General features: G+C 69.4%; 49 protein-coding genes and 2 pseudogenes (1 of these 51 only partly in view). 28 read left to right on the top strand and 23 right to left on the bottom strand.

Annotation, left to right across the window (positions count from 1 at the left end; genetic code table 11):
- The 7 genes in view from ACIHFD_RS17015 to ACIHFD_RS16985 are tightly spaced (at most 11 nt apart) and all read left to right on the top strand, a layout consistent with a single transcriptional unit that may run on beyond the window.
- On the top strand, positions 1–286 hold the end of the coding sequence (locus ACIHFD_RS17015) for an ABC transporter substrate-binding protein (protein WP_397367661.1). The gene continues 1,331 nt to the left of window position 1, outside the view; the window shows 286 of its 1,617 coding nt (coding positions 1,332–1,617); its start codon lies off the left edge, out of view; it ends in the stop codon at positions 284–286.
- Entirely contained in the window at positions 286–1,245 is a 960-nt protein-coding gene (locus tag ACIHFD_RS17010; RefSeq protein WP_364240163.1) for an ABC transporter permease, read from the top strand. The genes ACIHFD_RS17015 and ACIHFD_RS17010 overlap by 1 nt, the downstream gene beginning before the upstream one ends.
- Complete coding sequence (locus ACIHFD_RS17005; protein WP_350724781.1) at positions 1,238–2,065, top strand: ABC transporter permease; 828 nt, start codon at positions 1,238–1,240, stop codon at positions 2,063–2,065. The genes ACIHFD_RS17010 and ACIHFD_RS17005 overlap by 8 nt, the downstream gene beginning before the upstream one ends.
- Positions 2,062–3,027, top strand: a complete 966-nt coding sequence (locus ACIHFD_RS17000; RefSeq protein WP_397367660.1) for an ABC transporter ATP-binding protein — start codon at positions 2,062–2,064, stop codon at positions 3,025–3,027. The genes ACIHFD_RS17005 and ACIHFD_RS17000 overlap by 4 nt, the downstream gene beginning before the upstream one ends.
- Positions 3,024–3,992, top strand: coding sequence for an oligopeptide/dipeptide ABC transporter ATP-binding protein (locus ACIHFD_RS16995; RefSeq protein ID WP_350724777.1), 969 nt, complete (start codon positions 3,024–3,026; stop codon positions 3,990–3,992). The genes ACIHFD_RS17000 and ACIHFD_RS16995 overlap by 4 nt, the downstream gene beginning before the upstream one ends.
- Positions 3,993–4,003: 11 nt before the next feature.
- Positions 4,004–5,797, top strand: coding sequence for a gamma-glutamyltransferase family protein (locus ACIHFD_RS16990; protein WP_397367659.1), 1,794 nt, complete (start codon positions 4,004–4,006; stop codon positions 5,795–5,797).
- A complete protein-coding gene (locus tag ACIHFD_RS16985; RefSeq protein ID WP_397367658.1) occupies positions 5,794–6,534 on the top strand; it encodes a sulfite exporter TauE/SafE family protein in 741 nt (246 codons plus the stop codon). Before ACIHFD_RS16990 ends, ACIHFD_RS16985 begins: the two co-directional genes overlap by 4 nt.
- 9 nt (positions 6,535–6,543) lie before the next feature.
- Here ACIHFD_RS16985 and ACIHFD_RS16980 read toward each other — a convergent pair whose 3' ends face one another.
- From ACIHFD_RS16980 to ACIHFD_RS16970, 3 genes are all read right to left on the bottom strand, one after another.
- Entirely contained in the window at positions 6,544–7,629 is a 1,086-nt protein-coding gene (locus ACIHFD_RS16980) for a glutamate--cysteine ligase (RefSeq protein ID WP_397367657.1), read from the bottom strand.
- A gap of 87 nt (positions 7,630–7,716) precedes the next feature.
- Positions 7,717–8,367: a M15 family metallopeptidase gene (locus ACIHFD_RS16975; RefSeq protein WP_397367656.1), complete on the bottom strand. Its 651-nt coding sequence runs from the start codon at positions 8,365–8,367 to the stop codon at positions 7,717–7,719.
- 12 nt (positions 8,368–8,379) lie between these two features.
- Positions 8,380–9,528, bottom strand: coding sequence for an ROK family protein (locus tag ACIHFD_RS16970; RefSeq protein WP_397367655.1), 1,149 nt, complete (start codon positions 9,526–9,528; stop codon positions 8,380–8,382).
- A 137-nt stretch (positions 9,529–9,665) separates the two neighbouring features.
- Here ACIHFD_RS16970 and ACIHFD_RS16965 point away from each other — a divergent pair, with 137 nt between their 5' ends.
- From ACIHFD_RS16965 to ACIHFD_RS16950, 4 genes are all read left to right on the top strand, one after another.
- Positions 9,666–10,991 carry an extracellular solute-binding protein gene (locus ACIHFD_RS16965; RefSeq protein ID WP_397367654.1) on the top strand — a complete coding sequence of 442 codons (1,326 nt, stop codon included), beginning with the start codon at positions 9,666–9,668 and terminating at the stop codon, positions 10,989–10,991.
- A 5-nt stretch (positions 10,992–10,996) separates the two neighbouring features.
- Positions 10,997–12,004, top strand: coding sequence for a carbohydrate ABC transporter permease (locus ACIHFD_RS16960; protein ID WP_397367652.1), 1,008 nt, complete (start codon positions 10,997–10,999; stop codon positions 12,002–12,004).
- Positions 12,001–12,855 (top strand): carbohydrate ABC transporter permease, encoded by an 855-nt coding sequence (locus ACIHFD_RS16955; RefSeq protein WP_363967612.1) that lies wholly within the window; start codon positions 12,001–12,003, stop codon positions 12,853–12,855. The genes ACIHFD_RS16960 and ACIHFD_RS16955 overlap by 4 nt, the downstream gene beginning before the upstream one ends.
- A 65-nt stretch (positions 12,856–12,920) precedes the next feature.
- Positions 12,921–14,360: a glycoside hydrolase family 3 protein gene (locus ACIHFD_RS16950; protein ID WP_397367651.1), complete on the top strand. Its 1,440-nt coding sequence runs from the start codon at positions 12,921–12,923 to the stop codon at positions 14,358–14,360.
- A gap of 32 nt (positions 14,361–14,392) precedes the next feature.
- On the opposite strand, the gene ACIHFD_RS16945 is transcribed toward ACIHFD_RS16950, so the two are convergent.
- The gene (locus tag ACIHFD_RS16945; RefSeq protein WP_397367650.1) at positions 14,393–15,574 is read right to left on the bottom strand and encodes an ROK family protein; all 1,182 of its coding nucleotides are present in this window, start codon (positions 15,572–15,574) and stop codon (positions 14,393–14,395) included.
- Positions 15,575–15,721: 147 nt separating this feature from the next.
- Between ACIHFD_RS16945 and ACIHFD_RS16940 the strand changes: the two genes are divergently transcribed.
- Positions 15,722–16,171, top strand: a complete 450-nt coding sequence (locus ACIHFD_RS16940) for an Rrf2 family transcriptional regulator (RefSeq protein WP_355372624.1) — start codon at positions 15,722–15,724, stop codon at positions 16,169–16,171.
- On the opposite strand, the gene ACIHFD_RS16935 is transcribed toward ACIHFD_RS16940, so the two are convergent.
- From ACIHFD_RS16935 to ACIHFD_RS16925, 3 genes are all read right to left on the bottom strand, one after another.
- Positions 16,172–18,073 (bottom strand): serine/threonine protein kinase, encoded by a 1,902-nt coding sequence (locus tag ACIHFD_RS16935; protein ID WP_397367649.1) that lies wholly within the window; start codon positions 18,071–18,073, stop codon positions 16,172–16,174. It lies immediately after the preceding gene.
- The gene (locus ACIHFD_RS16930; RefSeq protein ID WP_397367648.1) at positions 18,070–19,980 is read right to left on the bottom strand and encodes a protein kinase; all 1,911 of its coding nucleotides are present in this window, start codon (positions 19,978–19,980) and stop codon (positions 18,070–18,072) included. The genes ACIHFD_RS16935 and ACIHFD_RS16930 overlap by 4 nt, the downstream gene beginning before the upstream one ends.
- Before the next feature lie 81 nt (positions 19,981–20,061).
- Positions 20,062–21,261, bottom strand: a complete 1,200-nt coding sequence (locus tag ACIHFD_RS16925; protein WP_397367647.1) for an MFS transporter — start codon at positions 21,259–21,261, stop codon at positions 20,062–20,064.
- An 83-nt stretch (positions 21,262–21,344) separates the two neighbouring features.
- Here ACIHFD_RS16925 and ACIHFD_RS16920 point away from each other — a divergent pair, with 83 nt between their 5' ends.
- Complete coding sequence (locus tag ACIHFD_RS16920) at positions 21,345–21,941, top strand: TetR/AcrR family transcriptional regulator (protein WP_397367646.1); 597 nt, start codon at positions 21,345–21,347, stop codon at positions 21,939–21,941.
- 9 nt (positions 21,942–21,950) lie between these two features.
- Positions 21,951–22,730 carry a DNA-formamidopyrimidine glycosylase family protein gene (locus ACIHFD_RS16915; protein ID WP_350724744.1) on the top strand — a complete coding sequence of 260 codons (780 nt, stop codon included), beginning with the start codon at positions 21,951–21,953 and terminating at the stop codon, positions 22,728–22,730.
- On the opposite strand, the gene ACIHFD_RS16910 is transcribed toward ACIHFD_RS16915, so the two are convergent.
- The 6 genes from ACIHFD_RS16910 to ACIHFD_RS16885 all read right to left on the bottom strand — a co-directional run bounded on the left by ACIHFD_RS16910 (position 22,727) and on the right by ACIHFD_RS16885 (position 29,239).
- A complete protein-coding gene (locus tag ACIHFD_RS16910) occupies positions 22,727–23,083 on the bottom strand; it encodes a helix-turn-helix domain-containing protein (protein WP_185071833.1) in 357 nt (118 codons plus the stop codon). The two genes, ACIHFD_RS16915 and ACIHFD_RS16910, sit on opposite strands and share 4 nt — an antisense overlap.
- A 274-nt stretch (positions 23,084–23,357) precedes the next feature.
- Positions 23,358–23,849 carry a CinA family protein gene (locus ACIHFD_RS16905; protein WP_397367645.1) on the bottom strand — a complete coding sequence of 164 codons (492 nt, stop codon included), beginning with the start codon at positions 23,847–23,849 and terminating at the stop codon, positions 23,358–23,360.
- Between the two features lie 3 nt (positions 23,850–23,852).
- Entirely contained in the window at positions 23,853–24,425 is a 573-nt protein-coding gene (pgsA, locus tag ACIHFD_RS16900; RefSeq protein WP_397367644.1) for a CDP-diacylglycerol--glycerol-3-phosphate 3-phosphatidyltransferase, read from the bottom strand.
- Positions 24,422–25,831 (bottom strand): 30S ribosomal protein S12 methylthiotransferase RimO, encoded by a 1,410-nt coding sequence (gene rimO, locus ACIHFD_RS16895; RefSeq protein WP_350724739.1) that lies wholly within the window; start codon positions 25,829–25,831, stop codon positions 24,422–24,424. Before rimO ends, pgsA begins: the two co-directional genes overlap by 4 nt.
- Positions 25,832–25,891: 60 nt before the next feature.
- The gene (locus ACIHFD_RS16890) at positions 25,892–26,662 is read right to left on the bottom strand and encodes a helix-turn-helix domain-containing protein (RefSeq protein WP_397367643.1); all 771 of its coding nucleotides are present in this window, start codon (positions 26,660–26,662) and stop codon (positions 25,892–25,894) included.
- 75 nt (positions 26,663–26,737) lie between these two features.
- Positions 26,738–29,239: a DNA translocase FtsK gene (locus tag ACIHFD_RS16885; RefSeq protein WP_397367642.1), complete on the bottom strand. Its 2,502-nt coding sequence runs from the start codon at positions 29,237–29,239 to the stop codon at positions 26,738–26,740.
- A 146-nt stretch (positions 29,240–29,385) separates the two neighbouring features.
- Between ACIHFD_RS16885 and ACIHFD_RS16880 the strand changes: the two genes are divergently transcribed.
- Entirely contained in the window at positions 29,386–30,054 is a 669-nt protein-coding gene (locus ACIHFD_RS16880; protein WP_397367641.1) for a tyrosine-protein phosphatase, read from the top strand.
- Positions 30,055–30,162: 108 nt separating this feature from the next.
- Positions 30,163–32,694: a SpoIIE family protein phosphatase gene (locus ACIHFD_RS16875; protein WP_397367640.1), complete on the top strand. Its 2,532-nt coding sequence runs from the start codon at positions 30,163–30,165 to the stop codon at positions 32,692–32,694.
- A 6-nt stretch (positions 32,695–32,700) separates the two neighbouring features.
- Here ACIHFD_RS16875 and ACIHFD_RS16870 read toward each other — a convergent pair whose 3' ends face one another.
- From ACIHFD_RS16870 to ACIHFD_RS16860, 3 genes are all read right to left on the bottom strand, one after another.
- The gene (locus ACIHFD_RS16870) at positions 32,701–33,639 is read right to left on the bottom strand and encodes an aldose epimerase family protein (protein WP_397367639.1); all 939 of its coding nucleotides are present in this window, start codon (positions 33,637–33,639) and stop codon (positions 32,701–32,703) included.
- Complete coding sequence (locus ACIHFD_RS16865; protein WP_357734318.1) at positions 33,636–34,598, bottom strand: LacI family DNA-binding transcriptional regulator; 963 nt, start codon at positions 34,596–34,598, stop codon at positions 33,636–33,638. The genes ACIHFD_RS16870 and ACIHFD_RS16865 overlap by 4 nt, the downstream gene beginning before the upstream one ends.
- A 152-nt stretch (positions 34,599–34,750) precedes the next feature.
- Complete coding sequence (locus tag ACIHFD_RS16860) at positions 34,751–35,545, bottom strand: NAD(P)-dependent oxidoreductase (RefSeq protein ID WP_350724725.1); 795 nt, start codon at positions 35,543–35,545, stop codon at positions 34,751–34,753.
- A 135-nt stretch (positions 35,546–35,680) separates the two neighbouring features.
- Between ACIHFD_RS16860 and ACIHFD_RS16855 the strand changes: the two genes are divergently transcribed.
- From ACIHFD_RS16855 to ACIHFD_RS16835, 5 genes are all read left to right on the top strand, one after another.
- Complete coding sequence (locus ACIHFD_RS16855; protein WP_350724723.1) at positions 35,681–36,988, top strand: sugar ABC transporter substrate-binding protein; 1,308 nt, start codon at positions 35,681–35,683, stop codon at positions 36,986–36,988.
- A complete protein-coding gene (locus ACIHFD_RS16850) occupies positions 36,985–37,914 on the top strand; it encodes a carbohydrate ABC transporter permease (protein WP_397367638.1) in 930 nt (309 codons plus the stop codon). Before ACIHFD_RS16855 ends, ACIHFD_RS16850 begins: the two co-directional genes overlap by 4 nt.
- Positions 37,911–38,771, top strand: a complete 861-nt coding sequence (locus ACIHFD_RS16845) for a carbohydrate ABC transporter permease (RefSeq protein ID WP_363967646.1) — start codon at positions 37,911–37,913, stop codon at positions 38,769–38,771. The genes ACIHFD_RS16850 and ACIHFD_RS16845 overlap by 4 nt, the downstream gene beginning before the upstream one ends.
- Positions 38,772–38,838: 67 nt before the next feature.
- The gene (locus ACIHFD_RS16840; protein WP_350724718.1) at positions 38,839–39,600 is read left to right on the top strand and encodes an IclR family transcriptional regulator; all 762 of its coding nucleotides are present in this window, start codon (positions 38,839–38,841) and stop codon (positions 39,598–39,600) included.
- Positions 39,601–39,612: 12 nt separating this feature from the next.
- Positions 39,613–40,518 (top strand): 5-dehydro-4-deoxyglucarate dehydratase, encoded by a 906-nt coding sequence (locus ACIHFD_RS16835; RefSeq protein ID WP_397367637.1) that lies wholly within the window; start codon positions 39,613–39,615, stop codon positions 40,516–40,518.
- A gap of 22 nt (positions 40,519–40,540) precedes the next feature.
- Here the strand turns inward: ACIHFD_RS16835 and ACIHFD_RS16830 are convergent, their stop codons facing one another.
- Positions 40,541–41,059 (bottom strand): DUF402 domain-containing protein, encoded by a 519-nt coding sequence (locus tag ACIHFD_RS16830; RefSeq protein WP_397367636.1) that lies wholly within the window; start codon positions 41,057–41,059, stop codon positions 40,541–40,543.
- 332 nt (positions 41,060–41,391) lie between these two features.
- Positions 41,392–42,861 (bottom strand): aldehyde dehydrogenase (NADP(+)), encoded by a 1,470-nt coding sequence (locus tag ACIHFD_RS16825; RefSeq protein ID WP_397367635.1) that lies wholly within the window; start codon positions 42,859–42,861, stop codon positions 41,392–41,394.
- Between the two features lie 104 nt (positions 42,862–42,965).
- Between ACIHFD_RS16825 and ACIHFD_RS16820 the strand changes: the two genes are divergently transcribed.
- The 3 genes from ACIHFD_RS16820 (at position 42,966) to ACIHFD_RS16810 (ending at position 46,225) form a co-directional block, all read left to right on the top strand.
- A complete protein-coding gene (locus tag ACIHFD_RS16820) occupies positions 42,966–44,222 on the top strand; it encodes a glucarate dehydratase family protein (RefSeq protein WP_397367634.1) in 1,257 nt (418 codons plus the stop codon).
- Complete coding sequence (locus tag ACIHFD_RS16815) at positions 44,219–45,616, top strand: hypothetical protein (protein WP_397367633.1); 1,398 nt, start codon at positions 44,219–44,221, stop codon at positions 45,614–45,616. Before ACIHFD_RS16820 ends, ACIHFD_RS16815 begins: the two co-directional genes overlap by 4 nt.
- A 129-nt stretch (positions 45,617–45,745) precedes the next feature.
- Positions 45,746–46,225 (top strand): DUF402 domain-containing protein, encoded by a 480-nt coding sequence (locus tag ACIHFD_RS16810; protein WP_350724708.1) that lies wholly within the window; start codon positions 45,746–45,748, stop codon positions 46,223–46,225.
- A gap of 243 nt (positions 46,226–46,468) precedes the next feature.
- Here ACIHFD_RS16810 and ACIHFD_RS16805 read toward each other — a convergent pair.
- Positions 46,469–46,641 (bottom strand): annotated as a pseudogene (locus tag ACIHFD_RS16805) (IS5/IS1182 family transposase); the annotation flags it as partial.
- 266 nt (positions 46,642–46,907) lie between these two features.
- On the opposite strand from ACIHFD_RS16805, the gene ACIHFD_RS16800 reads away from it, so the two are divergent.
- Entirely contained in the window at positions 46,908–47,645 is a 738-nt protein-coding gene (locus ACIHFD_RS16800; protein WP_397367632.1) for a phosphotransferase, read from the top strand.
- Positions 47,646–48,254: 609 nt separating this feature from the next.
- Here the strand turns inward: ACIHFD_RS16800 and ACIHFD_RS16795 are convergent.
- Complete coding sequence (locus tag ACIHFD_RS16795; protein WP_397367631.1) at positions 48,255–48,896, bottom strand: response regulator; 642 nt, start codon at positions 48,894–48,896, stop codon at positions 48,255–48,257.
- A complete protein-coding gene (locus ACIHFD_RS16790; RefSeq protein ID WP_397367630.1) occupies positions 48,893–50,089 on the bottom strand; it encodes a sensor histidine kinase in 1,197 nt (398 codons plus the stop codon). Before ACIHFD_RS16790 ends, ACIHFD_RS16795 begins: the two co-directional genes overlap by 4 nt.
- A 113-nt stretch (positions 50,090–50,202) precedes the next feature.
- On the opposite strand from ACIHFD_RS16790, the pseudogene ACIHFD_RS16785 reads away from it, so the two are divergent.
- The 3 genes and pseudogenes from ACIHFD_RS16785 to ACIHFD_RS16775 all read left to right on the top strand — a co-directional run.
- Positions 50,203–50,856 (top strand): annotated as a pseudogene (locus tag ACIHFD_RS16785) (ABC transporter ATP-binding protein); the annotation flags it as partial.
- A 62-nt stretch (positions 50,857–50,918) separates the two neighbouring features.
- Positions 50,919–51,683 carry an ABC transporter permease subunit gene (locus tag ACIHFD_RS16780; RefSeq protein WP_397367629.1) on the top strand — a complete coding sequence of 255 codons (765 nt, stop codon included), beginning with the start codon at positions 50,919–50,921 and terminating at the stop codon, positions 51,681–51,683.
- A 758-nt stretch (positions 51,684–52,441) separates the two neighbouring features.
- The gene (locus ACIHFD_RS16775) at positions 52,442–53,218 is read left to right on the top strand and encodes an ABC transporter permease subunit (RefSeq protein WP_397367628.1); all 777 of its coding nucleotides are present in this window, start codon (positions 52,442–52,444) and stop codon (positions 53,216–53,218) included.
- 1,117 nt (positions 53,219–54,335) lie between these two features.
- Here ACIHFD_RS16775 and ACIHFD_RS16770 read toward each other — a convergent pair.
- Positions 54,336–56,021 carry a ribonuclease J gene (locus ACIHFD_RS16770; RefSeq protein ID WP_397367627.1) on the bottom strand — a complete coding sequence of 562 codons (1,686 nt, stop codon included), beginning with the start codon at positions 56,019–56,021 and terminating at the stop codon, positions 54,336–54,338.
- A gap of 54 nt (positions 56,022–56,075) precedes the next feature.
- Positions 56,076–56,993, bottom strand: a complete 918-nt coding sequence (dapA, locus tag ACIHFD_RS16765; protein ID WP_397367626.1) for a 4-hydroxy-tetrahydrodipicolinate synthase — start codon at positions 56,991–56,993, stop codon at positions 56,076–56,078.
- Between the last annotated feature and the right edge of the window lie 197 nt (positions 56,994–57,190).

Here is a 57,190-nt window from a genome sequence, read left to right as displayed (position 1 = left end):
CCCGGACGGCAACCTCACGAACCTCATCACCAGCCGCGGCAGCAACAACTACAGCGGCATGTCCGACCCGGGCATCGACGACCCGATCAAGCAGGCCGCCGCCGAGTCGGACCCGGTCAAGCGGGCCGAGCTCTACGCGGGCGCCCTGAAGAAGGCCGCCGAGGTGAGAGGCGTCCTGTACCTGTACCACAACAAGTACTACCTGGGCATGAGCAAGAACGTGGCCGGCGTCCAGTACTTCAAGGACGGCCTGCCGCGCTTCGTCACCGCCGGGTTCACCGCGTAATGCTCTGGTTCATCCTCCGGCGCTGCGGATCGGCCGTGATCGTGCTGTTCCTGGCCAGCGTCCTGATCTTCCTCGGGATCAGGGCGCTGCCCGGGGACCCGGCCACGGTCATGGCGGGCGAGGAGGCCTCGCCCGCCGTGATCGAGGCCATCCGGCACGAGTTCGGCCTGGACAAGCCGCTGCCCGCCCAGTACCTCGACTACGTCGGCCAGACCCTGACCGGCAACCTCGGCCGCTCCACGCAGGACCAGCTCCCGGTGATCGACATCATCGCCGAGCGGCTGCCGGTGACGCTGGAGCTGTCGGCCCTGGCCATGCTGGTCGCGATCGTCGTCGGGGTGGGCGCGGGCATCGTCGCGGCCGTCCGGCGCGGCCGGCTCGCCGACTACCTGGCCACCGGGTTCGGCCTGGCCGGACTGTCGGTGCCGCACTTCTGGCTCGGTCTGCTCGGCATCCTGCTGTTCGCGGTCACCTGGCGGGTCCTGCCCGCCTCCGGGTACGTCCCCTTCACCCAGGACCCCGGCCAGAACCTCCAGCGCATGATCCTGCCCGCCCTCGTGCTCGGCACCGGCTTCGCCGCCATCCTCATGCGGCAGACCCGCTCGGCCATGCTCGGCGCGCTCTCGGCCGACTACGTCCGGACCGCCAGGTCGAAGGGCCTGTCCGAGGTCAAGGTCGTGGGCGCGCACGCGCTGCGCAACAGCCTGACGACGGTGGTCACGGTGCTCGGCCTCCAACTCGGCGCGCTGATCAGCGGCGCGGTGGTGACCGAGCAGATCTTCGTGATCCCCGGGTTCGGCAAGCTGACCGTGGACGCGGTGCTGACCAGGAACTACCCCGTCATCCAGGCCGTCGTGCTGATCACGGTCATCGGGTACGTGCTGGTCAACCTGCTGGTCGACATCGTGTACGCGTTCCTCAACCCCCGGATCAGGCTGTCGGGGGGCGCGAATGACTAGGCTGTGGCGGCGTTTCAAGAGGCGCCCGATGCCGATGGCCGGGCTGGTGCTGGTGGTCGCGTTCGTGCTGCTGGCGCTGATCGGACCGCTGGTGACCGGCGACCCCACCGCGCAGGACTACCTGGCCACGCTCGCGCCCCCGTCGGGCGCGCACCCGATGGGCACCGACGACCTGGGCCGCGACGCGTTCGCCAGGATCGCGCACGGCGCGCAGGTGTCGTTGCAGGCCGGCGTGCTCTCCACGCTGCTGGCGATGGTCGTGGGCATCCCGATCGGCCTGGTCGCCGGGTTCTACCGGCGCTGGCTCGACCCGGTCGTGATGCGGCTGGTGGACGTGACGCTGGCGTTCCCGTTCCTGGTGTTCGCGGTGGGCCTGGCGGCGATCATCGGGCCCTCGCTGAAGGGCGTGGTGTTCGCGCTGGGCTTCTCGCAGCTGCCCGCCGTCATCAGGATCACCCGTGGCGAGGTGCTGGCGGTCAGGGAGATGGACTACGTGGCCGCGGCCGTCGCCGACGGCGCGGGCGACGGGCACCTCATCTTCCGTTACGTGCTCCCGAACTGCCTCAACCCGCTCATCGTGCAGGCCACCGTGGCGATCCCGGGGGCGATCATCGGCGAGGCCACGCTGTCGTTCCTGGGGCTTGGCGTGCAGCCGCCCACGCCCTCGTGGGGCGTGATGCTGACGACCGCGCAGCAGTATCTGAGCGACGCCCCCTGGCTGGCCGTCTGGCCCGGGATCATGATCGCGCTGGCCACGCTCGGCTTCAACCTGCTGGGCGACGGGCTGCGGGACGTTCTGGACCCGAGGAGCGGCCGATGAGCCTGCTGGAGATCACCGACCTGCGGGTCGGCTTCGACACCGAGGACGGCCTGGTGCAGGCGGTCAGGGACATCTCGCTCACGCTGGACGAAGGCGAGATCCTGGCACTGTGCGGCGAGTCCGGCTGCGGCAAGTCGGTCACCGCGATGTCGGTGCCCAGGCTGCTGCCGCCCGAGACGACCCGGCTGTCCGGCTCGGTCAAGCTGGACGGGCGCGAGCTCACCACGCTCCCCGAGGCGGACCTGCGGCACGTACGCGGCAAGGACGTCTCGGTCGTCTTCCAGGAGCCGATGACCTCGCTGAACCCGTCGTTCAGCGTCGGTTACCAGATCAGCGAGGTGCTGCGCAGGCACGAGCGCCTCTCGCGCCAGGCCGCCAGGAGCCGCGCCGTCGAGCTGCTGGAGCTAGTCGGCATCCCGGCGCCGCAGCGACGCATGAAGGAGTACCCGCACCAGCTCTCCGGCGGCATGCGCCAGCGCGTGATGATCGCGATCGCGGTGGCCTGCTCGCCCCGGGTGCTGATCGCCGACGAGCCCACCACGGCGCTCGACGTGACGATCCAGGCGGGCGTGCTGGACGTCTTCCGCGACCTGCGCGACCGGCTCGGCACGGCGATCATCCTCATCACGCACGACCTGGGCGTGGTGGCCGACATCGCCGACCGGGCCGTGGTCATGTACGCCGGGCGCGCCGTCGAGCAGGCCCCGGTGGCCGAGTTGTTCGCGAACCCGCGGCACCCGTACACGCTGGGCCTGATGAACGCGCTCCCGTCCGCGGCGGTCGACGGCCGCCTGGCCGAGATCCCCGGCATGGTGCCCTCGCCGCTGTCGGATCCCGACGAGTGCGCGTTCCAGGCCCGCTGCCCGCGTGCCCAGGACGACTGCCGCGCGGCCAGACCCCCGCTCGAACGGCACGCGGACGGCCATCTGGCGGCCTGTTTCCACCCGGGAGGCAAGCAGTGATCCTGCGGATCGACAACCTGGTCAAGCACTACGGCCAGGTACGCGCCGTGGACGGCCTGTCGCTGGAGCTCGCCCAGGGCGAGGTGCTCGGCCTGGTCGGCGAGTCGGGCAGCGGCAAGTCCACGGTCGGCAAGTGCGTGCTGCGCCTGACCGAGCCCACCTCGGGGGCCATCGAGCTGGACGGCCGCGACATCACCCACCTGTCGCGCCGGGCCATGCGCCCGCTGCGCAGGGACGTCCACATGGTCTTCCAGGACCCCTACTCCTCGCTCAACCCGCGTTTCACGATCGGGCAGATCGTCGCCGAGCCGCTGCTGCGGCACAAGGTGGCCGACCGGCGCGAGGTCTCCGGACGCGTGTCCGCCATGCTGGAGAAGGTGGGGCTGCGGCAGGAGATGCGTTCCCGGTTCCCGCACGAGCTGTCCGGCGGGCAGCGGCAGCGGGTCGGGCTGGCCAGGGCGCTGATCCTGGAGCCCAAGCTGGTCGTGGCGGACGAGCCGGTGTCGGCGCTGGACGTGTCGGTGCAGGCGTCGGTGCTCAACCTGATCACGGACCTGCAGCGGGACATGGGGTTCTCGTGCCTGTTCATCACGCATGACCTGTCGGTGGTGGAGTTTCTCGCCGACCGGATCGCCGTCATGTACCTGGGCAAGATCGTCGAGTCCGGCCCGACGGCCGAGATCTTCGCCGCGCCGCGGCACCCGTACACGCAGGCCCTGCTGTCGGCGGCGCCGGTGCCCGATCCGGTCCGGCAGCGGGAGCGGCGCAGGATCGTGCTCGGCGGGGACGTCCCCAGCCCGGTCGACCCGCCGTCCGGGTGCCGGTTCCACACGCGGTGCCCGCTGGCGTACGACGCCTGCCGTACCGAGGAGCCGCTGCTTCGGGATCCTCGCGGCAACGGCCATCCGGCCGCGTGTCATCTTGTCACGGTGGACCGCATTCCCGACGCGGCCGCCAATCTGTAGAAGGAGAGATCTTGTTCACCACCAGGCCCGAGCTGACGGGCGACTTCGGCATGGTCGCCAGCACGCACTGGCTGGCCTCGGCCACCGGCATGGGCGTGCTCGAACGCGGCGGCAACGCCTTCGACGCGGCGGTGGCCGCCGGGTTCGTGCTCCAGGTCGCCGAGCCGCACCTGAACGGCCCCGGCGGCGAGGTGCCGATCCTGCTGTGGAGCGAGGACGAGCAGAAGGTGTCCGTGGTGTGCGGGCAGGGCGTGGCGCCGGCCGCGGCCACCGTCGAGCGCTACACCGGGCTGGGCCTGGACATCGTGCCCGGCACGGGGCTGCTGGCGGCCACCGTGCCGGGCGCGTTCGGCGGCTGGATGCTCATGCTGGAGCGCTGGGGCACCTGGTCGCTGGCCGACGTGCTGGCCCCCGCGATCCACTACGCCGAGCACGGGGTGCCGGTGCTGGAGCGCATCGCGGCCACGATCGAGTCGGTCGAAGGGCTGTTCAACGACGACTGGCCGACGTCGGCGGCGACCTGGCTGCCCGGCGGCCGGGTCCCGGCGGCGGGGTCGAAGCTGGCCAACCCGGTGCTGGCGGCCACCTACCGGCGGGTGGTCGCCGAGGCCGAGGCCGCGTCGAGCACCCGCGAAGGACAGCTCGACGCCGCCCGCCGCGCCTGGTACGAGGGGTTCGTGGCCGAGGCGATCGCCGAGTTCTGCGCCAAGACGGCCTGGCGGGACAGCAGCGGCGAGGCGCACGGCGGGCTGCTCACCGGCGACGACCTGGCCCGGTGGTCGGCCTCGGTCGAGGAGCCGCTCGCCTTCGACTACCGCGGCCACACCGTCTACAAGACGCGGCCGTGGGGGCAGGGGCCGGTGTTCCTGCAGCAACTCGCGCTCCTTCAGGGCTTCGACCTGGACGGGATGGAGTTCCTCGGCGCCGACTACGTGCACACGGTGACGGAGGCCGCCAAGCTCGCCTTCGCCGACCGCGAGGCCTGGTACGGCGACACCGACGTGCCCGTGTCCGACCTGCTCAGCGAGGCCTACAACGCCGAGCGGCGCAAGCTCATAGGCGCGCAGGCCAGCTTCGAGCTGCGGCCCGGCTCCCCGGGCGGCCGCGCCCCCAGGCTGCCCGACTACCCCGCGCCCGGAACGGCGAGCGACGCCCCCGGCATCTCCGGCGCGCGCTCCCCGCAGGGCGTCGGCGAGCCGACCGTGGCCCGCGACGGCACGGTGAAGGGTGACACCTGCCACCTCGACGTCGTGGACCGGTACGGCAACATGGTCTCCGCCACCCCCAGCGGCGGCTGGCTGCAGAGCTCCCCCACCATCCCCGAGCTGGGCTTCTGCCTGGGCACCAGGGCTCAGATGTTCTGGCTGCAGGACGGGCTGCCCGCCTCGCTGCGCCCTGGCACGCGTCCGCGCACCACGCTGACGCCGTCGTTCGCGCTCAGGGACGGCAGGCCGTGGCTGGCGTTCGGCACTCCCGGCGGCGACCAGCAGGACCAGTGGAGCCTGAACTTCTTCCTCGCGGTCGTCCACGGCGGGCTGAACCTGCAGGAGGCCATCGACGCCCCCATGTTCCACTCCGAGCACTTCCCCAGCTCGTTCTTCCCGCGCGGCTCCCGTCCCGGCGTGCTGCACGTCGAGGACCGGGTGGACGCGGGCGTGCCGGCGGAGCTGCGGCGGCGCGGGCACGAGGTCGAGGTGCAGGGCTCGTGGACGCTCGGCAGGCTCAGCGCCGTCGCCCGTGACGGCGAGTTCCTCAAGGCCGCCGCCAACCCGCGCGGCGCCCAGGGCTACGCAGTCGGCCGATGACGGATCTCCTGTTCATGCTGGGCGCCGGTCTGCTGGCCGGTGTGGTGAACGCGCTGGCGGGCGGCGGGACGCTCATCTCGTTCCCCGCGCTGCTGGCGCTGGGTTATCCGAGTCTGACCGCGTCCGTGACCAACGCGGTGGCGCTGTGGCCCGGCTACCTGGGCGGCGTGCTCGGCTACCGGGCCGAGCTGCGCGGCCAGCGGCGCCGGGCGGCGGCGTTGTCGATCACGACCGTGCTGGGCGCGGGCGTGGGCAGCGCGTTGCTGCTGCTCACGCCCGGCCGGCTGTTCGAGTCGCTGGTGCCGTGGCTGGTGGCCTTCGCCAGCCTGGCGCTGCTGGCCCAGCCGTGGCTGCGCAGGCTCTTCGGCGGTGAGGCCGACGGGCCGCCCAGCAAGCTGGTGTACGCCGGGGTCTTCCTGGGCGGCTGTTACGGCGCCTACTTCAACGGCGGAATGGGTGTACTGCTCCTGACGGTGCTCGGCATGTTCCTGCACGACAACCTGCATCGGGTGAACGCCGTGCGGGCCACGCTCGCGCTGATGATCAGCACGGTGTCGGTCGTGGCGTTCTCCCTGTTCGGTCCCGTGCAGTGGCAGGCCGTGGCGGTGATCGCGCCGGCCAGCCTGGTCGGCGGGTTCCTGGGCACGCGTCTGGCCAAACTCATGTCGGCCAAGGTCCTGCGCGGCGTCGTTGTCGCGTTCGGCCTGGGTGTGGCCGTGGCGCTTGCCTTGCGTTAGGCGGTATCGCTACGCGACGGTGGCCTCGATGAGGTCGTCCACCACGTCGGCCAGGTCGTGGCCCCTGGCGTGCACCCGGCGCTGGCGCATGGCTCCCGAGCCCTTCCGCAGCAGCCGGTCCAGCCCCTCCTGGACGAACGTCAGGTCGCCGGCCTCCGCCAGCGCCGGGCGTACGTGCTCCAGGAGGCGGCCCGCCATCACCGGCGCGGGCACGAGGGCGCCGTGCCGCACGTCCATGCTGTCGCCCGTCAGCCCATAGCGGGCCGCGCGCCAGTAGGCGGCGCGCAGCACCTCCGCCGGGATCGGCAGCCCACGGTCACCCCGCTCCACCGCGGCCAGCGCGGTCACCACCAGCGCGCGGATGAGCCCGATCAGGGTGAGACTGTCGCTCACGTCGAGCGGCACGTCGGCCACCCTGATCTCGACCGTGGGCAGCCGGGACGACGGCCTGGCGTCCCAGTAGACCGTCTTGGCGTCGAGCAGCACGCCCGAGTCCGTGAGCGCCCGCACCGCCAGCTCGTAGTCGCCGAACGACGGGAAGTACGGCGGCGCGCCGGACACCGGCCAGCGACCCCAGCTGATCACCCGCCAGGACGCGTAGCCGGTGTCGCGGCCCACGAAGAACGGCGAGTTGGCGGCCAGCGCGATCAGCGTGGGCAGCCAGGGACGCAGGTGGTTGCCGACGTAGACGGCATGCTCCTCGTCGGGCACGTCCACGTGCACGTGCAGGGCGCAGATGCTGATCTCGTCATGAAGTGCGCGATAGAGCGTCCTCCCTTGGTGATAGCGATCGTCGTCGGCGAGCGGCGGCGGCATGACGTTCCCCAGCACGGGGATGCCGCTCGCGACGACGGCCAGTCCGCACGAACGGGCGGCGGAGGCCACCTCCTGCCGCGCGGAACGCAGTTGCGAGCCGAGCTCGCTGAGGTCGGCGGAGGGCGGCGTGCGAGCCTCCACCTGGAAACGCGTGATTTCTTGCACCACGTCGAGCACATCCGTCGCCGCGGCCAGGACATCGGCCGCTCGGGGAGCCACGTGGCGGGTGCGGGGATCGACTACGAGGTATTCCTCTTCGATCCCGATCAACGGAACCATACCCACACCTCGCTGGGAGTCCAAACCTCCGACTGAAGGTTGTGCCCGGCGCACGCCCAGGGGAAAACCCCTGGAGCAAACGATTGCTCAGATGGGCCCGTAGAGGGCGTGGGCAAATCCCGTGGACATGGCCCAATAACGGTCGCCGTACGACCAGTGCCACCACTCGGTGGGGTAGTTGACCAGGCCGGTGGGCTCCAGGGCGGCGGCGAGGAGCTTGCGGTGGGCGCGGGCGTCGGAGGAGATATTGGGGGCGGCCGTATAGCAGGCGCCGTCGCTCTGCTCCGGGTTGTCGTTGACCTGGGTGCCCATGTCGTACTCGACGCCGTCGGGGTCGCACAGGGTCAGGTCCACGGCGGCGCCGGCGGTGTGGGGGGCGACCTCGACCGGGGACACGTACCGACTCGCCGCGATATATGACTCGTCGGGGGAAATTTCGGGGAATGTGGTGTGGAGCTCCGCCCGGTACGTCTCGAAGATCCGCCGCTGGGTGGCGATGGGCCGGTAGCCCTCGACGATCAGCAGGTGGAACCCCTCGGGCAGCGAACGCTCGGCCCGCTCCAGCCGGTCGAGCAGGCCGGAGCGCAGGTGCGCGTACGCGCCCTCGTCGTCGGCCAGCCGCGTGTCGACCCGCAGCCGACCGCGCACGTCGGCCAGCGGCTCGCCGCACTCGCGCACGGGAAGCGCGGTCACCCTGGGGTCGGAGATGAGCACGACATCGTTGGGGGACAGCCACATGAGCAGAAATTCTCACACAGTATCGGAGAAGACCTGCTCCCGGGCCTGCTCCAGAGCGGCCACCAGCGCCCCGCGCAGCACGGGGTTGCCCGCGACCTGGGTCGTCACCACGGTCGGCCGGCTGGGGCAGACGCGGGCCACCGCCTCCTGCACCTTGGCGGCCAGCCGCGCGCCACCCGCCCGGCCGATGTCGCCGCTGAGCACGATCAGCCCGGGATCGAGCACGACGGTCACCGCCGCCGCGCCCACGGCCAGCCGTCCCGCCACCTCGTCCAGGTAGCCCTCGTCGCCGCCGCGCACCAGGTCGGGCACCGTCCTGCCGGTCACGCCGTGCCGGTCGGCCAGGCCGCGCAGCGCGTCGTGGCCCACCAGGCGCTGGAACGAGCCCGACTGCGGCTCCGAGACGTCGGTCGGCAGCGGCTCGCCGGGGACCGGCAGCCAGCCGATCTCGCCCGCTCCCCCGCTGATGCCCCGGTGCAGCCTGCCGCCCAGCATGACGCCGAGGCCCTGGCCGACGCCGGCCCAGATCACCACGAAGTCGTCGTGGCCGACGGCCGCGCCGTACTTGTGCTCGGCGAGGGCGACGAGGTTGACGTCGTTCTCGATGGTGACGGACGCGCCGAGCGTCTCGCGCAGGCTGGCCAGCACGCCGACGTGCCAGTCCGGCAGGTCGTACGACCAGCGCACGTCACCCGTGATCGGGTCGACCACGCCCCTGGTGCCGATGACGAACGCGCGCAGCCGCGACAGGCTGACGTTCGCCGTGTCGCAGGCGCGCTGCACCGCCTCGTGGACCGCCTTGACCGGGTCGCGGCCGTCGGACGGGTTGAGCGTGATCTCCACGACCACCCTGCCTGTGATGTCCGCCACAGCGACCTTGAGGCTGTCGGGCAGGACCTCGAGCCCGGCGACGTACGCGCTGGAGGGAACGACGGCGTACAGGGCGGCGTGCGGCCCCCTGCCCCCGGCGCGCTCCCCCGCGACCTCGACCAGCCCCCGCTCCTCCAGGCGAGCGAGCAGCTGACCTGCGGTTACCTTGGAGAGCCCGGTCCTTTCCCCCAGCTCGGCCCGGGTGAGCGGGCCGTCCATCAGGAGGAGTTCGAGTGCCGCGCGATCGTTCAACCTGCGCAGCAGCCGGGGGACTCCCGGGCTTCGACTCATTACCGCACCCCTCTCGTCACGAATGGCTAACGGGCGTTTCTTTTAAGAAAGTTTCTTGTTAGTTTAGCAGCGTTGTTCGACATTTGACGATCAGCCTGGTGCGGACCGTAGGCCGGCACCCGGGAAGGGAGAACCCTGTGAGGATCGCGAAGATCACAGCCGCTACGGTCAGCACGGCCGCGCTGGCCCTGGGTCTGGCCGCCTGTGGCTCGAGCGAGACCCCCTCGTCCTCACCAAGCGCCGCCGCACCCGCCAGCAGCGGCCCCAAGTACGCCGGCAAGACGCTGACGTTCTGGCGACTCGGGGACACCAACCCCGCCGCGCAGAAGTACACCGACGAGCTGGTCGCCGAGTTCGAGAAGGAGACCGGCGCCAAGGTGAACGTCGAGTGGATCCCTTGGCCGCAGGTCAACGACAAGTTCACGGCCGCGGCCGCCGGCGGCACCGGCCCTGACGTGACGGAGATCGGCAACGACCAGGTGCCGCTGTGGCAGAGCCAGGAGGCCCTGGAGCCGATCACCGACATCGTGGCGGGCGGCGACCAGGCCCAGATCCCCAAGAACCTCATGGGGCTGGAGACCATCGACGGCGAGACGTACGCCGTACCGTGGGGCGGCGGCAGCCGGGCGGTGCTCTACCGCGCCGACTGGTTCAAGGAGCTCAAGATCGAGATTCCCAAGACCTGGGACGAGCTCGTGGCGGCCGCCAAGAAGATCCAGGCCAAGAAGGGCAAGGACGTGGACGGCTTCGCCTTCAACGGCGGCTCCGACGCCAACCACCTGCTCGGCGCCCTCGCCTGGACCGCCGGCGGCGACTACGCCGCCAAGGAGGGCGAGAAGTGGGTCGGCAAGCTCACCGACCCCGGCTTCAAGGAGGGCTTCGCCCAGTACACCAGCCTGGTGACCGACGGCCTGTCCAGCAAGTCGCGACTCAACCAGAACACCACCGAGATCCGCACCCGCTTCGCCAACAACAAGGTCGGCATGTACCTGACCGCGTCGTGGGACCTGCCGGGGATCGCGGAGGACAGCAAGGGCAAGCTCAAGGGTGACAAGCTGGCCTTCTTCCCGCTCCCGTCCAAGGCGGGCGGCGAGGCGCAGTCCTTCCTCGGCGGCAACGACATCGCCGTCTGGGGCTCCGCGAAGGAGAAGGACGCGGCCAAGGAGTTCGTGAAGCTGGCCTCCAACAAGCAGTGGGGCGTCAAGTACGCCACCGACGGCGGCCTGCTCCCCGTCTACCCCGAGGCCCTCGCCGCGCTGTCCAGCGACCCCGCGCAGGCGCCGTTCGCCGCCGCCTTCGCCAAGGCCAAGGCCTTCCCCGCCGACCCGCAGTGGACGGAGGCCAACGAGACCAAGGCGGTGCTGCAGAACGCGGCCCGCAAGGTCATCGAGGGCAAGGCGAGCGCGGATGACGCGCTGGCCGCTGCCAACAAGGAACTCGAAGACATCCTCAACGCCTCCTGAGTCCTGTGACGAACACGTCAACGCTCGCCCCCCGGGGCGGAGGCCGCGCCTCCACCCCGGGGCGGCGCCGCTCACACCGGCCACCGCGGGCCAGCGGGCTGCCCGCCTGGTCGATCCCCTACGTCCTGCTGATCCCGGGACTGCTGGTCATCGGCGCGCTGCTGCTGTGGCCGCTGATCCAGATGGTGATCATCTCCTTCCAGAAGGTGGGACTCGTCCAGATCTCGGGCAAGAAGCCGGCCACCTGGGTCGGGCTCGAGAACTTCACCAAGGTCTTCGAGAACGACATCTTCTGGTCCTCGCTGCGCAACACGCTGGTGTTCGCGGTGATCGCGGTGCCGCTCACGCTGATCCTCGGCACCGCCGTCGGCGTCCTGCTGCACCGGCTCGGCAAGAAGATGTCGCTGTTCGTCATCATCGGCATCATGTTCGCCTGGGCGGTCCCGCCGGTGGCGCAGGGCATGATCTGGCGCTCGCTCTTCGACGCCGAGGCCGGCATCGTCAACTGGGCGCTCAACCTGCTGCCCGACGGGCTCTCCAACGCCCTGTTCGGACGGGCCGACTGGACCGGTCAGCCGTGGCTCAACGACGCCTGGTCCATCTACATGGCGCTGATCGTCTGCGTCGTCTGGGCGGGCTTCCCCTTCATCGCGGTCTCGGTGCTGGCCGGCCTCAAGGGCATCCCGGCCGAGCTGTACGAGGCGGCCAAGGTGGACGGCTCCGGCGCCTGGCGCACGTTCAGGAAGATCACCTTCCCGCTGCTCAAGCCGGTGTTCGCGGTGCTGACCGTGCTCTCGATCATCTGGGACTTCAAGGTCTTCTCCCAGCTGTACGTGCTGGCCGGCACCACCAACCGGGAGGCCTACAACCTGTCGATGTACGCGGTGACCGAGGCGTTCAAGGCCCCGCCGAAGATGGGATCGGGCGCGGCCATCGCGGTGGTCCTGACCGTGATCCTGCTCATCGTCACCGCGGCCTACATCCGCCAGATGTTCAAGCAGGAGGAGCTGTGAAGAGCCCGCAGGCCCGCAGGCGCCTGGGCAAGGCCACGCTCAACGCGGCAGGCGTGCTGGTCTTCCTGGTCGCCGTCTTCCCCGTCTACTGGATGGTCTCCACCGGCTTCAAGGCGAACGACCAGATCTTCACCACCGAATTCATCCCGTTCCCCACGCACTTCACCTTCGAGCACATCACGCGGGTGCTCACCGACGGCGTGGCCGGGCACTCGATCTGGCTCTACATGCGCAACAGCGCCATCGTCGCGCTCGGGACGGTCCTGATCGGCGCGGTCTTCGCGCTGCTGTCGGCCACCGCGGTGGCCCGGTTCCGGTTCAAGGGGCGCACGGCGTTCCTGAGCCTGCTGCTCGTCGCGCAGATGATCCCGGCCGAGGCGCTGCTCATCCCGCTGTTCCTCGGCGTCAAGCGGCTGGGCCTCTATGACCAGTTGCTCGGTCTGATCGTGACGCAGGTCGCGCTGACGCTGCCGTTCGGGATCTGGATGCTGCGCACGTTCGTGGCCGCCGTGCCCAAGTCGCTGGAGGAGGCGGCCTGGATCGACGGCGCGAGCCGGTTCACCACCTTCTGGAAGGTGCTCTTCCCGCTGGTGGCCCCGGGTCTGGTCGCGACCAGCATCTTCTCGTTCATCACCGCGTGGAACGAGCTGATCATGGCGCTGTACCTGATCAACGACCCGACCAAGTACACGATGCCAGTGGCCCTGCAGTACTTCTTCGGGCAGAAGGGCACCGACTGGGGCGCCATCATGGCCAGCTCCACGATGATGACCATCCCGGTCGTCATCTTCTTCCTTTTCGTACAACGCCGCATGGTCTCCGGCCTGGTCGCCGGGGCCGTGAAGGGCTGACATCCGCAGGGCGAATGCCGTATTCGACCCTGCCCATCTTTGGGCCTGAAATCCGATGAGGAGCTATGAGTCAGAGTGATCGGGGGCTGCGCCGTCTCGCGGCCGGCACGCTGCTCGTCGCCTTCCAGGGCACCATGGCGCCCGAATGGGTGCTGCGCGAGCTGGAGCAGGGCCTGGGCGGCGTGACGCTCTTCGGCTTCAACGTGGCCGATCCCGGCCAGGTGAGCGACCTGACGTCCGCGCTGCGGGGCGCCGGTGAGCCCGTCATCTCGCTGGACGAGGAGGGCGGCGACGTGACGCGGCTGGCGTACCACGTCGGCAGCCCGTACCCGGGGAACGCGGCGCTGGGCGCGGTGGACGACGTCGAGCTGACCCGCCGGGTCTACCGCGCGATCGGCTCGGAGCTGGCCGCCTGCGGCATCAACCTGGACATGGCGCCCAGCGCCGACGTCAACACCGAGGCCGACAACCCGGTGATCGGCACCAGGTCCTTCGGGCCCGGCCCGGAGCTGGTCGCCAGGCACACAGTGGCGGCCGTGGAGGGCCTGCAGTCGGTGAACGTGGCCGCCTGCGTCAAGCACTTCCCCGGCCACGGCGCCACCCGGGTGGACTCCCACCTGGCGATCCCCGTCGTGGACGTGGACCTGGACGTGCTGCGGGAGCGGGAGCTGGCCCCGTTCCGCGCGGCGGTCGGCGCGGGGGCCAGGTCGGTGATGACCGCGCACGTCGCGGTGCCGGCGGTGACGGGCGAGACGCCCGCCACGCTGTCCAGTGCCGCGCTCACCGGGCTCCTCAGGGGCGAGCTCGGCTACGACGGCGTGGTCATCACCGACGCGCTCGACATGCGGGCGATCACCAGGAGCGTGGGCCTGGCCGGCGGTGCGGTGCTGACGCTCGCCGCCGGGGCCGACCTGCTGTGCCTCGGGCCGCTGCCGACCTACGACGACGTCCAGGCCATCATCGCGGAGATCGTCTCCGCGGTGCGCGAGGGGCGGCTGCCGCTCTCCCGGCTGGAGGAGGCGGCGGCGCGGGTGGCGGCGCTGCGGGCCTGGTTCGGGGCGCCCGCGCCCGTCGCCGCCGAGCAGAACGTGGTCGGCCTGCACGCCGCGCGCCGCGCCGTGCGGCTGACCGGAGCGACGGAGCCCCTGGTCGAGCCCCTGGTGATCGAGGTGGACACCCCGCCGACGATCGCCGTGGGCGACGTGCCGTGGGGCGTGGGCCCGTGGCTGCCGGACGCGGAGATCGTCCGGGTCAAGCCCGCGGCCGCCGACATCCCTGACCTGCTGGCCAAGGCCGTGAACCGGTCCCTGGTCGTGGTGGTCAAGGACGCGCACCGCCACCAGGCGAGCCAGGAACTGGTCTCCGCGCTGGTGGCGGCCCGTCCGGACGCGACGGTGATCGAGATGGGGCTGCCCGTGTGGCGCCCCGACAGCGCCGCCTACATCGCCACGTACGGGGCCGCCCGGGCCAACGCCCAGGCCGCGATCGAACTGCTCACGGCCTAGCTCCTCGCGGGCCCGGTCGGGACGCTCACGGTCTAAGGCGCCAGCAGTTCCTCGCGGGCCTGGTCGAGGGCGGCCAGCACGGCGCCGCGCAGCACCGGGTTGGCGTCGGTGATCTTCGTGGTGACGACCTGGGGGCGCACCGGGCAGATCCTGGCCACCGCCTCCTCCACCCGGGACGTGAGCGCGGGTCCGCCGGCGTGGCCGATCTCCCCGGCCAGCACGACCAGCCCGGGGTCGAGGATCACGCACACGGCGGCGACGCCCAGGGCGAGCCGGTTGGCGATCTCGTCGAGCAGCGGCTCGCCCTGGGCGCCCGCCGCCATCGCGACCTTGACGCACTCGCCCGCGCTGCCGGCCGCGAACCCGTACGTCTGGGCCAGCTCCGCCACCGCCTCGGCGCTGACCAGCGACTGCAGGCCGCCCGCCAGCGAGGGCAGCCGCCCGGGCTCGGTGCGGATGTCCTCGGGCAGCGGCACGCCGGGCACCGGCAGGTAGCCGATCTCGCCCGCGCTGCCGGAGCGGCCCCGGTGCAGCTTGCCGCCGAGCATGATCGCCAGGCCCAGGCCACGGCTGGACCACAGCAGGACGAAGTCGTCGAGCCCCTTGGCCGCCCCGTCGGCCCGCTCGGCGATGGCGGCGAGGTTGACGTCGTTCTCGATGGCGACCGCGCGCCGCAGGTCGCCGGCCAGGGCCTCATGGATGCCCTCGTGCCAGCCCGGCAGGTCGAACGAGAAGCGCACGTCGCCGCTGCGCGGATCGACCACGCCGGGAGTGCCGATCACGACGCCGCGCAGCTTGGAGAGGCTGATCTTGGCGCTGCGGCAGGCCTTGACGATCGCGCCGTGGACCACCGAGACGGGGTCGTCGTGGCCGCCGGGGTCGACCGTGACCTCGGCGATCGTGTGGCCGTGGATGTCGGCCACCGCGGTGGAGATCAACTCGGGCCCGACCTCGAGACCGGCCACGTACGCGCTGGAGGGGATCACCGAGTAGAGCGCCGCGTTGGGCCCCCGCCCGCCGGCCTGGGCGCCGACCACCTCGACCAGGCCGCGCTCCTCCAGCCTGGCCAGCGTCTGCGAGGCCGTGACCTTGGACAGGCCGGTCAGATCGCCGATCTGGCCACGGGTCATGGGGCCTGTGGCGAGCAACAGGTCCAGCGCGGCCCGGTCGTTGATCTCCCTGAGCAGTCTGGGCACACCAGGGCGTCGCTCCACGCTGAATTCCGCCGTCTCATGAGAACCGCTGTTATCGAAAAGGTTGTTGGAAGTTTAGCGCTCTCACCATCGCGTGCATTCGGATCGGGTGCCCGTTCTGACGAGCTTGCGCCTAACCAGTGTTGACCAGGGGGGATAATCGAGAACATGCGCCTTTCCGCTCGTGTCGACTACGCCCTCCGTGCCGCCGCCGAACTCGCCGCAGCCGGTGCAGGGCCGACTACCGTGGGCGAACTCGCCAAGGAACAGGACATGCCGCCCAAATACCTGGAGAACATCCTGTTGCAGATGCGGCGTGCCGGGCTCGTGCGCGGGCAGCGTGGGCCCGAGGGTGGCTACGTGCTGGCCAGGCCCGCCACCGACATCTCGCTGGCCGATGTGATCAGGGCCGTGGACGGCCCGCTGGCCAATGTGCGCGGCGAGCGGCCCGAGCATGTCGGCTACCGGGGGCCCGCCGAGTCGTTGCAGCAGGTGTGGATCGCGTTGCGTGCCACCGAGCGTGCCATCCTGGAGGAGGTCACGCTCGACCAGGTCGCCTCCGGGGCGTTGCCCGAGCGGGTCCGCCAGCTCGCCGCCGACCCGGCCGCCTGGGACTGATCACTTCCGGGTGAACCAGAGCACCACCCGGGCGATCTCGGTCTTGGGCCCGGCGGCCAGCTTGCGCACGGTGCGGCCGGTGGCATCCGCGAGGACCACGTCGGTGTTCTTGCCGACGGGCGTGGTGGCCAGGAAGTGGGCGTCGTCGAGCCACCCGTGGTAGGCGCCGCCCTTCGGCAGCCGGGCCACGCCCTTTTTGGCGCCGCTCTCCGCATCCCAGAAACAGACATTTGCCGAAATATCAGGGCATTTAGTGGAAAAGATTGATCCGAGCGTGGTGCGGGCCACGCCGCCTTCGTAAAGCTCGCCCACCCCCATGAACGTCCGCAACGCCCTGCCTTCGAGATCGAGCACCCGCACGGCCCCGCCGGGCATCTCGTACAGCACGCTCTTGCCGTCCGCGCCCCACCCGAACCTGACGTCGTTCCCGCCGGCGACCTTGGTGATTTTGACCGTGCCCGCGACAGCGTCCACCACCGCGAAGCCCACCACGCGGTCCTGTTCCTGATCCTCGATGACGGTGGCCAGCCACCGGCGCCCGTCGGCCGACCAGTTCGGGCGGAACAGCGTGGCGGGTTTGTCGACGGTACGGATCTGCCGGTCCTGGCCGGTGACGCGGTCGCGTATCCGGACGGACTCGAAGTCCGGCGTGCGGAAGCGGGTGGCCGAGAGCGAGGCCACGTAGCCGCCGCCGGGCGAGACGATCGGCTCCTCGAAGCCCCCGAAGTAGCCGAAGGTCCCGTTCGACGGGTCCCGCACGTAGGACGGGTAGCCGCTGTCGTCGCGCTGGTCGTGGTACGACGAGACCCAGATCGGGTCGGCCGGGTTCTCGTACAGCGTGATCTTGGTGTCGGGGATCTTCACCTTCGCCGTCGAGGTGAGCTCCATCCGGCCCTCGCGCGGGGCGGGCAGGGGCGCGGCGATCAGCGTGGGGGTGCCCGTGCCGACAGGCGGCGGGGCGGGCCGGGTGAGCAGCACGGCCGCCGTCACGGCCACGGCGGCGGTCACGGCCCCGGCGACGAGCCACCACCGGCGGCCCGGCGCTCGGCCGGGAGGCGGTGCCGCCGACTGCTGCCCTTCGGCCAGGAGCCGCTGCTCCGGCACGTGGTGGCCGAGCAGTCCGAGCAGCGCCCGGGCCGCGGTGGGGCGGGCCTCCGGAGCCTTGACCAGGCACCGCGCCACCAGGTCCCGCAGCTCCTCGTCAAGACCGCCCAGGTCGGGCTCGGCGTACAGGATCCGGTTGATCAGCGCGGGCACGTCGCCCGCCCCGAACGGCGGGGTGCCCGTCGCGGCGGCCACCATGGTCGAGCCCCAGGCGAACATGTCGGCCGCCGGCCCCGCCGCCCGCCCGCCGAACTGCTCGGGAGCCATGTACGGCGGCGTCCCCACCAGGTGCTCCCCCGCCAGCTCCGACTCCCCCAGCGCCCTGGAGATGCCGAAGTCGATCACCCGTGGCCCGTCCCTGCTGAGCAGCACGTTGCCGGGCTTGAAGTCCCTGTGCACCACGCCCGCCTGGTGGATGGCCGACAGCGCGGTCAGCGTGCCGATGGCGAGCCTGCGCAGCTCCGCTCCGCGCAGCGCGCCGCGTTCTCGGATCATCTCCGCCAGCGAGGGCCCGTCGACGAACTCGCTCACCACGTACGGGCTGCCGTTCAGCTCGCCGCTGGCCAGCACCTGGGCGGTGCAGAACGCCTTGACCCGGCGCGCGTACCCGATCTCCTGCTGAAAGCGCGTCCGCGCGTCGGGGTCGTCCAGCCCGGCCCCCAGCATCTTGACCGCGACCCGCCGTCCGCCGTCCGCCTCACCGAGGTAGACCACCCCCTGACCGCCCTCGCCGAGCCGGCCCACGATGCGGTACCCGCCCACCTGGGCGGGGTCACCGGCGCTCAGCGCTCTCGTCATCGCGGCGCGGCGGCGAACTGCATCGAGGCCTTGAGCGGGAGCACGTCGGCGAGCACGCGGACGGTGTCACCGAGCAGATCGATGACCTTGACCTGGGCCGTGCCCTTCTTCTTGCCCGGCTCCTGCACCAGCAGGTGCGACTCGCTGAACCAGCCGAGCAGGTTGCCCTCCGAGGTGGCGCGGGGCACCGTTTTCAGCCTGACGCCGGTCGCGGCGTTCCAGACGCACAGGTCCTTGCGGCCGCTCGGGCAGACGGTGACGAACTGCTTGCCCGACGGCGAGTACCAGTCGCGGTCACGCGGCAGGCCCACCCAGTGCATCGACCTGGTCACCTCACCTGAGTCGCTGTAGAAGTCGATCCCGTTGGTCTTGCCGTCGAAGTAGGCCTTGGCGATCCTGCCGTCGGGGGTGAAGGTGAAGTTGAGCGAGGCGTTGTCGGTGAAGGCCGTCTCGACGTGCACGGCCTTCCTGGCGGCCACGTCGACCAGCACGAAGCCCACGATCCGCTGCGGCTTGCCGTCGTCGACGACCGAGAGCAGCAGCCTGCGCCCGTCGCGCGACCAGGCCGGGATCATGGTCCGCAGGGGCTTCTTGACCGTGGCGACGGTGAAGCTCTCGCCGGTGGACAGCCTGGTGAACTTCACCTGGTCCATCTCCGCGTTCTGGAACTTCAGCCACGGGTTGAGCGCGACCCAGTCGCCGTCGGGCGAGACCATCGGCTCCTCGGCCAGGCCGACGGCCTTGAAGGCACCCGACCTGTCCCTGACGTAGCTGGTGAACTTGCCGGCGACCTCCAGGTAGGCCGTCAGCCTGACGGGGTCCTTGGGGTTCTCGTGCAGGGTCGCGCCGACCGCCGGGAGCTTGGTGTCCGTGGCGGCCTTCGCCTCCACCTTCTCCACCGGCACCTGGTTCAGCGAGGAGGTGACCGTGGGCGTGGTGCTCGGCGTGGCACTGGTGGTCGCGGCCGCCTGCCTGACCGGTGCCGGTTCGTCGACCAGCACGTACACCCCGGCTCCTGAGACCACCGCCCCGGCCGCGAACGCCGCGGCCAGTGCGGCCGGTCCTCTTCCCCCACGCCTCGGCCGGTCGGGTGGCGGTGGCTGCGGGGCGGGCGGCTCCGCCTGCCCGGTCAGGAACATCGTCTGGCCCACCAGCCGTAACAACACCGCGCTGGCGCTGGGCCGCCCCGCCGGATCCTTGTCCAGGCACGCCACGATCAGGCCGTGCAGCTCACCCAGGTTGCCGGGCAGCGTGGGCGCGTCGCGGACGATCCGATCGACCGTCGCGGCCATGGAGCCGCCGTCGAACGGAGCCGACCCGGTCGCGGCGAACACCATGGTGGCCGCCCAGGAGAACACGTCCGCGGGCGGCTCGGCCCCCGCGCCCCGCAGCCGCTCGGGCGCGGTGTACGCGGGCACGGCGACCTTGCGGGTGGAGATGGCCGCCTCCGCCATCGCCTGCTCGAGCCCGGCGTTGATCACCCGTGGCCCGTCCGGGCCGAGCAGCACGTTGCCGGGCCGGACGTCGCCGTGCACGAGCCCTGCCTGATGGATCGCGACCAGCGCCGTGATGGTCCCGACGGCGAGCCGGTGGAGCCCCACCTCGCCGAGGAAGCCTCCGGCCTCTTCGAGCGCGGGCCCTTCGACGTACTCGCTGACGACGTACGCCTGCTCGCCCAGCATGCCGGTGGCCAGGATCTGCGCGGTGGTGACCGCGGAGACGGCCTGCTGACGCTCCATGGCGAGGAGGAAGGGCTCGGGCTCCATCTCGGCCGGCAGCAGCCTGACGGCCACGGGTTCCCCGGAGCGGGAGCGTGCGGCGTACACGCTGGAGCCCAGGCGGCCGGTCAGCCGATATCCGCCGATCTCGGCGGGGTCGCCCCCGCGTAAACCTGTGATCTCCGGCATGCCGCGATCAGCCTTCCGCCAGGCCCACTCCTCGCCGTCATTATGATCCCCCCACCGCCCCGACGCAGCCGTTCTCGATCATCAACCGCCCGCCTCACCCTGCGGCGCCGCGCGATCCTCGACGGTAGCCGGGGGGCGTGCCCTGCCGGCCGCCCAGAAGAGCGCGAGGGCGGCCAGCTCGACGGCGGCCGCGGCCAAGGGCAGCCGGCCACTTCCGTGGCTCTCCAGAACGAGCCCGCCCACCGCGCCACCGCCCGAGACCCCGACGTAGACGGCGCTGCTGTTGAGCGCCAGCGCCTGCGGCCCGGACGGGCCGGCCAGGGCGAGCAGCCGGGTCTGCGCGGGCGGCGGGATCCACCACGACACGGCCGCCCACACCAGCAGCAGCGGCAGGAGCGCGGGCAGCGGCAGCGGCCGCAGCGCCCAGCAGACGGCGAACAGGCCCATCACCGCCGTGAACCCGGCGATGCCCACGATCAGCGCCCGGTCGGCGCCCCACCGGTCGGCGGCCCACCCGCCGAGCTGTCCGCCCGCCAGCCCGGCGAGCCCGGCCAGCGCGAACGCCCACCCCAGCTCCGCCGGCCCGGCCCCGGCCAGGTCCCGCAGGAACGGCGCGAGATAGGTCATCAGCATCATGCTGCCCAGCACGATCCCCACGACCCCGAGCAGGCCGAGCAGCACCTGCGGCCGGGCCAGCGGCGCCAGCCGCTCCCTGACCGGCATGGCGGCCGCCGGGGGTGACTCGGGCAGCGTCGCCCTGATCGCGACCAGCGCGACGAGCCCCAGCAGCCCGCCCAGCCCGAACGTGGCCTGCCAGCCGAACGCGCCGCCCACCCACGTGCCGACGGGAACGCCGAGCATGAGCGAGCCGGTCATCCCGCCCATCACCAGAGCCAGGTAACGTCCCCGGCGCTCTTCGGGGGCCAGCGAGGTCGCGAGGGCGTACACGGCGGGCACGACGGCAGCCGCGGCCAGCGCCGCCAGCACGCGCAGCCCCATGAGGACGGCGTAGGAGGTCGTGAACGCGGCCGCCCAGTTCGCCGCGGTGAACAGTGCCAGGGCCCAGGTGAACAGCCCCCGCCGCGACCAGGTGGCGCTCACCACGGAGGCCACGGGCGCCCCCAGCGCGAACGCCAGCGAGAAGGCGGTGACGAGCTGCCCGCCCGCCGCCACGCTGACCCCGAGATCGGCGGAGACCTCGGGCAGCACGCCCGCGATCACGTAGTCGTCGGTGGCGAAGGTGAACATGGTGAAGACCAGGGCGAGCAACCACGCGGGCATGGGTATCCCCTCGATAAGGGTAACAGTCGTTTCCCATATAAGGTAACAGTCGTAACCCCAATGACCGCAAAGGGATTTCGCCGATGGCCAGGACCGCCGACCCGCACCGCCGGGCCGAACTGCTCGACCAGATCGTCGACTACCTGGCCGGACATGGCCTCTCGACCCTGTCGATGCGCCCGCTCGCCGAGCACCTGGGCAAGTCCACCCGCGTGCTGACCCACCACTTCGCCGACAAGGAAGCTTTGCTCTCGGCCACCATGGAGCGCCTGGACGAGCGGCACCGCGAATGGCTGCGCGCGCTGCCGGGCTGGTCGGGCTCCGACAGCGTGGGCACGATCATCCGCCGCACCTGGGACTGGCAGGCACGGGAGGAGAATCTGCCGGCCGCCCGCCTGATCCGCGAGATCGAGGGGCTGGCGGCCGGTGGCCGGCTCATGGGGCACGTGCCGCGGCTGCTGGCGGACCGGTCGGAGTTCGTGGCGGGCCTGCTGCGCGATCGGGGCGTCCCGGAGGCGGAGGCGCTGCGGATCTCCACGCTGGTCAACTCGGCGTACTCGGGGCTGCAGATCGACTTCCTCACGACCGGCGAGCGCGAGCGTGCGGAGGAGGCGCTGGATCAGTTGTGCGCGCTGGTGGACGGCTGGGTGGCCGCGCACGAGGCGGGTGCGCGTTCCTAGACTGGAGGGATGCCCGAAGGAGACGCCGTCTACCGCACGGCCGCGAAGCTGCGCGGCGCGCTGGACGGTCAGGTGCTCACCAGGTCGGACTTCCGCGTCCCCAGGCACGCCACGGCCGACCTGACCGGCCGTACGGTCATCACCACGGTCTCCAGGGGCAAGCACCTGCTCACCCGCGTCGAAGGCGACCTGACCGTGCACACCCATCTGCGCATGGACGGGAGCTGGCAGGTCATGGCGGCCGGACGCCGGACCGCGCCGGGCGACCAGGTCAGGCTGATCCTGGCCAACGAGCGGTGGCAGGCGGTGGGGGTCAGGCTGGGAATGGTGGATCTCGTCAGGACAGGCGAGGAGGCACGGCTGGTCGGCCATCTGGGGCCGGATCTGCTCGGCCCGGACTGGGACCCGGATGAGGCCGTGCGAAGGCTGCGAGGGGCGCCCGACAGGACCATCGGGGAGGCGCTGCTCGATCAGCGCAACCTGGCTGGGATCGGCACGATCTATCGCGCCGAGACCCTGTTCCTGCGCGGTGTCTGGCCGTGGAAGAAGGTCGGGGAGATCGAGGATCTCAACGGGCTCGTGTCACTGGCCCAGCGCTTGCTGGACGCGAACAAGGGGCATGCGGGCACGGTGACCACAGGTGATCGCCGCCCGGCGAACCAGACGTGGGTCTACGGCAGGGCAGGGAGGCCCTGTCGCCGATGCGGCACCCGCATCAGCCGTGGGGAGATGGGGGCGCAGCCACAGGAACGGCTGATCCTGTGGTGTGCTGGCTGCCAGCTGGGTTAGGCAGCCACCATGTCCTTGACTTCGGGGAACACGGAGTCGGAAATAGACCCGGGGACCGTCTCCGTAAGGGGCAGCCGTTCGCGATCGGGCACGTCGGCCAGCACAGGGGCAGCCTGGAGCTCCGCCAGCGCGAACTGGTCGGAAACCTCACGCAACACCTGCGAAAGGGGCACTTCGAGTGCGCCGCAAATGGACGCCAGCAGCTCCGACGAGGCTTCCTTCTGGCCGCGCTCGACCTCGGACAAGTAGCCGAGCGAGACACGTGCCTGGGTGGACACCTCGCGTAGCGTGCGTCCCTGCCGCACCCTCAACCGCCTCAGCACGTCGCCGAGCAGCTGACGCAGCAGAATCATCTGTCGCTCCCTCCCCGGCGCGGATGACTTCACCACGCCCCGCGCGATCGGATCGTGCCGCACTGTGGTCTTCTTAGCTTCGTACATACTCCTCGCCGTCATCATGGGGCGTGGCCGCCCCTGGACCGCCGCTCGCGACGCTTCAGGCCCGCCTGCCGGGCGCTCGGTGCTTGCAGTTGGCTCACGGACCTCACTCACAGCTCCACCGTACCCGTATCCACCGACACCGCGTCAGACCGTGCTTCGCATGTTCGCTCGGGACGTAACACGGTAATCACCCGGAATGTTCCCCTATGTTCGCCTTCAGCACACCTGACAGTAGATCGACTGCCTCGTCCACCGTCTCTACCCTGATACGTTCGCGCGACCCGCCAAGTCTCAATTCACGCCCCCAAATCCTGCCCCCCGGCCCGCAGACGGCCGCGTACACGGTGCCGACGGGCTTGCCGTCCTGCGGCTCCGGCCCGGCCACACCCGTCACGGCCAGCCCGTACGTGGCCCCGCAGAGCCGCGCGACCCCCGCCGCCATGGCCGCGGCCACCTTAGGATGTACAGCCCCCTCGCGCCGCAGCAACTCCCCCGGCACCCCTAGCAGCTCCTGCTTGAGGTCGGTGGCGTACGAGATCACCCCGCCCCTGAACGCCTTCGACGACCCCGAGACCGACGTGATGGCGGCCCCGATGAGCCCGCCGGTCAGCGACTCGGCCACCGCCACCGTGGCGGACCGGCCCACCAGCATCGTCAGAACCTCGGCCACGTCGGCCATCGATCACTCCCCGCGCACCTGCTTCGCGACCTTGCGCAGCCGCATTGCCCTGATGACGTAGTCGACCCCGGTGGCCACGGTGACCACCAGCGCCGCCCCCATGACCACCCACCGGACGGGCCCCGGCACCCCCGGCAGGAGGTAGAGCACGATCGCGGCGATCTGCAGCACGGTCTTGACCTTGCCGCCGTAGCTGGCCGGGATGACCGCGCGCCGCAGCAGCAGGAACCTGAGGGCCGTGATGCCGAGCTCCCTGCCGAGGATCGGGATGGTGACCCACCAGGGCAGCTCGTTGAGTATGGACAGGCTCACCAGCGCCGCGCCGGTGAGCGCCTTGTCCGCGATCGGGTCGGCGATCTTGCCGAAGTCGGTGATCAGGCCGTACCGCCTGGCCAGCTCACCGTCCAGGTGGTCGGTGATCGAGGCCACCGCGAAGACCGCCAGCGCGGCCACCCGCCAGCCCGTCCCCGGCAGGAACAGGCAGACGACGAAGAAGGGGACGAGCACCAACCGGAGAACCGTGAGGACGTTGGCGATGTTCCACGGGCTTACGACGCGGCGCTCGTCCCTTTTCATGGACTTGCCTTGATACGCGCGATCAGGTCGACCCCCTCGGAGTCGACCACGACCGCGCGCACGATCTGCCCCCTGACGAGGCCGATTCCCTGAACCGTGACGGAGCCGTCGACCTCGGGACCCTGGTGGGCGGCCCGGCCCTCGTAGCCCCCGTCGCCCAGGTCGTCGTCGATCAGCACGTCGACCTCGGTGCCTATGCGCTCCTCCGCGCGCTGGGCGGTCAGCTCCTCGGCCAGCTCGGTGAGCACGCGCACGCGCTCGTCGATGACCTCCTGGTCGAGCTTGCCCGGCAGATCGGCGGCCTCCGTGCCGTCCTCGTCGGAGTAGCCGAACACGCCGATCACGTCGAGCCTGGCCGCCTCCAGGAAGCCCACCAACTCGCCGAACTCCTCCTCGGTCTCGCCGGGGAAGCCCACGATGAAGTTGGAGCGCACGCCCGCCTCGGGAGCGCGCTCGCGGATGGTCTCGAGCAGCCCCAGGAAGCGCTCAGGGTCGCCGAAGCGGCGCATCCTGCGCAGCACCGTGCCGCTCGCGTGCTGGAAGGACAGGTCGAAGTAGGGGGCGACGCCCTCGGTGCCCGTGAGCACGTCGATGAGCCCAGGACGCAGCTCGGCGGGCTGCAGGTAGCTGACCCGCACCCGGGAGACGCCCTCGACGGCCGCCAGGTCGGGCAGCAGCTTCTCCAGCGCCCGGAGGTCGCCGAGATCCTTGCCGTAGGACGTGGAGTTCTCGCTGACCAGGACGAGCTCGCGCACGCCACGGTGGGCCAGCCAGTCGGCCTCGGCCAGCAACTCGTCGGGCCGGCGCGAGACGTAGGAGCCGCGGAAGGCCGGGATGGCGCAGAACGTGCAGCGCCGGTCGCAGCCGGAGGCCAGCTTGAGCGAGGCCACCGGGCTCTCGTCCAGGCGCTTGCGCAGCACGCGCGGGCCGCTCGCGGGCGCCAGGCCCGCGGGCAGATCTCCGTGACCGGGGATGTTGGCCTTGGGGGCGCTGGCACGGTCCACCGGCGAGATGGGTAGCAGGGTGCGGCGGTCACGTGGCGTGTGGGGCTTCAGCGGCCGCCCGGCGAGGACGTCGTCGAGGCGGCCGCCGATCTCCGTGTAGTCGTCGAAGGAGATCACCGCGCTGGCTTCGGGCAGCGCCTCGGCCAGCTCGTTGCCGTAGCGCTCGGCCATACAGCCCGCTGCGACCACCTTTGCGCCGGTGTCGGCGGCGGCCAGCAGCGTGTCGATGGAGTCCTTCTTGGCCGAGTCGATGAAGCCACACGTGTTGACGACGACGACATCGGGGTCGTCGTCGCCCAGCTGCCAACCGGCAGCCTCAAGTCGCGCGGCCAGCTCCTCGGAGTCGACCTCGTTGCGCGCGCAGCCCAGAGTGATCAGCGATGCGGTTCGGCGGGATGACATGGTGAACACTACGGTATCGGGAGTTGGCCACCACCCGATGCACGGGCTCCCGCCAGATGGCTATCGCTCGGTCGATTTGGGTGGCCCGAACGAGCGCCGCAGCATCTCCCCCCTGCCCGCGTCCAGCTTCACTTTCTTGCCGTTCACCTGCAGCGTAACGGCCGACGCATCCGCCAGCAGCACGCTGACCTTGTCTTCCGCACTCCACGTGTCGGACTTTCCGGCCTTCAGCGTGCCCGAGAACAGCTTGCGCCCCATCGCGTCGTGAGCCTGGACGTACGACGACCGCTTCGCCTTGATCTCGACGGTCACCGTGCGTTTGACCGCCTTGCCCGCCGCCGGCTTCGGCTGGACGGGCATGTTCGGCGGGACCTTGGGCCGGGCCGAGGCCACCTGCACGTCGGCCGTCCGCACCTGGTCGCTCGCGCCGCCCAGCACCCGCATCATGCCGAAGACGACCACGATCGCCAGCGCCACCCCGAGCGCCATCGTCCAGTTGGGCCCCCGCCGCTCCGGAACGTTGATCTTCTTGTCGGCCTGGAACACGGCCGAGGCCGCGACCGGCCTGGGCGCCCCGCCGTGCTGCTGGTCGTAGAGATGGACGGTGGCCTCCGGATCGAGCCCCACCGCCTTGGCCACGGCCTTGACGTGCCCCCTGGTGTAGAAGTCGCCACCGCACTGGCTGCCGTCATCCTGCTCCAGGCCATGGATGATCGCCTCGCGGATCCTGGTGGCCGCGCTGACCTGCTCGACGGTCAGCCCGGCAGCATGCCTGGCTGCCGCCAGCATGGCCCCGATGCTCTGCTCCTGCACAACGAACGCCTCCCCCACGGCACCTGCACCTGCTACCACAATGGGTAGTGATTTATATTCAACCAGTTACTACCCGGCAGGCACGCATTGGGGTCATTCGCCACGCAGGTCGGCCAGCAAACCCGGCAGATCGTCCGGTTTGACCAGCACCTCGCGGGCCTTGGAGCCCTCGCTCGGGCCGACCACGTTCCGGCTCTCCAGGAGATCCATCAGCCGTCCCGCCTTGGCGAACCCGACCCGCAGCTTGCGCTGCAGCATCGAGGTCGAGCCGAACTGAGTGGTCACGATCAGCTCGGCGGCCTGGATCAGCACGTCGAGGTCGTCGCCGATGTCCTCGTCGATCTCCCGCTTGACCGGCGCGGCGGCCACGTCCTCGCGGTATTCGGCCTGCATCTGCGCCTTGCAGTGCGTGACGATCTCGGCGATCTCCTTCTCGGAGACGAACGCGTTCTGGATGCGGATGGGCTTGCTCGCGCCCATCGGCAGGAACAGCGCGTCACCCTGGCCGACCAGCTTGTCGGCGCCCGGCTGGTCAAGGATGACCCGCGAGTCGGTGAGGCTCGACACGGCGAACGCCAGCCTGGACGGCACGTTCGCCTTGATCAGGCCGGTGACGACGTCCACGGAGGGCCGCTGGGTGGCGATCACGAGGTGGATGCCGGCCGCGCGGGCGAGCTGCGTGATGCGCACGATCGAGTCCTCGACGTCGCGCGGGGCCACCATCATGAGGTCGGCCAGCTCGTCCACGATCACCAGCAGGTACGGGTACGGCTGGTAGACCCGCTCGCTCCCGGGCGGCGGCTGCAGCTTGCCGGCCCGCACGGCCTTGTTGAACTCGTCGACGTGCCTGAACCCCGACGCCGCCAGGTCGTCGTAGCGCCGGTCCATCTCGCCCACGACCCATTCGAGGGCTTCGGCGGCCTTCTTCGGGCTGGTGATGATCGGCGTGATCAGGTGGGGGATGCCCTCGTACACGCTGAGCTCGACCCGCTTCGGGTCGACCAGCACCATCCGCACCTCGTCGGGCGTGGCCCGCATCAGGATGCTCGTGATCAGCCCGTTGACGCAGACCGACTTACCTGCGCCGGTGGCGCCCGCGATGAGCAGGTGGGGCATCTTGGCGAGGTTCGCGACGATGGTGCGGCCCTCGACGTCCTTGCCCAGGCCGACGATCATCGGGTGGTGGTCGGCCTGCGCCACCTGCGCGCGCAGCACGTCGCCCAGGGCCACCAGGTCCTTGTCGGCGTTCGGGATCTCGACCCCGATCGCCGACTTGCCCGGGATGGGCGACAGGATCCGGACGTCGGCGGACTTGACTGCGTAGGCGATGTTCTTCGTGAGCGCCGTGACCTTCTCCACCTTGACCGCGGGCCCCAGCTCGATCTCGTAGCGGGTCACCGTCGGCCCCCGGGTGAACCCGATCACCTGCGCGTCGATGGTGAACTGCTCCAGCACGCTGGTCAGCGCGTTGACCACGGTGGTGTTGGCCTTGGTCTGCGGCTTGGGCGCCGTGCCCTGCTTGAGGAACTGCAGGTCGGGCAGGCTGTATGGGCCCGCCTGCGGCGACAGCACGAGCTGCTCCACCTTGCGGGGCGCGGGCGTCGGCTGGGGCGGCTCCGGCCGCTTCTCGGGCTCGGCGGGGGGCGCCTCGTCCTCGTCCGTCAGACCGGGCACGATCTCGGGCGAGTGCTCGGGCCGCTTGTCGGTCTTGTCCGACAAGACCGGGGTGTCGTACGGCTTGACCGAGTCGCCCCCCTCCTCGGCGGACTTCTTGGAGGTCCTGACCCGCTTCTTGCCCGGCTGCCGCGGCGCGGGCTCGGCATGCCGCTCGAAGAGCATGTGCTTCAGCTCGGCCAGCCGCTCCGGGATCCGGTGCACGGGGGTCGCGGTGATCACGAGCACGCCGAACCCGGACAGGAGCAGCAGCAGCGGGATCGTGATCCACGGCGGCAGGATGCTCATCGGCGGCGCCGACACGATGAACCCGACCATGCCCCCGGCCTGCGACACCTTGTCCATACCCTGGCCCTCGCCGGCCGGGTAGGGGGTGCCGTTGGCCACGTGGATGACGCCCAGCACGCCGACCATCAGCGCGGCCCACCCGATCACCATGCGCCCGGTGTCGGCGTTCTGGTCGGGGTGGCGCAGGTAGCGCCAGGCCAGCAGCCCGAACAGCAGCGGCAGCGCCCACGCCAGCGAGCCGAACACGCCGTGCACGGTCGCGTTCACCACGCCGGAGACGGCCCCGTCGGCGTTGCGCCACGTCATGGCCGCCAGCACGATCGCTCCCGCGAGCACCGTCAGGCCCACCCCGTCGCGCCGGTGCGCGGGATCGAGCTCGCGGGCGTTCTTGCCCAGCGCGCGAGCCGTGCTGCCGATGCCGTTGGCGAGCAGCATCCACAGCCCGACGATCAGCTTGCCGATCATCGTGAAGACCCAGCTGATCGGGTCCGGGTGGGTCATCGAAGGCTTGCGACCGGAGGCCGCCCGGGGACGTCCCGTCGACGAGGCCCCGCGCTTGGCGGGGGTCGAGCGAGACGAGGTCGACCGCTTCGCCGGCCCCTTCGATGCGCTTTTCGGCGTACGGGTGGCCATGATGCCAAAGGTACGTCGGAGACACCGTGGATCGCGCGGAGGCTCGCCGACGACCCCGCCAAACGGGCACGAAGATCCCGGGAAGGTTCACCCGATGTCCACGTAAAAGCCGTACGGCCGCAGACAACTCCTTCCTGAATGGTCCTATGCCACTCCTCAACCTCCGGGACATCGCGACGGAGACCGCGCTGCGCCCCGGTGTGCTCTACCGCTCCGCGCAGCCGCACACCCTCACGGCCGAGGACGCGAAGCTGGTGGCCGGGCTGCGGCTCATCGCCGACCTGCGCGGCGACAACGAGCGGGGCCCCGGCGACTGGGCGCCCGTCCTCGGCGGCGCCGTCCGGCACGCGCTGCTCGGCGCGGGCTCCTCCGACGCCTCGCCCGCCCAGCTCGCGGCGCTGCCGCCCGACCTGACCCTCGGCGACCTGTACGTCGGCCTCCTGCGGCACAGGACGACCTGGTTCGCCGGCGTCGTCGCCGAGATCGCCGACGGCCTGCCCGCCCTCGTCCACTGCGCCGCAGGCAAGGACCGCACCGGCATCGTCGTCGCGCTGATCCTCGACCTGCTCGGCGTGGAGCACGAGGCCATCGTCCGCGACTACGCGCTCACCGCGAAGGCGCTGCCCGACGTCATGGTGATGCTCGACATGACGCCGTCGCGAGACGCGCCCGCCGCGCTGCTGGAGGCGCCGGAGAGCGCGATGCGGACGTTCCTGGTCGCGCTGGGCGAACTCGGCGGCGCCGAGGGGCTCCTGCTGGCCAACGGCCTTACCAAGGCGCACGTGGACCGCCTCAGGGCCGCCCTCGTGCCCTGAGCGCGCCGGTCCGGCCCACCTTCTTCACAACAGGAGGTATCAACGGCACCATTCTGACACTCTGAGAGTGACCGTACTGCCACATCGAGTGATGTTCTAGGACGCAGAGTGGACACGACCAGGGTGTCGAGCACGGCCTTCGACGGGACTCCCCATGCCCCGGCTCAGGCGCGCAAGTTCGTCCGCCAGGTGCTCGGCGAATGGCGCCTGAGCCATCTGGCGGAGGACGCCGTGCTGCTGACCAGCGAACTCGTCACGAACGCCGTCGTGCACGCGGGCACCGGCGTCGAGCTCACCTGCCGCCTGGACGTGACCGCCAGCCCTCCGAAGCTGGAGATCGAGGTCGACGACCGCCATCCCACGCGGACGATCCTGGCGGCCGGGCCCGCGCCCGAGCCGACGCGTGCGTCGGGGCGCGGCCTCGCGCTCGCGGGCATGCTGGCCGACGCCTGGGGCGTCACGTACACGAGGACCGCCAAGCGCGTCTGGGTGCGCATGGAGATCTCGGACGGCTGCGACGTCCAGGAGCCCGCGCCGCCGCCGCCCACCGCGGCGCCCATCGAGACCCTGCACGTCGGCGTGATCGTCGCCGACCGCGACGGGGTCGTGCGGTCGTGGAACCCGGAGGCCGAGAAGCTGCTCGGCTGGCGGGCCGACCAGGCGGTCGGCCGATCCCTGGAGCGGTTAGTGGCCTGGCGCGGCCACGGGCCGTACGCGCTGTCGCTGGCCGACACCCTCGGCCTGGGCCGGTGGCGGGGCGAGGCGCGCATGCGGCACCAGGACGGCCGGCTCGTCCCCGTCTACGTCTCCCACCTGCGCTCCCGGCGGCAGCGCTGCTCGATCTGGATGGTGGTGGCCGCCGACCACGGCTACGTGCTGACGCCGCCGCCGGCGCCGCAGCTGGGCGGGGCAGGCCGGCGCATCAAGGACCTGCTCGGCCAGGACATGCCGTTCGCCGAGCTGCTCGACACGATCGCCCGGATCGTGCAGATCTCCAGCGGGGGCGACGCCGCGTACGTGCTGCTCGCCGCGGAAGGCGGCAACAGGTTCGGCGTGGCGGCGGGCGCGGGCGCGACGGCGGGGCTGGTGGGGGTGCTGGCCACCGGCGTGTTCGGCGCGGAGCGCACGACCCCCACGATGATCGAGGACCTGCTCGCCGTGGACGTCGAGCTGGCCCAGCAGTTGCGCGCCAGGTCGCTGGCGTGCGCGCCGCTGCTGGTCGGCGGCGAGCTGGCCGGCTACATCGTGGTGACGGCCGCCCAGCCGGACCGCTTCGACCAGGAGCTCACGGTCAGCCTCCAGCACATCGCCGGCCAGGTGGCCGTGCCCGTCCAGCGCGAGCGGCTGGCCGAGCAGGACCGCGCGCACCGGGGACGGCTGTCGTTCCTGGCGGAGGCGGGCGAGCTGCTGGCGGGCGTGCACGACGAGGAGCTGATCGCGGCGCTGACCGCGCAGCTCGTCGTACCCAAGATCGCCACCTGGGCGGCCGTCTACCTGACCGACCTCGCGGGCATGACCAGGCTCGCCCACGTCTGGCACAGCGAGGAGCGCCACAACGCCGACCTGCGCAAGTCGCTGCCCGCCATCCCGCGCACCGCCCTCAGCGAGGTGAGCTGGCCGGTCGGCCCCGAGACCGTGCTGTCGTTCCCGCTGCTCACGCAGGGCAGGTCGCACGGGGCGCTGGTGATCGGCCGCACCGAGCCGACCCTGCCGCTGGAGCTGGCCGACCTGCTGTCGGACCTGTGCCGCCTGGTGGCGCTCAACCTGCACACCGCCATGCTGTACGCCAGGCAGGCGACCACCTCCCGGGTGCTGCAGCGCAGCCTGCTGCCCATGCGCGTGGCACCCATGCCCGGCCTGGAGTCCGCGGTCGTCTACGAGCCGGCCGAGGAGGGGGCGCACGTCGGGGGCGACTTCTACGACCTGTTCACGGTGGCCGACCACTGGTGCTTCGCGCTGGGCGACGTCTGCGGCAGCGGGCCCGAGGCGGCCGCCGTCACCGGGCTCGCCCGCCACGCCGTACGCCTGCTGGCCAAGGAGCACTACACGGTGGCCGACATCTTCGACCGGCTCAACCACGCGCTTCTGGAGGAGGGTGAGGAGGGCAGGTTCCTCAGCCTGCTGTGCGGCGAGCTGACCCCGCTGCCGCAGGGCGGCGCGCTCTGCACGATCGCCTCCGCGGGCCACCCTCCCCCACTCCTGCTGCGGCGGGACGGCAAGGTCGAGCCCATGGCGAGCCCGCAGCTCCTGCTGGGCATCGAGTCCGGCGCCAGGTTCTACGTCGAGACGTTCGAGCTGGCGCCGGAGGAGCTGCTGCTGTGCGTCACCGACGGGGTGACCGAGCGGCGCAACGGCGGCCGGCTGCTCGACGACGGCGACGGGCTGGCCGAGTTGCTGTCCGGCTGCAGGGGGCTGAGCGCCCACGCGGTGGCCGAACGCGTGCGGCACGCGGTCGAGACGTTCGCCGAGGAGCCGTCGCAGGACGACGTGGCCCTGTTGGTGATCAAGGCCTCCGCCGCCCTGCACCGCGAGGGAGCGCCGTCGCCTGGACTAAGGAGCGCCGGGAGCGCAGCGACCAGAGCGACGAGGGAAGGCGACGGCTCTCCAGCGACCGAGCCGCCTCACGGAGTGAGGCCATGAGCAGGGTCAGGACGTGAATCTGTACGTGGTCGTCGAGGTGCGCCGCGTGCCCGGGCGGAGCACCGTGGAGGGGAACTGGGGCTTGTTGGGCGAGTCGGGGAAGTGCTGCGTCTCCAGGCACAGCCCGCCGAAGGGCCCGTACGGCGTCGCGTCCCCGTCCAGCATGTGGCCGGTGTAGAACTGCACGCCCGGCTCGGTCGTCGTGACCTCCATGGTCAGGCCGCCGGCCGTCACCGTGGCACCGCCACCGCCGAGCACATAGCAGTGGTCGTAGGCACCGTCGTTGCGCTCCCCCACCGCGTGCGGCTCGGTGAAGTCGAACGCCGTGCCCTTGACCGGCGCGAGCTCCCCCGTGGGGATCTTGGCGTCGTCCACCGGCAGGTAGTGGTCGGCGTCGATCCGCACGACGTGGTCGCGCACGTCGCCCTCGCCCGAGAGGTCGAAGTAGGAGTGGTTGGTCAGGTTGACCACGGTCGGGGCCTCGGTCTGCGTCTCGTAGTCGATGCGGAGCGCGTCGTCCTCGAGCGTGTACGTCACCCGGGCGGTCAGCGTGCCGGGGTAGCCCTCGTCGCCGTCGGGGCTGATCAGCCTGAGCGTCACCGACGTGGCGTCGTTGGACTCGATGGACCACACCTGCTTGTCGAAGCCCACGATGCCGCCGTGCAGGTGGGCGGTGCCGTTGTTGACGGCCAGCTCGTACTCGACGCCGTCCAGGGTGAAGCGGCCGTTCGCGATGCGGTTGCCGTACCTGCCGACGACCGCGCCGAAGTAGCGGCTGCGGGTCAGGTAGTCCTCCAGCGTGTCCAGGCCGAGGACCACGTTGCGGCCGGACACCTCCAGCGAGCGCACGATGGCGCCGTACGTGAGCACCTCGGCGCGCAGCCGTCCCGACGACAGCTCCACCAGCTCGACGCTCTCCCCTGACGGCAGCGTTCCGAAGTTCATGATTGGGCCCTTCCCGTGGACTCTCTGACAATGAGGGCGGTGTCGAGGGTCACTGTCGCGCCCTCGCCCCCCGACTGGAGCAGCAGGTCGACGGCCATCCTCCCGGCGGCCACCGCCGGCATGGCCACCGTGGTGAGCTTGGGCCGGTTGAGCCGTCCCGGCAGGATGTCGTCGAACCCGATCACACTTATCTGGTCTGGTACCCCTATCCCCATCTCCGACAGCCCCTCAATGAGGCCAAGCGCGACGAGATCGTTGTACGCCAGCACCGCCGTGGCCCCGCAGGCCGCCACGTCGGCGGCCACCGCCAGGCCGCCCGACTCCGTGGGCTGGTTGGGGCCGAAGAAGACGAGGTCGAGCCCGGGCGACTCGGCCGCGGCGCCCTGCATCTCGTTGCTGGTCCACGAGCCGATCGGGCCCGACACGAGCGCGATCCTGCGATGCCCCAGCCCGACCAGGTGCTCCAGTGCCAGCTTGGCGCCCTGGGCGACGTTCATCAGCACGGCGGGCATGCCCCGGATGCGCCGGTTGACCACCACGAACGGCACGTCCTCGGCCAGCCGTTCGATCATCTTGTTCGACAGGCGGGGGCTGCACAGCAGGACGCCGTCCACCTGCTTGGTGAACGTCCTGATCAGCTCCTCCTCGACGCGCGGATCCTCGTCGGTGTCGGCCACGAACACGTGGTAGTCGCGGCCCCTGGCCTGCGCCTGGGCGGCCTTGATGAGCGGCGGGAAGAACGGGTTGGCGATGTCCGCCACGATCAGCCCCATGTTGAACGTGCGGCCGGTCGTGAGGGCCCTGGCGGCGCGGTTGGGCCGGTAACCGAGGTCGTCGGCGGCGGCCAGCACGCGGCTTCTGGTGGCAGGATTGACCAGGTGGGGGGCGGAGAAGGTGCGGGACACGGTGGAGACGTGCACGCCGCAGGCGCGGGCCACGTCCTTGATCGTCGCCGCCATCGTCGTTCTCCCTTGCAAACGGTTGCCAGAATAAACCTTGACCTTCGCGCCTCTCGTCGTCAAGGTTCTTGCAACCGGTTGCCGGCCCCTCCGCTTTCCACCCCATGCGATGCGGCCGGCCCGGTACGGCAGCGGCCGCCGATCAACCAGGGCTACCAGCGACCCCCCAGCTCGTTGAGGGTGAACACCCCTCCGGCGCGGTTGTGGAGCGGCTCGGAAAGATCCGGCTCCCCCAGCTCGGCGATGAGCGCCGCCGCCTGGGAGTCGGAGGAGTCGCGGGACTCGTACCCGATGGCCTTGGCCTCCTCCAGCGACCACCACCGCCGCGCGTTGTCCGAGACCCCCCAGACCACGTGGTACCCGGGCGCGGTCAGCGCCGCCTCGACCAGCCGGGTCAGGTCGTCAGGCGAGATCCACGTGGCCAGCCCGCGCGTGTCGCCAGAGGCCTCGTTGCAGGTGCCGAGCCGGACCACGGTGACGTTCATGCCGAACCGGTCGTGGTACAGGCTCCCGAGCGCCTCCATGACGACCTTGCTCACTCCGTAGAAGGTGTCAGGCCGGGGAAAGGCGTAGTCGGGCAAATCGGAGCCGTCAGCGGGGCGGGTGTGGTAACCGGCCGCGTGGTGGCTGCCCATGAGCACCAACTGCTGGACGCCCTCCTCGCGCGCCGCCTCCAACAGCACTTGCGTGCCGTTGATGTTGGCCTGCACGATGTCCGCCCAGGGATGTTCCCGGCTCTGGCCGCCAAGGTGGATCACCGCGTCCACGCCCTTCATCGCCTCGGCCACCGCGGCCGGGTCGGCGAGGTCGGCCGTCACCCACTCCTCGCCGGGGCCCGGTTCGATCGGGTGAAGGTCGGAAAGCCGCAGCGTGCGGCCGTCACGGGCGAGCCGTGGGCGGAGCAGCGTGCCAACTTTTCCAGCGGCTCCGGTCATAAGAATGCGCATGTCTCATGGTGTACACGATTCTGGCCGAAATTCACATCCTTGAATATTGACCGTGAACCACGCAACTAGTTACGTTCACAGCCACGAGTTCAAGTCCACGACTCATGTCCACGTATGTGAACGGGAGGCGGTCTGATGTCACGTCGTCTGCTCGGGGTCGCAATGACAGCGACCCTGGCCGTAACGCTGACAGGCTGCGGTTCCGGGGGATCAAGCTCAGACAACGCTCTGGAGATCTGGATCAGGCAGGCGCCCGATTCGGACTCCGCCAAGACGGCGGTGAAACTCGCCGACGCATTCACGAAGGCCAGCGGGGTGAAGACGAAAGTCGTCGCGCTGTTCGACGACTTCGAGACCAAGCTCAACCAGCAGGCCGCCCAGAAGAAGCTTCCCGACATTGTGATCAACGACACCGCCCAGCTCGGAAACATGCACTCGCAGGGCTGGCTGCGCGAGATCGACAAGGCCACGCTGGCCGGCGGCGACAAGCTGTCCGACCGGGCGTGGGTGGCCGCGACGGGCAGCGACGGCAAGTTCTACGCCGCCCCGTTCTCCGCCCAGGCCTTCGCTCTGATCGTACGGAAGGACTGGCGCGAGAAGGTCGGCATGGAGCCGCCGAAGACCTGGGACGACCTGGCCAAGCTGGCGCAGGCGTTCACCGAGAAGGACCCCGACGGCAACGGCCAGGCCGACACGGCGGGCTTCGTCATCCCGGCGGGCACCAAACGCGGCTACGCCTCCTGGTACGCCTCGTCCCTCATCTACGCCAACGGCGGAGACTTCATCAAGAGCACCGGTGGCGGCCACTTCCAGTCCACGGTCAGCGACCCCAAGACCGTCGAGGCCGTCCAGTACCTGCAGGACCAGTTCTGCAAGACCAAGACCGTCAACCCCGGCGCCGTCAGCAACGACACGACCGTCACGCACGAGGTGTTCGAGAAGGGCCAGGGCGGCATCTACCTGGTCGGTCCGTACGTGCTGGCCAGGTTCGTCAAGAGCGTCGGCACCGACAAGATCGAGGTCCTGCCCCTGCCCAAGGGCCCGTCCGGCGGTCCCGGCACCCTAGGCGAGGGCGAGAACGTCTACCTGATGGCCGGCTCCGACCAGCAGGACGCGCAGAAGAAGTTCGCCGAGTTCGCGATCTCCCCTGACGGCCAGCGGATCGGCATGAACAAGGACGCCAACGGCGCCATCGTCCGCCTGCCCGTCAACACGCAGGTCGACATGGCCGCCGAGCGGCAGGATCCGCGCTGGAAGGTGTTCCAGGACGCGTACGCGAACGCCGTCTACGCCCCGCCCGTGCCGAACTGGGCGCCCATCCGCCAGGACTCGGCCGACTCCATCAACGCGGTCTGGGCCGACTGCTCCTCCAACGTCAAGGCGGCCATGGACCAGCTGAACACCAAACTCACCCAGGAACTCCAGAGCCAGAAAGCGTCATGACCTCGACACTGACCGAGGCGCGCAGCCGTACGGCGACCCCCCACCGCCGCACCAAGCGGGTGCGGTGGCGGGGGCCGCTGATCACCTGGCTGTTCCTGGCGCCCGCGCTGCTGCTGTTCCTGTACTTCAAGTTCATCCCGATGTTCGTGGGCCTGTGGAAGAGCTTCTTCAAGGTCCAGACGTTCCTCGGTGACGAGTGGCTGGGCCTGCAGAACTACCAGACGATCATCAGCGACGCCGACTTCGCCGCGGCCATCTGGCACAGCATCCTGCTGGCGCTGGGCACCACGGTCGGCTCGCTCGTCCTGGGTCTGGGGTTCGCGCTGCTCATCGAGGGGCCGGCGCGCTACCTGTGGTTCGTGCGCACCGCGGCCTTCCTGCCCGTCGTCACCACGATGGCGGCCGTGGCCGAGGTGTGGCGGATCATGTTCCACCCGGCCGACAGCGGGATGCTGAACATCATCATCGGCTGGGCCGGCATCGATCCCCAGCCGTGGCTGGCCAGCGAGCACTCCTCCCTGTGGTCGATCATGCTGATGAGCATCTGGCGCGGCACCCCGTACGACATGATGATCTTCCTGGCCGGGCTGGTCGGCGTCGACCGCACGCTCTACGAGGCCGCGGCCGTCGACGGCGCCTCCACCTGGCACCGGCTGCGGCACATCACGCTGCCCGCCCTGCGGCCGGTGTTCTGGATCCTGTTCACGCTGGCCGCCATCCGCGGGCTGCGGGTCTTCGTCGAGGTGTACGTCCTGACGAACGGCGGTCCGAACGGGTCGTCCGAGGTGCTGATGACGCTGATCTACAAGCTCGGGTTCCAGAAGAACGACCTGGGCGTGGCCTCGGCGGGCGGGATCGTGCTGTTCCTGGCCACGCTGGTGCTCACCCTGGTCGCGCAGATGTTGCGCAGGAGGCAGGCGACATGAGGTTCGACAGCGCGCTGGGGCTGGAGTCGCGCAAGGGGCCTCTGGCCGTCGGCGGAAAAGTCCTGATTTATAGCTTTATGGTGGTGGTTTTCACCGGGCCGCTGGTCGGGCTGCTCGTCAGCGCCTTCAGCAAGACGCTCGACCCCACCGCCTTCTCCCTGTGGCCGGACGAGTTCACGCTGGAGAACTTCGTCCAGGCCAAGGAGAAGAACGTCTACCTCTACCTGCTGAACTCCTTCATCGTCGTGGGCTTCGGCCTGCTGCTGCAGATGCTGGTGAGCGTCTTCGCCGCGTACTCGCTGGCCCGCAAGAAGTTTCGCGGCATGACGTTCGTGCTGCTGCTCATGCTCACCACGATGATGCTCCCCGAGGAGATCATCGCGATCCCTCTCTCGCTGGTCCTGGCCGACATGCCGCTGCTGCACGTGAACCTCATCGGCACGTACGCGGGCATGATCCTGCCGGTCGGCGCCTGGGGCTTCTCGATCCTGGTCATGACCGAGTTCATGAAGGAGGTGCCGGTCGAGCTGGAGGAGGCCGCGCGCATCGACGGCGCGGGGGAAATGCGGATCTTCGCCACCATCATCCTGCCGCTGTGCCGTCCCGCGCTCGGCGTGATCGGGGTGTTCGGCTTCACGATGATCTGGGACCAGTACCTGCTGCCCCTGATCGTCGCGCCCGAGTCGAGCATGTGGACGCTGCCCATCGCGCTGCGTTCGCTCCGCTCCGACGAGGAGGTCGGGATCGGCGTGCTGCTGGCCGCCTCGCTGCTGGCGCTGCTGCCGTCGATCATCGCGTTCCTGGCCTTCCAGCGGCAGTTCATGCGCGGTCTGACAAGCGGCGCCATCAAGGGTTAAGTGTCCATGTATCTGGACGCTATCCCATATCCTGGATGTCAACCCGCAGCAGTAGAGGGGATTGAGTATGGAGCCTCAGCTGGTCAAGTCCGCGGAGCGGACGGTGCGCATCCTGGAGGCCCTGGCCGATTCGCACGACAGCCTGACGCTGTCGGAGCTCCAGCAGCGCACCGGGTTCCCGCGCAGCAGCCTCCATGCCCTCATGCGGACGCTGGTCGAGCTCAACTGGGTCGAGACCGACTCGGCCAGGTCCGCGTTCGGGATCGGGCCGCACGCGCTGCTCACCGGCACCGCGTACCTCGACAAGGATCCCGCGCTGCCGTTCGCGCAGGAGACCTTGGAGGACCTGCGGGCAGAGATCGGCCAGACCGCCCATTTCGCCCGCCGGGACGGCGCGCATGTGCTCTACCTGGCCACCCGCGAGTCACGCGAGGCCGACCACGTGATCCCCAGGGTGGGGCGGCGCCTGCCCGCCCACGTCACGGCGCTCGGCCAGGTGCTGCTCGCCCAGCTCACCGACGACGAGGTCATGGCCATCCTGCCCGACCCGCTGTCCTCGCTCACCGACCGCACCATCACCGACCTGAACAAACTGACCGGCGAGCTCGACCAGGTCCGCACCCGCGGCTGGGCGTACGAACGCGAGCAGGGCACCCCCGGCCTGGCCTGCGTGGCCGTGGCGGTCGATTACCGCATCCCGGCCACGGACGCGATCAGCTGCTCGATGCCCGCGAGGCTGGCGCCCGCCGAGGTCGAGCGGATCACCGAGGCGGCGATCAAACACACCCGCAAGTTGGCTGCCACCCTGCGCAGGGAGGGCATCCGCTAGAAAGGACCGTCGATGCGGCTGGATGGTGTTCTCTTCTTCCCGGTGACCCCCTTCGGATCCGATGGCGACCTCGCCGAACCCGCGCTGGCCCGGCACGTCGCCGACGGAGTCGCGGCGGGAGCGGGAGGAGTGTTCGCCGCGTGCGGCACCGGTGAGTTCAACGCCCTCGACCTCGACGAGTACACCCGGGTGGTGGGCGTCTCCGTCGCCTCCACCGCGGGCCGCGTCCCCGTCTTCGCCGGCGCCGGCGGCCCGCTGCCCGCCGCCAGGGCCATCGCCCGCGCGGCCGCCGCCCAGGGCGCCGACGGGCTGCTGCTCATGCCTCCGTACCTGGTCAGCGGCCCGCCCGCGGGCCTGGTGCGGTACGTACGCGAGGTGGCCGCGACCGTCGACCTGCCGATCATCATCTACCAGCGCGGCACCGCCCGCTTCACCCCCTCAGCCGTCGCCGAACTCGCCGAGCTGCCCAACATCGTCGGCTTCAAGGACGGCCTGGGGGACTTCGACCTGCTGCAACGGATCATCCTCACCGTCCGCCGGTCCACCGGCCAGGACTTCACCTTCTTCAACGGCCTCCCCACCGCCGAACTGACCGTCCCCGCCTACCGCGGCCTCGGCGTCAACCTGTACTCGAGCGCGGTGTTCGCCTTCGCGCCCGAGATCTCCCTGGCCTTCTACAAGGCGGTGACGGGTGGGGACGAGGTGCTGACGCAGCGGCTGCTGACCGATTTCTACCTCCCGCTGGTGGAGCTCCGCGATCTCGTGCCCGGCTACGCGGTCTCGCTGGTGAAGGCGGGGGCGCGGTTGCGGGGGGCGGAGGTCGGAGGCGTACGCCCTCCCCTGCTGGACCCGACCCCCGAGCACACGGCCTCCCTGGAGCGCATCATCACCACCGGCCTGGCCATAGCCGGTGCCTGACCCACCAGCCCTTGATCCAGCCTCAGCCGACGTCGAAGGGCGGCAGCTCAGCCAGGTTCAGAATGGCTGCCGGCGGGAAGTCCGGCCATGAGCTCGGCGGGTCCTGGTTCAGGTTGCGCAGGTGCTTGTCGATGAAGCGCTGGGCATTGCGCAGAACCCTGACCGCGGTGGCGGCGTCGATGGCCCCGTCCTGCAGCGCGTCAGCGAGCTCGTCGAGGTCCAGGACTTCGTAGCGCCGGCTGAGCGGGGGTACGACGATGTCCACGTAGAGGTCGTGGGCCACCAGCCGCTTCGGGGCCGCCTCCTCCAGTTCGACCAGGTCGACGTACCAACCGCCTTCGAGTGCGTCGACGAAGGTGACCGGCCTTCGGAGCTGTATCCCTTCGTCGGCGATGACGAAGCAGCGATCGGTCGTGGGGCGGCCGGGAACCCGCCACGGGGGAAGGATCTCGACGTCGTAGGCCACGATGTTGTCGCCTGTTCGGACACCGGAGCACCATTGCCCAGTGCGGTGGTGGACACGTACCTCTTCAAGGGTCACGAATCGCAGTATGACCGCGTCGGGACGCAGCGCCCGCCCCATGCCAACGCCTGACCTTCACTCCAGCACCGACGCTCAACCCCGCCCAGGGCCGGCGCCCAACGCCCACCCCCACCTCACCCCGAAGCCGACACCTGGCACCCGGGCCGACACCCGACCCCCACCCCAGGCAACCGAGCCCAGCCCCATTGCCACGCCAGCGCCATTGCCGCGCCGTCGCCCATGGCCGCCCCCTCGGCCCACGACCGACCAGCCAGCCTCACAGCCGGCCAGTCAGCCGCACGAAACCATCGCCACGAGCGCTGTCAGCCCCCGCTTCGGGAGTGACCCGCTCACACCTCCAGACGACCGTCAACCCTCCGCGGAACGGACAGCGGGTTGTCGTCCTTGAGCTCGTCCGGCAGCAGCGCCTCCGGCCAATCCTGGTACGCCGTGGGCGCCAGCCACCGATCGATCGCCGTCGCCCCGACAGAGGTGGACGTCGTGGTCGCGGCAGGCCAAGGACCGCCGTGCTGCATCGCCCAGCACACGGCCACCCCGGTCGGCCACCCGTTCCAGATGAGCCGGCCGGCCTTCCTCCCGAGCACCTCGACGACCTCGCCGGCCTCCTCAGGATCGGCGCCGTGGACGGTCGCGGTCAGCGACCCTTCCAGCCGCTCAAGCACGGGCCGCAAATCGGAAATTTCCCGATACGTCACCACGATCGACGCCGGCCCGAAGCACTCCTCGGCGATCCGCGGCAGCTTCTCCTCGAACGTGTCGAGATCGGCGGTGAACACCTTGGGCGTGACCGCCCAGCTCCCCTCCCCAGGCTTGCCCTCGGCCAGCAGCTGCAGCTCGCCCAGCCGCTCGACACCGCCGACGTACCCGTCCCTGATCCGCTCGGCCAGCATGGGGCCACCGCTGGTCCCCTCGACCGCCTCGGCCAGGGCCTTGCGCAGCTCGTCACCCTCGGGCACGAACATGAGTCCGGGGTTCGTGCAGAACTGCCCGACCCCCAGCGTCAGCGACCCGGCGAACCCCGTGGCCACGTCCTTGGCCGGCGCGGAGGGCAGCACGACGACGGGGTTGACGCTGCCCAACTCGCCGTAGAACGGGATCGGCACCTCCCGCTCGTCGATCAGGCGCTGGATCGCCTTACCCCCGGCCACGGACCCGGTGAACCCGGCCGCGACCACTCCGGGGTGCTGCACCAGATCGATCCCCGCCTGCATGCCCTGCACCAGACCCAGCAGGTCGGGGTACGGGAGCGCGTCACGAACGATCTTCGCCACCCGCTCGGAGGTGTTCGGGTGCCCGGGGTGCGCCTTGACGACCACCGGGCATCCCGCTGCCAGCGCGGACGCCGTGTCACCACCGGCCACCGAGAACGCGAACGGGAAGTTGCTGGCCGCGAACACGGCGACGACACCCGGCAGTGCGTGCTTCATCCGCCGCACATCGGGCCGCGGCGGCGCGAGCGAGGCATCCGCATGATCGATGATGGCCTCGACGTAACCGCCGTCCCTGAGGACCTGGGCGAAGAGCCGGAACTGTCCCGCCGTACGCGCGACCTCGCCGCGCAGCCGCACCTCGCCGAGCGCGGTCTCCTGGTCGGCGAGCTGCCACAGCTCGTCCACGTGCGCGGTGAGCGCGTCGGCGACGGCCTCGAGCGCGAGCGCCCGCTCAGCCGCCGGAGTCGCCCGCCAGGCAGCGCCGGCGGCTGCCGCGGCGGAAACGATCAAGTCGACCCCGGCACTGTCGGTCTCCGGCAGTGCGGCGCCAACGGTCCCGCCGGTCCTGGGGTCGTGTCCGTAGATCATCGAAAGGCCCTTCCGAGCTTGACACTTCTTCAGCTTGATTCTTACAGTTGCGGCAACTTGTCCACAAATCTGGCTATTGTTCACATATCTGGACGGCGGTCTAAATGATCATCAGACAGATCCACGTCACCCCTGTCGCCTTCCGGGATCCGCCGCTTCTGAACGCCGCCGGAGTCCACGAGCCGTGGGCCCTCCGTACCATTGTCGAGGTCGTCACCGATGAGGGCCTGACCGGGTTGGGGGAGACCTATGGGGACCTCGGGCACCTGGGCAAGGTACGCGAGTGCGCGCAGGCCCTGATCGGCCTCGACGTGCACGCCACGAACACGATGTACGCCCGGATCAGCGCGATCGTCGGCCACACGGTGACCGACCTGCACGGACTGACCGGTGCCGCCACCAAGGAGAAGAGCATCGACCGGGTCTTCTCCCCCTTCGAGGTGGCCTGCCTCGACATCCGGGGCAAGGCGGCCGGTGTCCCGGTGAGCGACCTGTTGGGCGGCCGTGTCCGGGATGCGGTGCCGTACAGCGCGTACCTCTTCTACAAGTGGGCGGGCCACCCCGGCCAGGACCCCGACCGGTTCGGCGCAGCCTTGGACGAATCGGGTCTCGTAGAAGAAGCGTCCCTCCTCATCAAGGAATACGGCTTCGAGTCCATCAAGCTCAAAGGCGGTGTTTTCCCTCCCGACCAGGAAATAGCCGCAACCCGCGCGCTTCACGAGGCATTCCCTGGGGTTCCCCTCCGCCTGGACCCGAACGCCGCCTGGACGGTCGAGACCTCGATCCGCGTGGGCCAGGAACTGGAAGGCACCCTCCAATACCTGGAGGACCCCACTCCCGGCATTTCCGGCATGGCGGAAGTGGCCGCCGCCGTCCCCATGCCGCTCGCCACGAACATGTGCGTGGTCACCCATGAACACCTCCCTCCCTCCATCGCATCCCGCGCGATCGGCGTACTTCTCCTGGACCACCACTACTGGGGCGGTCTCGTACGTTCCGCGCACGTCGCCACCTTGTGCGACACCTTCGGCCTGGCGCTGTCCATGCACTCCAATTCCCATCTCGGGATCAGCCTGGCCGCCATGACCCATTTGGCCGCCGCCACACCGAACCTCACGTTCGCGTGCGACACGCACACCCCCTGGCAGGACGGCCAGGACGTGGTGGCGCCCGGCGTCCTGCGCTTCGTGAACGGCGCCGTCCCCGCGCCCACCGGCCCCGGCCTCGGCGTCGAGCTCGACCGCGACGCGCTGGCCGTCATGAACGAGCAGTACGAGAAGTGCGGGATCTCCGCCCGCGACGACACGAGTTACATGCAACGCTTCGAGCCCACCTTTTCCGCAAGGAGACCGCGCTGGTGAACGTGGCCTACGTCTACCCCTGGGACATCGTCGGCGACCCCTCCGCCCCCGACCGCCTGGCCGGCCTCGGGGTGGAGGCGGTAGCTCTGGCAGCGAGCTACCACTCGACGAGAGCGGCCACGCCTTACCACCCGTCCCATCGCGTGCTCGACGTTCCCTATCCGGCCTTCTACCTGCCGATCCGCCCGGCGTCCTGGTCCCGCCTGGTCCCCGCGGCCCCCACCTGGACCCCGGAGGACGCGTACCTCCAGGCCCGAGACGCTCTGAAGGCGGTCGGCCTCCAGGTGCACGCCTGGACCGTCCTGACGCACAACTCCCACCTGGGCACCGCGAATCCCGACCTGGTCGTACGCAACGCCTTCGGCGACCCGTACCCGTACGCGCTCTGCCCTGCCCACGAGGACGTCCTGGAGTACTGCGAGCTCCTGGTCAAGGAGATCCTCACGGTAGGCGAGCCGGACGGCCTCATCCTGGAGGCCTGCGGCCCCATGGGCTTCGGCCACCAGAGCGTCCACGAGAAGACCTCCGGCGCGGACTGGACACCCGCCGACTCGGACCTCCTCTCCCTGTGCTTCTGCGCTGCCTGCGCCGACCGCTACCCCGCAGACACCCGAGACAGAGTCCGCGCCGCCATCGACCGCACCCACCCCGCGCAACCCACCCCAGCCCCCACGCTCGGCACCACCGCCGCCGCCACCAGCACCAGCACCAGCACCAGCACCAGCACCAGCACCAGCACCACGATCGGCATCACCACGGCGGGCAACACCCTGGCCAGCGCCACAACGGCCAGCACTAGCACCACGGCCGACACCACCACGACCGGCGCCACAACGGCCAGCACCACCACCACGGCCGACACCACCACGACCGGCGCCACAACGGCCAGCACCACCACCACGGCCGGCACCACGACTCCCAGCACTCACCCACTCACGATCGAACAGGCTCTCGGCGAGCTGACCGACGAGGTCCGCGCCATCCGCGTAGACCTGTCCGACGCTCTCCGCCACCGCCTGATCGCCGTCGCCCGTAGCACGGCCCCCAACACCCCCATCACCCTGCACGCCAACCCGAACCCCTGGGCAGCAGGCGCCTTCGCACCACTGCCGTCAGGCGAACCGGGAGCGGACGTGCTGGTGGCCAACTGCTGGGGCGACCCCGCCACGGACGCCACCCGCCTCGCCCAGCTCAAGGACCTGTCCACCCCTGGCCAGCGAATCGGCGCCTACGTCCTGGCCCTGCCCCCTCGTCCGGCCGACGCCGCGGCCCTGGCCGACCAACTCCGTACGTACGCCAAGGCAGGCGCGACCGAGTTTCACCTGTACCACGCCGGCCTGGCCTCCCCACAGCGCCTGGCCGCCATCACAGAGGCCCTACGGCAGCACGCCTAACGCGACAACCCCAGCCACCCGAACTCCCGCCGAGAACCGAACTCCAGGGTCCTGCGCAATACGTGGGGCCCTGAACGCTGAAGCCCTCGCACCGCAGATAAGTTGCCATACGTGACCAATGTGCGAATTGTGTACCGAAAGTACGGCGGAGCGCTGCACTGGAACCACCCCGGCCAACTGCTGGGCGAGGACGAACACGGAGTCTGGGCCGAAGTCCCCGGCGGAACGGTCGCCCGCAAGGGCGAGGGCCCACCGGTCACGTGGGAGACCACTGCGATCATGCTGTTCCCTCGAAACGCCTGGTGGACTGCGTCCTTCAACGCACCACCCCACCGAAGCGAGATCTACGTCGACGTCACGACCGTTCCCGAGTGGAGAGACGGCGAGGTGACGATGCTCGACCTCGACCTCGACGTGATCAGGATGCGAGACGGCCGCCTCATCCTCGACGACGAAGACGAGTTCGCCGAACATCAGGTCCTCCTGGGCTATCCCCCCGAGCTCATCACCCAGGCAGAAGCCACTGCCCGCTGGCTACTCGACGCAGTAGGCCACAGAAAGGGCCCATTCGGCGGGGCCCACCTCGAATGGCTCACCAGAACCACCTGACCAACTCACCACCAACTAAAAGAACCCGCACCGCCACGCCTTACAACCACCGGAAAACCACACCAAAATATCCACCAACAACCCCTTTTCATCTCTATACGGCACGGGCAACGCGCCGATCGTGAAGACCGGCGACGACCTTGCAGAGATGCTCAACCTTGAACGGGCTACAGCAAAGCTTCTACGACCTGGGCCTTTCGCGCGCTCGTGGAGACCGCGGAGCTTGGCGTCGACTCAGCCGCCCTGGGCGTAAGTGTCGCCGTTGCGCAGGTGGGCCAGCACCAGTAATGCCTGCTGGCCAGAGGCGAGCTTGCGCCATCGTGAGCCGCCGGCGGTGCGGTGGCGGCGGCGGATGATGCCGGCGAGGTGGCCAGGGAGCGGCGTGACACCGGTACTGCGGCGCGGTAGAACAGCACACGAAGCTCCTGAAATGGTGTTGCTCTTGGTCGACAACCCATCTACCAGGGGCTTCGCTATTTGTGATCAAGCCGGGTGATCAGCAATCGGGTCATGACCTACTCCTTCAGATGAGAAATACCTCCCTGCTCGATCCGTCAGCGGTCAGTGGCGTGCGCAAGGCCGCCGGGCAGGCCCACACCGCCGACGCCGGAGTGGATCAGCCGTGCAGTCACACGCGATAAACCCGATGACGTCGATGGTCATCCCCGCGATAATCGCCAACGTGGAAGAGGTCGAGGTCGTGGTCGCCCATAACGAGCGCGCGACCCTGCGCGTCGGTGACGTGTTTCTGAAGATCGACTCCGATCAGACGCGCACCGACGTCGAGGTCGAGGCGATGGCTATGGCGCCGATCCCGACGCCGGAGGTCCTGTGGCGGAAACCGCCCGTGCTCGCGCTCGCCGCCCTTCCAGGCACGGCACTCGGCCGCCTCGGCGAGCCGTCGACCGCGTCGCCGGCGGCGTGGGCCGCGGCGGGTGCCGCCGCACGGATGCTGCACGACGCGCCACTGCCGCCATGGCCCGGTCGGAGCCTCGACGAGATCGCATCGCACCTCGACGACGAATGCGAGTGGCTCGTCACGAACGGCGTCCTTCCCACCGACCTGGTCACGCGCAACCGCCAGGTTGCCGAGGCTGCGCTCCGACCGTGGACACCGGTGTTCACGCACGGCGACCTGCAGATCACCCACGTGTTCGTCGACGGTGACGAGATCACCGGCGTGATCGACTGGTCCGAGGCGAGCCGGGGCGATGCCCTGTTCGACCTCGCCACCTTGACGCTCGGACACGAGGAGCACCTTGGCGACGTCGTCGCCGGCTACGGCACCGACGTCGACCTCGACGTGATCCGCGCGTGGTGGTCGCTGCGAAGCCTGCTGGTGATCCGCTGGCTGGTCGAGCACGGCTTCGACCCGTCCTCGCCAGGCTGCGAGGTCGACGTGCTGAGATCCCGGCTGTAAGGCTCCACGAGCCCGACGGCTACGAGTGCCGTTCTGCCGCATCAAGCGGGCCATCTCCTGAAGCGCGTCGCCTTCCGGACCAACGAGGTCACGGTCCTCGAAGATCCCCGGCAGCCGGTCGGCGACATCGGCAGCCGACGCACGACTCAAGTCGACGCTGCGCCTCAGCTGAGGACCAGCAACTGCCTCAAATAGACCCAGGATGAAAAGCCTCACCACCCCCCGGCACCTCACCACCGCGCCGCATCCCACCACCGCCCGGCACCTCACCACTGCCCGGCATCTCATCACCGCGCCGCACCACCGCGCCGCGCCGCACCACCGCGCCGCACCTCACCACCGCGCCGCACCTCACCACCGCCCGGCAACTCACCACCGCCCGGCAACTCACCACCGCCCGGCACCTCACCACCACGCCGCATCCCACCACCGCACCGCACCTCACCACCGCCCGGCAACTCACCACCACGCCGCATCTCGCTATGACGTCACCCGAGACCCGGCCTTCGAGACCTCGGCCAATTTCTCAAACAAGGCCACCAATATCGCTCTAGCAAGCGCCGACAGCTCCAACATCAGCTCCGTGACTCGGCGCCGGCGCGTGCGAATTTAGCCCGCAGCGGAAACGAGCCCACTCTCATATGCCGCGATAACCAACTGTGCCCGATCCCGAGCCTCCAATTTGGCCAGCAGCCGAGTGATATGAGTCTTCACCGTAGCCAAGCTCACCTGAAGATATTCCGCGATCTCCCCATTGGACAAGCCGCGCGCGATCAACATCAGAACCTCGCGCTCCCGCTCCGTAACCCCGTCCAACCCCTTCACCCGAGGCAGAACCGGTGTACGCGTGAATTCCTCAATCAGCCTGCGCGTAACCGTAGGCGCCAACAAAGCTTCCCCACTCGCGACCACGCGAATAGCGGCGAGCAGATCCGCCGGCGGCGTGTCCTTTAGCAGGAATCCGCTAGCCCCAGCCCTCAGTGCATCATAGACATAAGAATCGAGGTCGAACATCGTCACGACAAGCACTCGGGAAACATCGCGGAGGCACCGAGCGGCCTCGATCCCATCCATTTCGGGCATTCGAACATCCATAAGCACGACATCCGGCCGCTGTTCCAAAGCGACAGTAACAGCCTCCACCCCAGTGGCCGCCTCACCGACAACAGCCAGATCCGGCTCGGAGTCCACAAGCACGCGAAAACTTCCCCTGAGCAACGCCTGGTCGTCGGCGATAACGACTCGGATCACAAGACCTCCTCATAAGGCAGTTCGGCGAAAACACGAAACCCTTGGCCAGAAAGGCGCCCGGCTTCAAACGTCCCGCCGTACATCATGACCCGCTCCCGCATCCCGATCAGACCATGCCCGGTGCCGGCAGCAGGCGACATACGACTGCCAGTCCCGTCATCCACCACCTCGATCCGTACTTTCTTGCCATCGGCGACCACGGAAACCCGGCAGCGAGCGCGCGCGGCATACTTGATGACATTCGTCAGCGCTTCCTGCACGATGCGATAAACCGACAGCCCCACGCCCTCAGGCATCCGCCCTCGCCTGCCGGGCTCCCCTTCTCCGCGTCCATCGCCATTCCCGATCCGTACCTCGACCCTGACCTCGACCCCGGCCAGCCGAGCCTGCGCCACCAGCCCTTCGATCCCCGCCAGACCAGGCGCGGGGACAAGGTCAGGCTTGGAGGAAGAGCGAAGCACACCGAGCAAATAGCGCATCTCAACCAGCGCGCTCCGACTGGCCGTCTCGATCACACGCAGCGCGTCATGCGCCTCGTCCGGCTTGGTCGCCATCACGTGATTGGCCACGCCGGCCTTGACGGCGATCAATCCCACGCTGTGTGTGACCACATCGTGCAGCTCGCGAGCGATCCGTAAACGCTCTTCCGTCACCGCCTGCGCCGCCAACCGCTCAGCGTCGCGGGCCGCGTAGAGCCTGCGCTCCTGCACGGCCCGGCCGACCGTCCAAGCGCCGCCCAGCGCTGCGATCCCCATGAGTGGCTGGTCGAGATGCAACAGCCATCCCGGAGCGGTGTCACGCGGCGCACCCGCTAGAGCCAGGCCAAGGACTGTGACCAGGCTCAACCCGCCGATGGCCGATGTCGGGACCACGGCCCCGAACCTGTCGGAGAGGGCGACTATATAAAGCGCGTACGCAGGCGCGAGGTAGGCGAACCCCACGGCGTCGACCAGCGCGGCGAAGACGGCGATCACAAGCGTGAAGCAGAAGACGGGCAGGGGCCACAGCCTTCGCAACCCCAGCGGCAGCCCCAGCCAGCAGGGGATGGCGATCCTCATCCAGGGCGGCAGCGCGGTGGCGTTCACCGCCACCGTGAAAGAGACAAAGGCAAAGCACATCCCCGCCGCCACATCGAGCATGATCAGCTGGCCACGGCTCAATCGCCTGGCGAAGAAGGGATGGGTGTCGTCCACGCGTTGAACGGTAGCCGCTGCGGCGGTCTCCTCACGTCAACCCAGGGTCTGACCTTGAGATTCGAACCGTGGTCCGACGCGCGGGCGGCCCGCCGTCCCGCATCCTTTACCGCGTGATCGAACTCCAGCACCTCACGAAACGCTACGGCGGCACCCTCGCCGTGGACGACCTGTCGTTCAGGGTCGAGCCGGGTCACGTAACCGGCTTCCTCGGCCCCAACGGCGCGGGCAAGTCCACCACGATGCGCCTGATCCTCGGCCTCGACGCCCCGACCTCCGGCCAAGCACTGGTCAACGGGCGCCGATACACGTCGATCGCCAAGCCGATGCACGAGGTGGGCGCCCTCCTCGATGCCAGTGCCGTCCACGGCGGTCGCAGCGCCTACAACCACCTGCTGTCCCTGGCCCGCACCAATGACATCGGCCCTACGCGAGTGGCCGAGGTGCTCGACCAGGTCGGCCTGGCAGGCGTGGCCCGAAAGCGGGTGGGCGGGTTCTCACTCGGCATGAAACAGCGGCTCGGCATAGCGTCGGCGCTGCTCGGCGATCCGGCCGTGTTGATGTTCGACGAGCCAGTGAACGGCCTGGATCCAGATGGTGTGCGCTGGATCCGCGACCTCATGCGTTCTCTGGCCGCCGAAGGTCGCACGATCCTGCTCTCCAGCCATCTGATGAGCGAGATGGCCCTCACCGCCGAGCGCATCATCATCGTGGGCCGCGGCAGGCTGATCGCCGAGGCCACCGTCGCGGAGCTGACAGCGCGCTACCCCTCGCTAGAAGACGCCTACATGGCCCTGACCGCCGGAAGCGTGCAGTACGGAGCGTCCCGATGAAAGCGGTCCTCTCCGCCGAATGGCTGAAGCTGCGCTCAGTGACCTCCACCTACCAGACCCTGGGTACGGCGGCCCTCACAGTGCTCCTGGGCGTGGCCTGGACCTTCTATGTGAGCGGCCTGGCCGACGAGCGAGGCGAGCTGCGGGCAGCGGCCCCAGAGCAGGGCTTCCTTCCGCTCGTCCAGATCAGTCTGGCGGTGCTGGGCGTGCTCGCGATCACTTCCGAGTACGCCACGGGGACAATCAGCACCAGTCTGATCGCCGTCCCGAAACGCGGCACATTACTTCTGGCCAAGGCCGGCATCGTCGGCCTGGCCACGTTGGCAACCGCGAACGCGGTCCTCCTGGTCACCTATTCGGCGAGCCGCTTGATAGCGAGCGGTCACGAGCTGGGCTTCAACAACACCTCGATCACCGACGACCTGCCCATGCTGCTCGCTTCCGGCCTGTCGGTGACCGCCCTGGCACTGGTAGGCCTCGGCCTCGGCACCGCGATCCGCTCAACAGCGGGAGCAATCGTCTCGATCGTGGCATTGCTGTTCGTGCTTCCAGGTGTCGTCAACTACTTGCCCCCACCCTGGAACACCCGCGTGGCCACGCTCCTCCTACCGAACCTCGTCCCCCAAATAGCCGACCAGCGCCTCTCCTCGCGCTTGGGCGACGGTCTTCTGCCTCCCTGGGTCGCACTTGCCGCCCTCCTCGCCTATCCCCTCGTCGCCCTCGCCATTGGCTACTACCAACTCAACCGCAGAGACGTCTGAGTCCTCGCTTCCCTTTCCAGGACGAACACCACAGACGCCACCACACAAACGAGACAAGCCCCGACAGAGCACCATCAGCCCCGAAACGAGCGCCCATGCAGGCGCGCTCCCACGCGAACCGAAATACCCGTAGGAGCATCCGGCGTCAGAAGTGACACGAGCATCCCCTACGCCACGATCGAGCAACCGCAGACGCACTCTCACCACGGAAGCGCGGGCCGCGAAGCCGCCCTCACCGCTGGCGCGCGAACGGCAAAGCCCACGCTAAGCACTGGAGCAAGGACACCAAAGCCCGCTCTCGCCAAATGAGCAGCCAGTGAAACGAACGCTCTCGACTGAAGGACGCACGAGCGTTCGAGCATCCCCGTACCAAGAACCAACGACCATGAACGCCCCAACCGCGGCAACAACGCGAACGAGCACGCTTTCGCCCTACGAAGGGACGCTTGTATGAGCATCTCCAGCAGGAGGAAGAGCCATTTGCGTAAGCGTTTCCCGGCGGAGTGTCGGCACGCTCTCGCTCAAGCGTCTTCAGTAAGCGCTATAACGACGGCTGCACGAGCTTCCTCACCATCACCTGACCGAACGTTCCCACACCACAGCAATGGCTCTGGGAACGCAAGGCCATACGAACGCTCCCGCCCCAGGAACAGGCATAACGGAGCATTTCCCTCACGAACGGACCAACCCCGCATGACCGCACTCATCCGAAGAATGGGTACCCGCATCGGCATCCTCAGCTCGGAGCGGACGGAAGCATGAGCGTTCTTACCTCGGAATGGCTGAAGGTACGTTCCCTCCGCTCCACGCACCTGATTCTCGGCCTCAGCCTAGGCACGGTTGTCTTGGGGTTCGCACTCGCCATGATGGCCGCCAACATGTACGACACCGCCCCCGCCGCCCGGCGACCCGGCGCTCGGATCGCGGATCTGGAGGAGGTGATCGTGATCGTGCCCCAACTGTGCATGGGCATCCTGGGCACGCTTGTCATCACTTCCGAATACGTGACCGGCTTGATCAGAACGAGCTTGACCATCGTCCCGCGTCGTTGGCCCGTCCTCGTCGCCAAATCCGCCATCGTCGGCACGCTGGGCCTGATCATCGGCTTGGTGACGGTCTTCAGCACTTACTTCGTCACCCGATGGGTGATAGGCGACCGCTTCTCCGGCGCATACACCGACGCCTTCATGGACCGACTGCCACTCCTCACTGCCATCAGCCTCACAGTGCCTACGTTCGCGTTGCTCGGCTTGGGCTTGGGCGCGCTCTTCCGTTCGACCGCCGCCTCAATCGCCACCTTGGCCGGCCTCGTCTACGTGATCCCCATAATCATCGGCAACATCCCGGAGCCATGGAGTGAACGCCTCGGCTCTGTGATGATCGGCGCACTTCCCCGCGAAATCACGGGCGAGCTGATCAGCACATCGGTATACGGCTCCCTCCTGTCTCCCGTAGCGGCCGCCGCAGTGCTGGTCGCGTACGCAGCGTTCCCGTTGACAGTGGCCATGTGGCTGGTAGGCCGGAGGGACGCCTGAGATGTCCACTCTGGGGCCTTTGACGCGACCACTCCATCACCACGTCAGGCCGAGCGCCACTTCTCGCCTCAGACGCGCCTGGCAACTCGCCCGCCGCATCATCGGTCTCCCAAGGACACGCCGCAACACCATCGCAGCGAGACCCGCAGGACAAGCAAACGTGCCCGTTCACCAGGCGCGGAGGCTCCGGCAGGATCCATGGGCTCCCCGTTTCCTGGCAAGGCGAGAAAGACCAGTCGTCCGCAACATCCGATCCGACCAGCACGCCGTCGGTCTGCCGCGCACGAAAGCGCCAGAAGAGCTCAACCGTCTCCGACAGCCAGCAACGCCCAACGAATCGGGTCGCTCACAACACCGCCGACCCTTCGCAGCCAAGGTCCCTGGCGCTCCTTGGGGCACCCACCAGCACCAAGGCCACCAGTCCCACTCACGAGTGGCAAGGTCGGCCGGAACAGCAGGGACAGCTGGGAACAGTAGGTGCTACAGGGACAGCAGGGACAGCGAATGCCTCAGCCCTCAGCAGCCACCCAGAGCGGCGAACGACGCCGCACCATCCAAAGCACCTGCGCCCACTCAATGGACAGCGAGGACAACAAACCCCTCAGCCCTCAGCGGCCATCTGGACCGGCGATGGCATCGAACCATCAACACCGACTGCGGCCGCCCAAAGGGCCAGCGGCGCCAAGTCCCCCAAATCGCTAGAGGCCGTTCCGGAAGGCGAGACGACCAAGCACCTCAGATGCCTGGCATCCACCCTGAAGGGCGAGAGCACCAAGCACCAGTGATGACAGGGCCCCGCCCCGCAGGACAAGACCACCAAACACCGGTAACGACCAGCACCCACCTCGAAGGACGAGACCACCAAACACCCGTAACAACCAGCACCCACGTCGAAGGGAAAGGGCGCTGGAACCCGCAGACCGCCAGTGCCCCGAAGAGGCAGCAGCACCGCATCGTCCGGGCCGGTAGTGCCGCTAGCCCGGAGGGGCGAAGGCAGCGAATCGCCTGGCCTTCGGTCGGCCTCCCGAAGGAGCAGGCGATGTGGTCGGATGCCCGTCCCACGCCTGCTCCCTCGGGGGTACGGCAGACGAACGCGTCTGCCGTACCGTGGGAAAGCTCAGACCTCGAGGATCACAGGGATGATCATGGGGCGGCGGCGGTAGGTGTCGCTTACCCAGCGTCCCACCGTACGACGGACCACCCGTCGGATCTCCTGCATGTCGACCACCCCGTCTGCGGCCTTCTCCGCGAGGGCTCGCTCGATCTGCGGGATGAACTCCTCGAACTGGGCAGGGTCGATGCCGGAACCACGCGCGTGGATCTCGGGGCCGGCGGTGAGCTTACCCGTGTTGGAGTCGACCACGACGACCACCGAGATGAACCCCTCGTCGCCGAGAATCCTGCGGTCCTTCAGCGAGGTGTCGGTGATCTCGCCCACCGACGAGCCGTCGACGTAGACGTACCCGGCGTGAACCGCACCGACGATCTTCGCTCGGCCGTCGACCAGGTCCACCACGACGCCGTCCTCGGCGATCACGATGTGGTCCTCGGGCACGCCCGTGAGAGCGGCCAGCTTGGCGTGCGCACGCAAATGACGCCACTCACCGTGAACGGGCATGAAGTTCGACGGGCGGGTCAGGTTGAGCACGTACAGGAGCTCGCCGGCGGCCGCGTGGCCGGAGACGTGCACCTTGGCGTTGCCCTTGTGCACGACGCGGGCGCCCCACCTGGTCAGTCCGTTGATGACCTTGTTGACCGCAGTCTCGTTCCCCGGAACCAGCGACGAGGCCAGGAGTACGGTGTCACCCTCGGCGATGCGGATCGGATGATCGCGGTTGGCCATCCTGGACAGCGCGGCCATGGGCTCGCCTTGAGAGCCGGTGCAGATGAGCACCACGTCCTGCGGCGGCCACTCCTCGATGTCGCGCGAGTCGACGATCAGCTCCGGCGGCACCTTGAGATATCCCAGGTCCCGGGCCACGCCCATGTTGCGCACCATCGAACGTCCGACCAGGGCCACCTTGCGGCGGTGCTTGGCGGCGGCGTCCATCACCTGCTGAATGCGGTGCACGTGCGAGGCGAAGCTGGCCACGATGACCCGCTGTTCGGAGGTGCGGATCACCTCGTCGATGACCGGCCCGATCTCGCGCTCGCTGGTGACGAACCCTGGCACTTCGGCGTTGGTGGAGTCGGACATCAGCAGGTCGACGCCCTCGGTGCCGAGCCTGGCGAAACCGCCGAGGTCGGTGAGGCGTCCGTCGCTCGGCAACTGGTCCATACGGAAGTCGCCGGTGTGCAGGACTATGCCCGCAGGCGTCCTGATGGCGACGGCCAGTGCGTCGGGGATCGAGTGGTTGACCGCGAGGAACTCGCAGTCGAACGGCCCGAAAATGTGCCGTTCGCCCTCGACGACCTCGAGCTTGGTCGGTTGGATCCTGTGCTCGGTGAGCTTGGCCTCGATCAGGGCAAGCGTGAGCCTCGATCCGATGAGCGGGATATCGCGCCGCTCGCGCAGCAGGTATGGCACCGCCCCGATGTGGTCTTCGTGAGCGTGCGTGAGCACCACGGCTTCGACGTCGTCGAGCCGGTCTCTGATGTATTCGAAGTCGGGCAGGATGAGGTCGACACCCGGCTGATCGGGCTCGGGGAAAAGCACCCCGCAGTCGACGATCAGCAGACGGCCGTCATATTCGAAGACGGCCATGTTCCGGCCGATCTCCCCCAACCCGCCGAGCGCGACGATGCGCAAGCCGCCGTCAGGCAGCACCGGCGGGGGACCAAGCTCAGGATGCGGATGGCTCATGCCTGGCCCCCACGGTCAGTTCGTGTTCTCAAAACTCCCGGTTCCTCCCCGTTCCTATGCGTCTGTCAACTTCACCCCGCCGGCTACCAGGCAAGCACGCAGCTCGGCGATTTGCGTCTCTGTCGCGTCCACGAGCGGCAGTCGTACCGAACCCACCGGTACGCCCACCATGCTCAGTGCCGCCTTTGCCATGATCGCGCCACCGGCGCGCAGCATGATCCCGTCTACCACGGGGGTCACCTGGCTGTGTACGGCCAGGGCCTGGGAGACCTCACCGTTCTTGTGCAGGTGGATCATGCGCGCCAGCTCGGCGCCCACTACATGCCCGACGACGCTGACGAACCCGGCCGCCCCCAGGGAGAGCCAGGCCAGGTTGAGCAGGTCGTCGCCGGAGTAGAAGGCCAGCTCGGTCGCGCTCATCACCTGGCTGGCGGCGAACAGATCACCCTTGGCGTCCTTGACGGCCACGATGCGTTCGTGCTGCGCCAGCCTCAGCAGAGTTTCGGTCTTGATCGGCACGCCACTGCGCCCCGGAATGTCGTACAACATCACCGGAAGGTCGGTCGCGTCGGCGACGGCGGTGAAGTGCTGGTACAGCCCCTCTTGAGGGGGCTTGTTGTAGTAAGGCGTCACCACCAGCAGACCGTGCGCGCCCGCACGTGCCGCCTGCTTCGCGAGCTCGACACTGTGGCGGGTGTCGTTGGTGCCCGCCCCTGCGACCACAGTCGCGCGATCGCCGACCGCCTCGAGGACGGCGCTGACGATGCGCTGCTTCTCCTCGTCCGACGTGGTGGGCGACTCACCGGTCGTCCCGTTGACGATCAAGCCGTCGTTGCGCTGCTCGTCCACCAGATAGGTGGCAAGACGTCGCACAGCCACATAATCGACCTCGCCGTCAGGAGTGAACGGCGTGACCATGGCGGTCAGCATGCGGCCGAAGGGCGCGTCTGTGGTTCCAGTTGGCGATGCCATAGTGCGAACGCTACCTGGATTCAGAAATCCATTGGACGCCGCCACCCCGCTTTGCCTGCCTGGAGCCGCTTTTTGCCCCCTTTCGCGGGCATCTCAGAGGCTTCCCTGACGACGACAACCATCTCACCTGACATCGGAACCCGTCCACTGATCGTCAAGTCACAGCGACGCACCCCCGCAGGCCACGCTCCGCACCA

It is taken from the genome of Nonomuraea sp. NPDC051941, assembly GCF_044593615.1.
Note: the sequence above shows the minus strand (reverse complement) of the source record. Positions and strands in the feature narration are given on the sequence as shown.

Excerpts from the sequence above, each read along its gene's own strand:
- ACIHFD_RS16775 (WP_397367628.1), top strand. The coding sequence starts at position 52,442 with ATGAGCGTTCTTACCTCGGAATGGCTGAAGGTACGTTCCCTCCGCTCC.
- ACIHFD_RS16920 (WP_397367646.1), top strand. The coding sequence starts at position 21,345 with ATGGCCAGGACCGCCGACCCGCACCGCCGGGCCGAACTGCTCGACCAG.
- ACIHFD_RS16840 (WP_350724718.1), top strand. The coding sequence starts at position 38,839 with ATGGAGCCTCAGCTGGTCAAGTCCGCGGAGCGGACGGTGCGCATCCTG.
- ACIHFD_RS16905 (WP_397367645.1), bottom strand. The coding sequence starts at position 23,849 with ATGGCCGACGTGGCCGAGGTTCTGACGATGCTGGTGGGCCGGTCCGCC.
- ACIHFD_RS16975 (WP_397367656.1), bottom strand. The coding sequence starts at position 8,367 with ATGTGGCTGTCCCCCAACGATGTCGTGCTCATCTCCGACCCCAGGGTG.
- ACIHFD_RS16855 (WP_350724723.1), top strand. The coding sequence starts at position 35,681 with ATGTCACGTCGTCTGCTCGGGGTCGCAATGACAGCGACCCTGGCCGTA.
- ACIHFD_RS16880 (WP_397367641.1), top strand. The coding sequence starts at position 29,386 with ATGCCACTCCTCAACCTCCGGGACATCGCGACGGAGACCGCGCTGCGC.
- ACIHFD_RS17000 (WP_397367660.1), top strand. The coding sequence starts at position 2,062 with ATGAGCCTGCTGGAGATCACCGACCTGCGGGTCGGCTTCGACACCGAG.
- ACIHFD_RS16985 (WP_397367658.1), top strand. The coding sequence starts at position 5,794 with ATGACGGATCTCCTGTTCATGCTGGGCGCCGGTCTGCTGGCCGGTGTG.
- ACIHFD_RS16835 (WP_397367637.1), top strand. The coding sequence starts at position 39,613 with ATGCGGCTGGATGGTGTTCTCTTCTTCCCGGTGACCCCCTTCGGATCC.
- ACIHFD_RS16845 (WP_363967646.1), top strand. The coding sequence starts at position 37,911 with ATGAGGTTCGACAGCGCGCTGGGGCTGGAGTCGCGCAAGGGGCCTCTG.
- rimO (WP_350724739.1), bottom strand. The coding sequence starts at position 25,831 with ATGTCATCCCGCCGAACCGCATCGCTGATCACTCTGGGCTGCGCGCGC.
- ACIHFD_RS17005 (WP_350724781.1), top strand. The coding sequence starts at position 1,238 with ATGACTAGGCTGTGGCGGCGTTTCAAGAGGCGCCCGATGCCGATGGCC.
- ACIHFD_RS16850 (WP_397367638.1), top strand. The coding sequence starts at position 36,985 with ATGACCTCGACACTGACCGAGGCGCGCAGCCGTACGGCGACCCCCCAC.
- ACIHFD_RS16980 (WP_397367657.1), bottom strand. The coding sequence starts at position 7,629 with ATGGTTCCGTTGATCGGGATCGAAGAGGAATACCTCGTAGTCGATCCC.
- pgsA (WP_397367644.1), bottom strand. The coding sequence starts at position 24,425 with ATGAAAAGGGACGAGCGCCGCGTCGTAAGCCCGTGGAACATCGCCAAC.
- dapA (WP_397367626.1), bottom strand. The coding sequence starts at position 56,993 with ATGGCATCGCCAACTGGAACCACAGACGCGCCCTTCGGCCGCATGCTG.
- ACIHFD_RS16925 (WP_397367647.1), bottom strand. The coding sequence starts at position 21,261 with ATGCCCGCGTGGTTGCTCGCCCTGGTCTTCACCATGTTCACCTTCGCC.
- ACIHFD_RS16915 (WP_350724744.1), top strand. The coding sequence starts at position 21,951 with ATGCCCGAAGGAGACGCCGTCTACCGCACGGCCGCGAAGCTGCGCGGC.
- ACIHFD_RS16780 (WP_397367629.1), top strand. The coding sequence starts at position 50,919 with ATGAAAGCGGTCCTCTCCGCCGAATGGCTGAAGCTGCGCTCAGTGACC.
- ACIHFD_RS16950 (WP_397367651.1), top strand. The coding sequence starts at position 12,921 with ATGAGTCAGAGTGATCGGGGGCTGCGCCGTCTCGCGGCCGGCACGCTG.
- ACIHFD_RS16885 (WP_397367642.1), bottom strand. The coding sequence starts at position 29,239 with ATGGCCACCCGTACGCCGAAAAGCGCATCGAAGGGGCCGGCGAAGCGG.
- ACIHFD_RS16770 (WP_397367627.1), bottom strand. The coding sequence starts at position 56,021 with ATGAGCCATCCGCATCCTGAGCTTGGTCCCCCGCCGGTGCTGCCTGAC.
- ACIHFD_RS16970 (WP_397367655.1), bottom strand. The coding sequence starts at position 9,528 with ATGAGTCGAAGCCCGGGAGTCCCCCGGCTGCTGCGCAGGTTGAACGAT.
- ACIHFD_RS16860 (WP_350724725.1), bottom strand. The coding sequence starts at position 35,545 with ATGCGCATTCTTATGACCGGAGCCGCTGGAAAAGTTGGCACGCTGCTC.
- ACIHFD_RS16910 (WP_185071833.1), bottom strand. The coding sequence starts at position 23,083 with ATGATTCTGCTGCGTCAGCTGCTCGGCGACGTGCTGAGGCGGTTGAGG.
- ACIHFD_RS16825 (WP_397367635.1), bottom strand. The coding sequence starts at position 42,861 with ATGATCTACGGACACGACCCCAGGACCGGCGGGACCGTTGGCGCCGCA.
- ACIHFD_RS16820 (WP_397367634.1), top strand. The coding sequence starts at position 42,966 with ATGATCATCAGACAGATCCACGTCACCCCTGTCGCCTTCCGGGATCCG.
- ACIHFD_RS16930 (WP_397367648.1), bottom strand. The coding sequence starts at position 19,980 with ATGCCGGAGATCACAGGTTTACGCGGGGGCGACCCCGCCGAGATCGGC.
- ACIHFD_RS17010 (WP_364240163.1), top strand. The coding sequence starts at position 286 with ATGCTCTGGTTCATCCTCCGGCGCTGCGGATCGGCCGTGATCGTGCTG.
- ACIHFD_RS16865 (WP_357734318.1), bottom strand. The coding sequence starts at position 34,598 with ATGGCGGCGACGATCAAGGACGTGGCCCGCGCCTGCGGCGTGCACGTC.
- ACIHFD_RS16940 (WP_355372624.1), top strand. The coding sequence starts at position 15,722 with ATGCGCCTTTCCGCTCGTGTCGACTACGCCCTCCGTGCCGCCGCCGAA.
- ACIHFD_RS16870 (WP_397367639.1), bottom strand. The coding sequence starts at position 33,639 with ATGAACTTCGGAACGCTGCCGTCAGGGGAGAGCGTCGAGCTGGTGGAG.
- ACIHFD_RS16935 (WP_397367649.1), bottom strand. The coding sequence starts at position 18,073 with ATGACGAGAGCGCTGAGCGCCGGTGACCCCGCCCAGGTGGGCGGGTAC.